General features: G+C 64.8%; 50 protein-coding genes (1 of these 50 only partly in view). 18 read left to right on the top strand and 32 right to left on the bottom strand.

The features are described from left to right. Window positions 1-36: 36 nt before the first annotated feature. Window positions 37-246, bottom strand: a complete 210-nt coding sequence (locus ACW5DN_RS03450) for a cold-shock protein (protein ID WP_036193815.1) — start codon at window positions 244-246, stop codon at window positions 37-39. Window positions 247-453: 207 nt separating this feature from the next. Here ACW5DN_RS03450 and ACW5DN_RS03445 point away from each other — a divergent pair, with 207 nt between their 5' ends. The 4 genes from ACW5DN_RS03445 (at window position 454) to ACW5DN_RS03430 (ending at window position 4,494) form a co-directional block, all read left to right on the top strand. Beyond that, a complete protein-coding gene (locus ACW5DN_RS03445) occupies window positions 454-939 on the top strand; it encodes a DUF456 domain-containing protein (protein WP_456961361.1) in 486 nt (161 codons plus the stop codon). Between the two features lie 110 nt (window positions 940-1,049). Beyond that, window positions 1,050-2,315, top strand: a complete 1,266-nt coding sequence (locus ACW5DN_RS03440) for a phospholipase D-like domain-containing protein (protein ID WP_456961360.1) — start codon at window positions 1,050-1,052, stop codon at window positions 2,313-2,315. A gap of 17 nt (window positions 2,316-2,332) precedes the next feature. Beyond that, on the top strand, window positions 2,333-3,538 hold the full coding sequence (locus tag ACW5DN_RS03435; protein ID WP_456961359.1) for a phospholipase A: 1,206 nt from the start codon (window positions 2,333-2,335) through the stop codon (window positions 3,536-3,538). Next, window positions 3,538-4,494, top strand: coding sequence for a patatin-like phospholipase family protein (locus tag ACW5DN_RS03430; RefSeq protein WP_456961358.1), 957 nt, complete (start codon window positions 3,538-3,540; stop codon window positions 4,492-4,494). The genes ACW5DN_RS03435 and ACW5DN_RS03430 overlap by 1 nt, the downstream gene beginning before the upstream one ends. 45 nt (window positions 4,495-4,539) lie before the next feature. Here the strand turns inward: ACW5DN_RS03430 and ACW5DN_RS03425 are convergent, their stop codons facing one another. The 3 genes from ACW5DN_RS03425 to ACW5DN_RS03415 all read right to left on the bottom strand — a co-directional run bounded on the left by ACW5DN_RS03425 (window position 4,540) and on the right by ACW5DN_RS03415 (window position 7,363). Further along, the gene (locus tag ACW5DN_RS03425; protein WP_456962943.1) at window positions 4,540-6,078 is read right to left on the bottom strand and encodes a fumarate hydratase; all 1,539 of its coding nucleotides are present in this window, start codon (window positions 6,076-6,078) and stop codon (window positions 4,540-4,542) included. Between the two features lie 152 nt (window positions 6,079-6,230). After that, a complete protein-coding gene (locus ACW5DN_RS03420) occupies window positions 6,231-6,470 on the bottom strand; it encodes a heavy-metal-associated domain-containing protein (protein WP_456961357.1) in 240 nt (79 codons plus the stop codon). A gap of 137 nt (window positions 6,471-6,607) precedes the next feature. Further along, window positions 6,608-7,363, bottom strand: a complete 756-nt coding sequence (locus tag ACW5DN_RS03415; RefSeq protein ID WP_456961356.1) for a DUF488 domain-containing protein — start codon at window positions 7,361-7,363, stop codon at window positions 6,608-6,610. Between ACW5DN_RS03415 and ACW5DN_RS03410 the strand changes: the two genes are divergently transcribed. After that, a complete protein-coding gene (locus ACW5DN_RS03410) occupies window positions 7,319-8,128 on the top strand; it encodes a ferredoxin--NADP reductase (protein ID WP_456961355.1) in 810 nt (269 codons plus the stop codon). The two genes, ACW5DN_RS03415 and ACW5DN_RS03410, sit on opposite strands and share 45 nt — an antisense overlap. A gap of 9 nt (window positions 8,129-8,137) precedes the next feature. On the opposite strand, the gene ACW5DN_RS03405 is transcribed toward ACW5DN_RS03410, so the two are convergent. Next, window positions 8,138-10,087, bottom strand: a complete 1,950-nt coding sequence (locus tag ACW5DN_RS03405; protein ID WP_456961354.1) for a tetratricopeptide repeat-containing diguanylate cyclase — start codon at window positions 10,085-10,087, stop codon at window positions 8,138-8,140. A gap of 399 nt (window positions 10,088-10,486) precedes the next feature. On the opposite strand from ACW5DN_RS03405, the gene ACW5DN_RS03400 reads away from it, so the two are divergent. Then, window positions 10,487-12,838: a Tex family protein gene (locus tag ACW5DN_RS03400; protein ID WP_456961353.1), complete on the top strand. Its 2,352-nt coding sequence runs from the start codon at window positions 10,487-10,489 to the stop codon at window positions 12,836-12,838. Between the two features lie 91 nt (window positions 12,839-12,929). Further along, complete coding sequence (locus ACW5DN_RS03395) at window positions 12,930-15,155, top strand: M3 family metallopeptidase (RefSeq protein WP_456961352.1); 2,226 nt, start codon at window positions 12,930-12,932, stop codon at window positions 15,153-15,155. A gap of 66 nt (window positions 15,156-15,221) precedes the next feature. Here the strand turns inward: ACW5DN_RS03395 and ACW5DN_RS03390 are convergent, their stop codons facing one another. From ACW5DN_RS03390 to ACW5DN_RS03375, 4 genes are all read right to left on the bottom strand, one after another. Then, entirely contained in the window at window positions 15,222-16,070 is an 849-nt protein-coding gene (locus tag ACW5DN_RS03390; RefSeq protein ID WP_456961351.1) for a DUF3298 domain-containing protein, read from the bottom strand. Between the two features lie 83 nt (window positions 16,071-16,153). Further along, a complete protein-coding gene (locus ACW5DN_RS03385) occupies window positions 16,154-16,867 on the bottom strand; it encodes a pseudouridine synthase (RefSeq protein ID WP_456961350.1) in 714 nt (237 codons plus the stop codon). 33 nt (window positions 16,868-16,900) lie between these two features. Further along, window positions 16,901-17,206, bottom strand: coding sequence for a GNAT family N-acetyltransferase (locus ACW5DN_RS03380; protein WP_456961349.1), 306 nt, complete (start codon window positions 17,204-17,206; stop codon window positions 16,901-16,903). 39 nt (window positions 17,207-17,245) lie between these two features. Beyond that, on the bottom strand, window positions 17,246-17,905 hold the full coding sequence (locus ACW5DN_RS03375; protein WP_456961348.1) for a histone H1-like repetitive region-containing protein: 660 nt from the start codon (window positions 17,903-17,905) through the stop codon (window positions 17,246-17,248). A 296-nt stretch (window positions 17,906-18,201) separates the two neighbouring features. On the opposite strand from ACW5DN_RS03375, the gene ACW5DN_RS03370 reads away from it, so the two are divergent. Next, complete coding sequence (locus tag ACW5DN_RS03370; RefSeq protein WP_456961347.1) at window positions 18,202-18,375, top strand: hypothetical protein; 174 nt, start codon at window positions 18,202-18,204, stop codon at window positions 18,373-18,375. A gap of 3 nt (window positions 18,376-18,378) precedes the next feature. On the opposite strand, the gene ACW5DN_RS03365 is transcribed toward ACW5DN_RS03370, so the two are convergent. Further along, window positions 18,379-18,984 carry a rhomboid family intramembrane serine protease gene (locus ACW5DN_RS03365; protein WP_456961346.1) on the bottom strand — a complete coding sequence of 202 codons (606 nt, stop codon included), beginning with the start codon at window positions 18,982-18,984 and terminating at the stop codon, window positions 18,379-18,381. Between the two features lie 104 nt (window positions 18,985-19,088). Between ACW5DN_RS03365 and ACW5DN_RS03360 the strand changes: the two genes are divergently transcribed. Continuing rightward, window positions 19,089-20,885 (top strand): M14 family metallopeptidase, encoded by a 1,797-nt coding sequence (locus ACW5DN_RS03360; protein ID WP_456961345.1) that lies wholly within the window; start codon window positions 19,089-19,091, stop codon window positions 20,883-20,885. A 25-nt stretch (window positions 20,886-20,910) separates the two neighbouring features. Here ACW5DN_RS03360 and ACW5DN_RS03355 read toward each other — a convergent pair whose 3' ends face one another. From ACW5DN_RS03355 to ACW5DN_RS03300, 12 genes are all read right to left on the bottom strand, one after another. Continuing rightward, entirely contained in the window at window positions 20,911-23,106 is a 2,196-nt protein-coding gene (locus ACW5DN_RS03355; RefSeq protein ID WP_456961344.1) for a TonB-dependent receptor family protein, read from the bottom strand. A 113-nt stretch (window positions 23,107-23,219) separates the two neighbouring features. Continuing rightward, a complete protein-coding gene (gene pcaD / locus ACW5DN_RS03350; protein ID WP_456961343.1) occupies window positions 23,220-24,011 on the bottom strand; it encodes a 3-oxoadipate enol-lactonase in 792 nt (263 codons plus the stop codon). 8 nt (window positions 24,012-24,019) lie between these two features. After that, window positions 24,020-25,228, bottom strand: a complete 1,209-nt coding sequence (gene pcaF, locus ACW5DN_RS03345) for a 3-oxoadipyl-CoA thiolase (RefSeq protein ID WP_456961342.1) — start codon at window positions 25,226-25,228, stop codon at window positions 24,020-24,022. Continuing rightward, a complete protein-coding gene (locus tag ACW5DN_RS03340) occupies window positions 25,228-26,010 on the bottom strand; it encodes a CoA-transferase subunit beta (protein WP_456961341.1) in 783 nt (260 codons plus the stop codon). Before ACW5DN_RS03340 ends, pcaF begins: the two co-directional genes overlap by 1 nt. Continuing rightward, window positions 26,007-26,870 (bottom strand): CoA transferase subunit A, encoded by an 864-nt coding sequence (locus tag ACW5DN_RS03335; RefSeq protein ID WP_456961340.1) that lies wholly within the window; start codon window positions 26,868-26,870, stop codon window positions 26,007-26,009. The genes ACW5DN_RS03340 and ACW5DN_RS03335 overlap by 4 nt, the downstream gene beginning before the upstream one ends. A 39-nt stretch (window positions 26,871-26,909) precedes the next feature. After that, window positions 26,910-27,695, bottom strand: coding sequence for a 1,6-dihydroxycyclohexa-2,4-diene-1-carboxylate dehydrogenase (locus tag ACW5DN_RS03330; protein ID WP_456961339.1), 786 nt, complete (start codon window positions 27,693-27,695; stop codon window positions 26,910-26,912). Further along, on the bottom strand, window positions 27,695-28,726 hold the full coding sequence (gene benC / locus ACW5DN_RS03325; protein WP_456961338.1) for a benzoate 1,2-dioxygenase electron transfer component BenC: 1,032 nt from the start codon (window positions 28,724-28,726) through the stop codon (window positions 27,695-27,697). The genes ACW5DN_RS03330 and benC overlap by 1 nt, the downstream gene beginning before the upstream one ends. Before the next feature lie 63 nt (window positions 28,727-28,789). After that, window positions 28,790-29,293 (bottom strand): benzoate 1,2-dioxygenase small subunit, encoded by a 504-nt coding sequence (benB, locus tag ACW5DN_RS03320; RefSeq protein ID WP_456961337.1) that lies wholly within the window; start codon window positions 29,291-29,293, stop codon window positions 28,790-28,792. Further along, complete coding sequence (locus tag ACW5DN_RS03315; RefSeq protein WP_456961336.1) at window positions 29,290-30,663, bottom strand: Rieske 2Fe-2S domain-containing protein; 1,374 nt, start codon at window positions 30,661-30,663, stop codon at window positions 29,290-29,292. Before ACW5DN_RS03315 ends, benB begins: the two co-directional genes overlap by 4 nt. A 124-nt stretch (window positions 30,664-30,787) precedes the next feature. Then, a complete protein-coding gene (catA, locus tag ACW5DN_RS03310) occupies window positions 30,788-31,732 on the bottom strand; it encodes a catechol 1,2-dioxygenase (protein ID WP_456961335.1) in 945 nt (314 codons plus the stop codon). A gap of 69 nt (window positions 31,733-31,801) precedes the next feature. Continuing rightward, the gene (gene catC / locus ACW5DN_RS03305) at window positions 31,802-32,092 is read right to left on the bottom strand and encodes a muconolactone Delta-isomerase (protein WP_456961334.1); all 291 of its coding nucleotides are present in this window, start codon (window positions 32,090-32,092) and stop codon (window positions 31,802-31,804) included. A 2-nt stretch (window positions 32,093-32,094) separates the two neighbouring features. Then, window positions 32,095-33,303 carry a muconate/chloromuconate family cycloisomerase gene (locus ACW5DN_RS03300; RefSeq protein ID WP_456961333.1) on the bottom strand — a complete coding sequence of 403 codons (1,209 nt, stop codon included), beginning with the start codon at window positions 33,301-33,303 and terminating at the stop codon, window positions 32,095-32,097. 152 nt (window positions 33,304-33,455) lie between these two features. On the opposite strand from ACW5DN_RS03300, the gene ACW5DN_RS03295 reads away from it, so the two are divergent. Then, window positions 33,456-34,382 (top strand): LysR family transcriptional regulator, encoded by a 927-nt coding sequence (locus ACW5DN_RS03295; RefSeq protein WP_456961332.1) that lies wholly within the window; start codon window positions 33,456-33,458, stop codon window positions 34,380-34,382. Between the two features lie 114 nt (window positions 34,383-34,496). Here the strand turns inward: ACW5DN_RS03295 and ACW5DN_RS03290 are convergent, their stop codons facing one another. Genes ACW5DN_RS03290 through ACW5DN_RS03270 form a run of 5 tightly spaced genes read right to left on the bottom strand, consistent with a single transcriptional unit; the run spans window position 34,497 to window position 37,866 of the window. Next, on the bottom strand, window positions 34,497-35,708 hold the full coding sequence (locus tag ACW5DN_RS03290) for a zinc-binding dehydrogenase (protein WP_456961331.1): 1,212 nt from the start codon (window positions 35,706-35,708) through the stop codon (window positions 34,497-34,499). Further along, on the bottom strand, window positions 35,635-36,102 hold the full coding sequence (locus ACW5DN_RS03285) for a PaaI family thioesterase (RefSeq protein WP_456961330.1): 468 nt from the start codon (window positions 36,100-36,102) through the stop codon (window positions 35,635-35,637). Before ACW5DN_RS03285 ends, ACW5DN_RS03290 begins: the two co-directional genes overlap by 74 nt. Then, window positions 36,099-36,800, bottom strand: a complete 702-nt coding sequence (locus ACW5DN_RS03280) for an SDR family NAD(P)-dependent oxidoreductase (protein WP_456961329.1) — start codon at window positions 36,798-36,800, stop codon at window positions 36,099-36,101. Before ACW5DN_RS03280 ends, ACW5DN_RS03285 begins: the two co-directional genes overlap by 4 nt. After that, window positions 36,797-37,390, bottom strand: coding sequence for a 2-hydroxychromene-2-carboxylate isomerase (locus ACW5DN_RS03275; protein WP_456961328.1), 594 nt, complete (start codon window positions 37,388-37,390; stop codon window positions 36,797-36,799). Before ACW5DN_RS03275 ends, ACW5DN_RS03280 begins: the two co-directional genes overlap by 4 nt. Beyond that, the gene (locus ACW5DN_RS03270) at window positions 37,387-37,866 is read right to left on the bottom strand and encodes a winged helix-turn-helix transcriptional regulator (RefSeq protein ID WP_456961327.1); all 480 of its coding nucleotides are present in this window, start codon (window positions 37,864-37,866) and stop codon (window positions 37,387-37,389) included. Before ACW5DN_RS03270 ends, ACW5DN_RS03275 begins: the two co-directional genes overlap by 4 nt. Window positions 37,867-38,277: 411 nt before the next feature. Between ACW5DN_RS03270 and ACW5DN_RS03265 the strand changes: the two genes are divergently transcribed. The 6 genes from ACW5DN_RS03265 to ACW5DN_RS03240 are packed head-to-tail and all read left to right on the top strand — an operon-like array spanning window position 38,278 to window position 46,838. After that, window positions 38,278-39,558: an efflux RND transporter periplasmic adaptor subunit gene (locus tag ACW5DN_RS03265; protein WP_456961326.1), complete on the top strand. Its 1,281-nt coding sequence runs from the start codon at window positions 38,278-38,280 to the stop codon at window positions 39,556-39,558. A gap of 12 nt (window positions 39,559-39,570) precedes the next feature. Beyond that, the gene (locus ACW5DN_RS03260; protein WP_456961325.1) at window positions 39,571-42,720 is read left to right on the top strand and encodes an efflux RND transporter permease subunit; all 3,150 of its coding nucleotides are present in this window, start codon (window positions 39,571-39,573) and stop codon (window positions 42,718-42,720) included. Further along, window positions 42,713-44,137 carry an efflux transporter outer membrane subunit gene (locus ACW5DN_RS03255; RefSeq protein ID WP_456961324.1) on the top strand — a complete coding sequence of 475 codons (1,425 nt, stop codon included), beginning with the start codon at window positions 42,713-42,715 and terminating at the stop codon, window positions 44,135-44,137. The genes ACW5DN_RS03260 and ACW5DN_RS03255 overlap by 8 nt, the downstream gene beginning before the upstream one ends. Then, entirely contained in the window at window positions 44,121-44,759 is a 639-nt protein-coding gene (locus tag ACW5DN_RS03250) for a TetR/AcrR family transcriptional regulator (protein WP_456961323.1), read from the top strand. The genes ACW5DN_RS03255 and ACW5DN_RS03250 overlap by 17 nt, the downstream gene beginning before the upstream one ends. 54 nt (window positions 44,760-44,813) lie before the next feature. Beyond that, window positions 44,814-45,764: an aldo/keto reductase gene (locus ACW5DN_RS03245; protein ID WP_456961322.1), complete on the top strand. Its 951-nt coding sequence runs from the start codon at window positions 44,814-44,816 to the stop codon at window positions 45,762-45,764. A gap of 9 nt (window positions 45,765-45,773) precedes the next feature. Continuing rightward, window positions 45,774-46,838, top strand: a complete 1,065-nt coding sequence (locus ACW5DN_RS03240; RefSeq protein WP_456961321.1) for a lipid A deacylase LpxR family protein — start codon at window positions 45,774-45,776, stop codon at window positions 46,836-46,838. Window positions 46,839-46,951: 113 nt separating this feature from the next. On the opposite strand, the gene uvrA is transcribed toward ACW5DN_RS03240, so the two are convergent. The 5 genes from uvrA to ACW5DN_RS03215 form a co-directional block, all read right to left on the bottom strand. Beyond that, window positions 46,952-49,504 carry an excinuclease ABC subunit UvrA gene (uvrA, locus tag ACW5DN_RS03235; protein WP_456962942.1) on the bottom strand — a complete coding sequence of 851 codons (2,553 nt, stop codon included), beginning with the start codon at window positions 49,502-49,504 and terminating at the stop codon, window positions 46,952-46,954. A 10-nt stretch (window positions 49,505-49,514) separates the two neighbouring features. Continuing rightward, the gene (locus tag ACW5DN_RS03230; protein WP_456961320.1) at window positions 49,515-51,017 is read right to left on the bottom strand and encodes a 2OG-Fe(II) oxygenase; all 1,503 of its coding nucleotides are present in this window, start codon (window positions 51,015-51,017) and stop codon (window positions 49,515-49,517) included. 84 nt (window positions 51,018-51,101) lie between these two features. Next, on the bottom strand, window positions 51,102-52,985 hold the full coding sequence (locus ACW5DN_RS03225) for an ATP-binding cassette domain-containing protein (RefSeq protein WP_456961319.1): 1,884 nt from the start codon (window positions 52,983-52,985) through the stop codon (window positions 51,102-51,104). A gap of 350 nt (window positions 52,986-53,335) precedes the next feature. Beyond that, the gene (locus ACW5DN_RS03220; RefSeq protein ID WP_456961318.1) at window positions 53,336-54,895 is read right to left on the bottom strand and encodes a protein adenylyltransferase SelO; all 1,560 of its coding nucleotides are present in this window, start codon (window positions 54,893-54,895) and stop codon (window positions 53,336-53,338) included. A 24-nt stretch (window positions 54,896-54,919) separates the two neighbouring features. Continuing rightward, window positions 54,920-55,600, bottom strand: a complete 681-nt coding sequence (locus ACW5DN_RS03215) for a glutathione S-transferase (RefSeq protein WP_456961317.1) — start codon at window positions 55,598-55,600, stop codon at window positions 54,920-54,922. Between the two features lie 127 nt (window positions 55,601-55,727). On the opposite strand from ACW5DN_RS03215, the gene ACW5DN_RS03210 reads away from it, so the two are divergent. Both ACW5DN_RS03210 and ACW5DN_RS03205 read left to right on the top strand, forming a co-directional pair. Further along, window positions 55,728-55,910 (top strand): hypothetical protein, encoded by a 183-nt coding sequence (locus ACW5DN_RS03210; protein WP_456961315.1) that lies wholly within the window; start codon window positions 55,728-55,730, stop codon window positions 55,908-55,910. A gap of 165 nt (window positions 55,911-56,075) precedes the next feature. After that, window positions 56,076-56,930 carry the 5' portion of a DEAD/DEAH box helicase gene (locus tag ACW5DN_RS03205; RefSeq protein ID WP_456961314.1) on the top strand. The gene runs 1,323 nt beyond the window's last position, so only the first 855 of its 2,178 coding nucleotides appear in the window; it begins with the start codon at window positions 56,076-56,078; its stop codon lies beyond the right edge, outside the window.

Below are 56,930 nucleotides of genomic sequence, written 5' to 3'. Positions count from 1 at the left end.
GACAGCCGAATCCCGGCGGGTGCCGGGGTTCGCGTCTTATACGGCCTGGACTTCGTCAGCCTGCAAACCCTTCTGACCCTGGGTCACGACGAACGAGACCTGCTGGCCTTCCTGCAGGCTCTTGAAGCCCTCGGACTGGATGGCACGGAAATGGACGAACACATCTTCGCCATTTTCACGGCTGATAAAGCCAAAACCCTTGGCATCGTTGAACCACTTGACGGTTCCGGTTTCACGGTTGGACATTAACTTGCTCCTTGGAACATTTGATTGACAACAGCGCGGTTGCACGGTGCTGGTTGCAAGGAGGAAGCGAGGTACAACGATGAAGCGATCATGGGATCAGCGCATCGAGCCAAGATTCACGGTGACCCTGACAAACAGCGGCCTGAAACTAACCCGTACAGTGTGAAAACGCAATAACGTATCCAGTAAAACTGGTGGGGACTTGGCATGGATCTGGTGAATATCTACTACCTCATCGCCGCGTTGCTGGTTCTGGTGGGCCTGGCCGGCACAGTACTGCCTGCCCTGCCAGGGGTGCCGTTGATGTTCGCTGGCATGCTGCTGGCGGCCTGGGCCGGCAATTTCGAACAGGTGGGATGGTGGGTGGTGGTCGTGCTGGGCGTGCTGACCGTGCTGTCGATCGCCGTCGACCTGCTTGCCACTGCGATGGGCGCCAAGCGAGTCGGCGCCAGCCGACTGGCCTTGGTGGGCGCGGTAGTTGGCACCCTTGTGGGCTTGTTCTTCGGCATCATCGGTGTACTGGCGGGTCCCTTTATTGGCGCCCTGGTCGGCGAGTTGATCCACGGCAGACAAGTCCGCCAGGCGGCCCGGGTCGGTTTCGGTACCTGGCTGGGCATCCTGGTCGGCACCGTGCTCAAGGTTGGGCTGGCGTTCGCGATGTTGGGAATTTTTGCCTTTGCGTGGTTTATTTGACCCTCTGGCACCCATGCCACGTTCACACCAACTTTGACCATGAACGGGCAAAGTAGGCACCTTCAGATGGGGTGTGGGGAGCATCAATGCCACGATGGAGTCGCCAACGCATGACCTGGATCATCCTAGCCACCGTGCTGATCACTGCCTTGGCTGTGATCATCGGGCTCAACTTCGCCACCCCGACCAAGCAGCTCGACCGCAAAATCGAGCATCGCTACGCAATCAGCGACCCGCAATTCCGTCGGGAAATGTCGGTGATGCTGGGTCCATCGGTGTTGTCTGGAAACCAGGTCACAGCCCTCAACAACGGTGACGAAATCTTTCCGTCGATGCTGGAGGCAATCCGCAGCGCGCAGGTTTCCATCACCTTTGAGACCTACATCTACTGGTCCGGAGCGATTGGCAAAGAGTTCACCGAAGCGCTGTCAGAGCGTGCGCGGGCAGGCATCCCGGTGCACGTCACCATTGACTGGGTCGGCAGCCTCAAGATGGATCAGCAGTTGCTGGATCGCATGCGCGACGCAGGCGTTCGGCTGGAGCGTTACCGGCCCTTACATTGGTACAACCTGAGCCGGATGAACAACCGCACCCACCGCAAGCTGTTGGTGGTCGATGGCAAGATCGGCTTCACTGGCGGCGTCGGTATTGCGGACCCGTGGCAGGGCCACGCGCAGGATCCCGATCACTGGCGCGACATGCACTTCCGGGTGGAAGGCCCGGTGGTGGGGCAAATACAGGCGGCGTTCAACGACAACTGGATCAAGAGCACCGGCGAGGTGTTGAACGGCCCGAAGTATTTCCCCGCACTGCCGCCTGCCGGAGATATCGACGCGCATATGCTCACCGCCTCTCCGTCCGGTGGCAGCGAAAGCATGCATCTGATGTACTTGATGGCGATCGCCGCGTCCGAGCAGTCGATCGACCTGACCGCGTCGTACTTCGTGCCAGACTCGTTGATCATCAGCGCGCTGGTGGCGGCTCGCGAACGCGGCGTGCGAATCCGGATCCTGGTGCCGGGCCCGCATATCGATGCGAACGCCGTACGACTGGCGTCCAAGTCCACCTGGGGGCCATTGCTGGACGCGGGCGTCGAAATCCACGAATACCAACCCACGATGATCCACACCAAGCTGCTGGTCATCGACCAGGAACTGGTCTCGGTCGGCTCCACCAACTTCGACATCCGCTCGTTCCAGCTCAACGACGAGGCGAGCCTGAACATCTATGACCATGAACTTGCGGAGCGGATGACCAGGGTGTTCGAGCGGGACCTGGAGTCGAGCAAGCGCTACACCTACCAAACCTGGCAGGAACGGCCGTGGACGGAAAAAATTGCCGAGCGGGTCTTGTTGCCAATCAAGTCACAATTGTGAAGCCGGGCGACCAGACGATGTTGGTTCCCGCGCCGACACGCCGCCGGGCGCTGCTGCCAGGCTGTTGGTCGATCGGATTGCTCATCGGCTTGACCTCCAGTCCGACGCTGGCGCAGGACTTTCTGTCACCAGACGCCCCGGCACACCCGGAGGCCTGCGCGGCGCTCAATATCGACGTGGAGCGCCTGGCTTGCTACGACGCCGCTGTTGGGCGTCACCCGGAGGGCCCTTCCGTCGCCGACGCACAGGCCCTCCAGGCGCGGCAGCTCAAGGACGCCAGCGCGGCACAGCAGCGCAGCCGACGCGCAGACCTGCCCCGGCGCGAACGCCTGCGGCAGGGGCTGAGTGACCTGTTCCGCGCCGAGAACGGCCCGCCCAACCCGCTGGATGCAAGCATCGCCAACGCCGGCAAAGGCGGCTTGCTGGACAGCCGCTGGGAACTGGCTCGCGATTCCAAGCTGGGCATTTTCAATCTGCGTGCCTACAAGCCCGTCTACCTGCTCCCAGCCGTGTGGAGTAGCCATCCAAACGAACTTCCCACCAGCTCCAACCCGGTCATGCCGGCACAGCCGCTATCACTGAAGGACGTGGAAACCAAGTTCCAGATCAGCTTCAAGACCAAGGCGGTCGAGAACCTGTTTGGCGATAACGGCGATATCTGGATGGGGTACACCCAAGTCTCGCACTGGCAGGTCTACGAAGGCGACAACTCGCGTCCCTTCCGCGAGTCCAATTACGAACCGGAAGTGATGCTGGTGTTCCGCAACAACTACGGCCTGGGCGAGCACTGGCGCGGCCGGATGCTCGGTATCGGCATCAACCACCAGTCCAACGGTCGCGCCGACCCCCTGTCGCGCAGTTGGAACCGGGTGGTAATGAATTTCGGCCTGGACCGGGAAAACTGGGCCCTGATGGTGCGCCCGTGGTGGCGGATATCCGACGGCAGCGAGGACGAAAACCCGAACATCGAGGACTACGTCGGGCGCGGCGACGTCACCTTGGTGCACACCCGCGGCGGCCATGAGTTCGCGCTGATGGCGCGACACTCGATGCGCAGCGGCGATCGATCCCACGGCGCGGTGCGGTTCGACTGGGGCTTTCCTTTGACTCGCACGCTGCGGGGCCATCTGCAGGTATTCGACGGCTATGGCGAAAGCCTGATTGACTATGACCATCGATCCACCCAGATCGGGTTGGGCATCTCGCTGCTGGAGTGGTTCTGATGCAGGCCAAACGAATCCTGTCCTTCGACGGCGGCGGCATCCGCGGCCTGGTCAGCTGCACCTGGCTTGGCGGCGTGGAGGACGCACTGGCACGGGCAGGAAAGCCCGGACTGCTTGACAGCTTCGACCTGGTCGCCGGCAGTTCCACCGGCGCTTTGGTGGCCTGCGGGCTCGGTATCGGCCTGGGCCCCGAGATGATGGCCGAGGTTTACCGCACCCAGCGCGACGAGATTTTCCCGGGGATGACCGACCGCCTGTGGTCACGCGCCGGACGATTTTTCAGCGCCGGGCCGTCCGCACCCAAGTACGACGGCAAGGGGCTGGAGAAGATACTGAAGAAGGTCTTTGGCAAGACCACGCTGGGCCAGCTCAAGCTGCCGACCGTGATCCCCAGCTACGACACCATCTCGCGCAAGCCGGTGATCTTCAAGAGTTTCAAGCCCAGCCACCGGGACTTGCTGGTCTGGGAAGTCTGCCGCGCAACCACCGCCGCCCCCACCTATTTCCCCGCACATCCGATGAAAATAGAAGGCAAGACCTGCTCGCTGATCGACGGCGGTGTCGTTGCCAACAACCCGACCATGTGCGCGATTGCCGAGGCCTTGCGCTATGACCGCGATGCCCACCAATGCGGCGACCTGGTGGTACTTTCGATCGGCACCGGGGAGCGCACCCGGCCCATCAGTCTGGAGTCCGCCCGGGAATGGGGCGCGCTGGAGTGGGCCGTGCCGATCATCGACGTGTTGTTCGACGGCAACGCCGAGTCGGTGGATTACATCACCCGACAGTTGGTTGGTGACAGTTACTTCAGGATGCAGGCGGAACTGTTGGCCGGCCTGGATGACCTGGATGACACCAGCGCGGTCAACATCGCCGCGTTGGAGAAGCTGGCAACGGCCTACTTGGCCCTGCCGGGCACACGCAAGAAACTGAAGGCGCTGGTGGAGCGGTTGTAGGCCGGCCATGGTGTATTACGGCTGGCGCCTAATGCACCCTACGGGTCAGGCGGGCTCGACCAGCAGGGGAATCTTGCCGATGCGCGCCTGCCACGTGCGCGGGCCGGTCTGGTGGACCGACTCGCCGCTGCTGTCGACCGCCACCGTCACTGGCATATCGCGCACGGTGAACTCGTAGATCGCCTCCATGCCCAGATCCTCGAAAGCCACCACGCGTGAGGCTTTGATCGCCTTGGACACCAGATACGCGGCGCCACCGACCGCCATCAGGTAAACCGACTTGTGCTTCTTGATCGCCTCGATCGCAACCGGACCGCGTTCGGCCTTGCCGACCATGCCCAGCAAGCCAGTCTGGCTCAGCACCTGCTCGGTGAACTTGTCCATCCGGGTGGCCGTGGTCGGGCCGGCGGGGCCGACGACTTCGTCTCGCACCGGGTCAACCGGGCCCACGTAATAAATGAACCGGCCCTTGAAATCGACCGGCAGCGGCTCGCCCTTGTCGAGCATGCCGACGATGCGCTTGTGCGCGGCATCGCGACCGGTAAGCAACTTGCCGTTGAGCAGGATCGTCTCGCCCGGCTGCCAGCTGGCGACGTCTGCCGGGGTCACGGTATCGAGGTCGACGCGCCGGCCATTGGAGGTGTCGTAGGTCAGCTCGGGCCAGTCTTCCAGCGATGGCGGATCCAGTTGTACCGGGCCGCTGCCATCAAGGGTGAAGTGCGCATGCCGCGTGGCCGCGCAGTTGGGAATCAACGCCACCGGCAGGTTGGCGGCGTGGGTCGGATAATCCTTGACCTTGACGTCGAGCACCGTGGTCAGCCCACCCAACCCCTGTGCGCCGATGCCCAGCGCATTGACCGCGTCGAACAGCTCGATGCGCAACTCTTCGGCGCGGTTGGACGGGCCGCGGGCCTTCAGCTCGGTGATGTCGATCGGCTCCATCAACGATTCCTTGGCCAGCAACATCGCCTTCTCGGCGGTGCCCCCGATGCCGATGCCGAGCATGCCCGGCGGGCACCAGCCGGCGCCCATGGTCGGTACGGTCTTGAGCACCCATTCGGCAACCGAATCGGACGGGTTGAGCATCGCGAACTTGGCTTTCGCCTCCGAACCGCCGCCCTTGGCCGCGACGATCACATCGACGGTGTTGCCGGGCACCACCTTGACGTTGACCACACCAGGCGTGTTGTCTTTCGTGTTGACGCGCTTGCCGGCCGGGTCGGCCAGCACCGACGCGCGCAGCTTGTTGTCGGGGTGCGCGTATGCGCGGCGCACGCCCTCGTGAACCATGTCTTCCACGCCCATCGTGGCGTCGTCCCAGCGCACGTCCATGCCGATTTCCAGGAACACGGTGACGATGCCGGTGTCCTGGCAGATCGGCCGGTGGCCTTCGGCGCACATGCGCGAGTTGATCAGGATCTGCGCGATCGCACCCTTCGCGGCGACGCTCTCTTCGCGCTCGTAGGCGGCGGCGAGGCTCTTGATGTAATCGACCGGGTGATAGTACGAGATGTACTGCAAGGCATCGGCGACTGACTGGATCAAGTCCTCCTGCCGGATCGAGACGGGTTGACGGGCGGAAATCGGACTTGCGACAGGGCTCACGGCAGGCTTCGGTGCTGGTTGCGGAAGCCATATTCTAGCGATCGGAGCCGGCCCGGTGGCGAATCAGGCCCCGAACACGGGAGCGACGCGCCGCCAAGCGACACGCCACTCCCCAATCCCGATGGTCCCGATCAGGAGCAACCGCCGCAGCAGTCGCTACCTTCACCGCTATGGGGCGCCGCATTGCTGGCCGGATACCCGGCGGTCGCGAGCGCGTCGATGGCCTGTTGCTGGGTCAGGAGCCCTTCCACGCGGACTTGCTTGTGGTCGACATTGACGGTGACCTGGGCGGTGGGATCCTGGGCCAGGATGGCGGTCGTTATGGCGTCACTGCACTTGTCGCAGGTAATTTCTTCTACATCGAGCAACATGGTTTCGGCACTCCTGATACTTGGTGGCATGCCCCGATGGTCTTCGGAGCGCTGGTCGCCAGAGTCGCGGAAATCGGGTCGCGTTGCCTTGACCAGGATCAGGCGTAGCGCAGATACCGTATCGGTTACCAGCCGCGTCAGAACAGCGTGGCCTGCGGCGGCTCGGGCGCGGAATAGTCCAGTTTTCCATCAACGATCCTGGCCGCCGAGGTGTACGGGTGTTCGTCACTGCGCCCAGGCGCCATCAGGTGAATGACGTCCCAGCCATGGGCCTTGAAATCATCTGAAATCAACCCCCGATGGCACTGCCACCAGACCGCTTCGGCGCACATGACGGCCACGCGCTGGTTTGCTGCCAGCTCGGCGAGATGGTCTCTCGCGCGTTGGTAGTCGGCGGTCTCCATGTAATCCGCATAGCCGCGAAAACTGGCGTTGCGCCAAGCGGTATTGCGGGTATGAGGATCGACCTTGCGACGGCCTCCGAGCCCGGTCATCGGCAGGTAGGCGATTCCGGTCGGCGGCAATTCGCGCGCCATGGTATCGGCAGAGAATTGCGGGTTTCGGCGCGAGCCGGGAAACCGGCGCACATCGCCCAGCACGCGGATATCGGCGTCACGCAACATGCCGACGAAGACGTCCCAGTCGCGGGTCGAGTGGCCGATCGTCCACAACGTGTGGTTCTGCCCATCCATGCGGACAGGATGCGCTGCCGCCCGTGAAGTGACATTGACGGGGGAATCATTCGGTCGCCGAGCGGCGATGGAACCAGCAACCATGGCCGCTTGGGGTTTCCGGAACGTTTTGCCGCAATCGGCTAAAATGCGCTGTCCCCACGCAGCAAATCCGCCATGTCCCCTGCCTTCGGCACCGAAACCGTGCTGGACGTCCGTCACTGGACGGACGATTACTTCAGCTTCACCACCACCCGCGACAACGGCTTCCGTTTCGACAACGGCCAGTTCGTCATGATCGGCCTGGATATCCCGCAAGCCGACGGCTCGACCAAGCCCCTGATGCGCGCGTATTCGATTGCCAGCGCGAACTGGGAGGAGCAACTGGAGTTCTTCTCGATCAAGGTCGCCTCCGGCCCGTTGACGTCCCGGTTGCGGCACATCAAGCCGGGCGACACGATCCGGATCGGCCGCAAGCCGACCGGGACACTGCTGATCCACGACCTGCACCCCGGTCGCAACCTGTACCTGCTCGGAACCGGCACCGGCTTCGCGCCATGGCTGTCGGTGATCAAGGACCCGGAAACCTACGAACGCTTCGACCGGGTGATCCTGACCCACGGTGTCCGGCGTGCCGACGATCTCGCCTATCGCGACTACATCCTCAACGAGTTGCCGCGGCATGATTTTCTCGGCGAGACGATCGCGCAGAAACTCCGCTACTACCCGGCGGTCACCCGCGAGAGCTTCCAGTTCGACGGGTGCGACCATCGCGGCCGGATGACCGACTTGATGGCCACGGGGCAAATGATGGAGCACCTCGGCGTGGAGCCGCTCGACCCGGAGCACGACCGGGCAATGATCTGCGGCAGCCCGCAGATGCTGGCCGACTTTCGCGCCCTGCTGGACGGCCGGGGTTTCGTCGCCGCACCCCGCATCGGCGTGCCGGGCCATTACGTGTTCGAGCGGGCCTTCGTGGAGAAGTAGCCGGGAGCCTCAGCGCAACTTGCCCGGAGCTGGCACCAGCAGAGGTGACGGCAGACCCGATGACGGACTTTGCCGATCTCCCAACAAGGTCACCAGTTTGACCTTCCCCGCCCGTTCCGCGGCGCCCAGGTCCTCGCAGATCTCATCGATATCGCACGACTCGATGTTGCCCTGGCTGACGTCCAGGCATATAGCGCAGTTGCGTCCGTGATGCTTGGCCAGGTACATCGCCGCATCGGTCAGCCGCAAGGCATCCTGCCATTGCCGTTCGCTGGCGCCGGAAAACACAACTCCGCCAAGCGACGCGGTGACACTGATCGCATCGCTGCCGACTTCGACCGGCTCACCTGCGATGGCCAGCAACATCCGCTGCGCCAGCACGACCATCCCGCCTGCCGGAACGCCCGACAAAACCAGCACGAACTCCTCCCCGCCCCAACGCACCAACGCATCCTGCTCGCGCAACCCTGACTGCAGACGCCGGGTCAGCTCGACCAATACCGCATCACCGGCGGCGTGGCCATGGGTATCGTTGATCGTCTTGAAATGGTCGACATCCAACAACATCAGGCCAATGCCGGAGCGCGCTCCTTGCTCCTGCAAGGCACCGTTGCGACTCGTTGCCACCCGCGCCATCAGCGCGTGGAAATGGCGCCGGTTGAATGCGCCGGTCAGCTCATCGCGCACCGATTTCTCGGTGAGGCTGGCATTGTCCACAGCGAGTCGTCGATTTGCATGCCGGGTACGCCGCAGCCGCTGCACCAGCAAGAGCGCAGCGAGAATCGACGCGATCGCCACCACGACCCACAGGCGCTGGCGCCAATTGCGCGCGGCGACGGCGGCCTTGCGCAGTTCGGCCTGCGCGGAGAGGCGCTGGATTTCATTGTTCTTGCGTTCCTGGTCGTACTTGACCTGCAATTCCAGAACCGCTTTTTCGCGCTCCTGGAGGGTCAGCCTGTCGTTGGCCGCCTGCGCTGCATGCACGGCCTGCAGGGCTTCCTGGTAGCGCCCTGCGTGCTCCAGGATCCGCACCAGTTCATTGGAGATCACGATCTCGTAGACGATATTGCCATGGTGCCTGGCCAATGCCACCGATTGCTCCAGCTTGCTGATCCCTCCTTCCACATCGCCCAGCCCGCTCATCGCGATGCCTTGGTTGGCCATCGCGACGGCAAGGCCGTTATCGTTGCCCGTCTTCATGGCGAGAGCGGCGGCGCGGCTCGCATACGCCAGCGCCTGTGCGTAGCCACCGGGTTTCAGGTAATGGTCGGCAAGGTTGGAAAGAATGGTGACTTCGGCGTCAATCAGCCCCTCGTGAGCCTGCGTGATCGCCAGGGCTTTCGTGAGCGCCTCGAGTTGCTTGTCGCCTTGCCCGGTCTTGGCGTGGGCATGGCTCCGGGTGATGTGCAACGCAGCAATGGCATGGACGAAACCGATCGACTCGGCGATGGCCAAGGCTTCTTCGGTAAACGCGAGCGCCTCGACCTCGTTACCCAGATTCGCGTTCATTCGCGCAAGCCGGTTCAACAACTCGACCCGGTCCGCGGTGTTTCCCAGCGATTGGGCCAAATGCAGCGCGTCGAACGAACCGGAGATCGAAGCGGTCAGGTTTCCGATCATCTCCTGGAACCTGACCTTTGCCCTGAGCATTTCCAGGCGCAATTGCGGGTTCGAGCCTACCAGCGGTTTCGCCTGGACGAGCAGGTCCCCGGCCAGCTCGTAGTCCAGGCGCTGCATCGCGTCACCGGCGCGCAGAACCAGCAACCGGGCGCGGCAACCGGCACAGTCGCCGCGCTTGCTGATTTCCTCGGCCGCCACCAATGCATCGCGCATCGACTCCGCGTCACGACCGGTCAGGGACAATCCGGCAATCGCCGCCCAATATCGGCTATCCACATCCGTTGACAGGCGGCCACCCTGTCGCGCGTGCGCTGCACGCAAACGCGCAATGGCGCGCATCGGAGACTCGTAGCCATGCAGGCGCTGATCTTCAAGGACAGTCTCGACCGACTCTCCGGTCGCCGTGGAGATAGGCGCGACGGGGCGATACGCTGGAGCCGCAAAGGCCGTCGCCGTTGCGAACAACATCGCTAGAGGCAGAACCCATTTACTCATGCCTGCAACAACGGCCGAGCGAGGTCGAACATGAGCGATGTGCTCGGCGCACTTTCGTTTTTGTGATCCATGTCTCTAAATCATCCTTGTTCCCATCGCGTCAAAACCTCAGACAGCGCCGACCAGGCGTTTATGTTGCTGCCTTCATCGCGGCTGTCAACGCCTTTCCCCGCAGCGCATCCGCCGCCACAATCGACCACCCCGCCCGGCATGGGCCCGTCTTTCCCCAAGGTCGTCTCCTCAATGTCAGAACTCAGCTCCCGGTTTCCGAACCAGATCGCCCACCTGATCGCCCGCGAAATTGACGCCCGGCCCAGCCAGGTCATCGCTGCGATCGGCTTGCTGGACGACGGTGCGACGGTGCCGTTCATCGCCCGCTACCGCAAAGAGGTGACCGAGGGCCTGGACGACACCCAACTGCGCAACCTGGAAACCCGGTTGATCTACCTGCGAGAGCTGGAGGATCGCCGTGCCAGCGTGTTGTCCAGCATTGATGAACAAGGCAAGTTGACCGATGAACTGCGCGCCGACATCGAGGCCGCCGACAGCAAGTCGCGCCTTGAGGACCTGTACCTGCCCTACAAGACCAAGCGCCGGACCCGTGCCCAGATTGCGCGTGAGGCCGGCCTGGAGCCGCTCGCCAACGGGCTGCTCGCCGACCCCAGCCAGGTGCCCGAGGGATTCGCGTCCGGCTTCGTCGATGGCGAAAAGGGCGTTGCCGACGCGAAGGCGGCGCTGGAAGGCGCACGCGCGATCCTGATGGAGCGCTGGGGGGAGGACGCCGCGCTGGTCGGGGAGCTGCGTAGCTGGCTCACCGAGGTTGGCGTCATCCGCGCCCGGGTGATCGAGGGCAAGGAAAACGACGGCGCTAAATACCGCGATTACTTTGATCACGCCGAATCATTGGCGAAAATCCCCTCGCACCGGCTACTGGCGCTGTTTCGCGCACGTCGCGAAGAGGTCATCCAGCTTGAGCTGGACCCGGGCACGAACGCCGAGACCGGCCACGCCCAGGCCATCGCCCGGGTGGCACACCATGCCGGTATCCGCGACCAGGGCCGGCCAGCGGATGCCTGGCTGCACAACGCCTGCCGCCTGGCTTGGAAGGCCAAACTCCACCTGCACCTGATGCTGGATCTGTTCGGCCAAGCCCGGGAGAAGGCCGAGGCCGAGGCGATCGCGGTGTTCGGCGACAATCTCAAGGATCTGCTGCTGGCGGCTCCTGCCGGGCCGAAGGCCGTGCTCGGGCTGGATCCTGGCCTGCGCACCGGGGTCAAGGTCGCGGTCGTGGATCCGACCGGCAAGCTGGTCGCGACCGACACGATATTCCCGCACCAGCCGCGCAACCAGTGGGACGGCTCGTTGCATGTGTTGCGGGCCCTGTGCGCCAAGCACGGCGTGCAGCTGATTGCGATCGGCAACGGCACCGCCTCGCGCGAGACCGACAAGCTGGCCGGCGATCTGATCAAGTTGGCACCCGAGTTGAAGATGCAGAAAATCGTCGTCAGCGAGGCAGGTGCGTCGGTGTATTCGGCGTCGGAATTCGCGGCCAAGGAGTTTCCCGGACTGGACGTGTCGCTGCGCGGCGCGGTGTCGATCGCCCGCCGGCTGCAGGATCCGCTGGCCGAACTGGTCAAGATCGAGCCCAAGGCCATTGGTGTCGGCCAGTACCAGCACGACGTGGACGGCTACCGGCTCGCACGCGCGCTGGATGCGCGGGTCGAGGATTGCGTGAACGCCGTGGGTGTCGACGTGAACACCGCCTCGGCCGCTTTGCTGGCCCGGGTGTCGGGACTTGGTGCGACCGTGGCTGAGAACATCGTGGTCTACCGCGACCAGAACGGCGCGTTTGACAGCCGCAAGCAGCTGATGAAGGTGCCGCGGCTGGGCGAGAAGACCTTCGAGCAGTGCGCCGGTTTCCTGCGCGTGGCCAACGACGACCAGCCACTGGATGGCTCATCGGTGCATCCAGAGGCGTATCCGGTGGTACAGCGGATCGTCAAGCAATGCGGGCGCGAGGTGAAGCAGCTGATCGGCGATGCGTCGTTCCTGCGCAGCTTGCACGCCGAGCAATACACCGACGACAAATTCGGCTTGCCGACCGTGCGCGACATCCTCAAAGAGCTGGAAAAGCCCGGTCGCGACCCACGGCCCGAGTTCAAGGCCGCGCGATTTGCCGACGGCATCGAGCAACTCAAGGACCTCAAGGTCGGGATGATCCTGGAAGGCGTGGTCAGCAACGTCGCCGCGTTTGGCGCGTTCGTCGATATCGGCGTCCACCAGGACGGGCTGGTGCACATTTCGGCGCTGGCCAACCGCTACGTCAAGGACCCGCGCGAGGTGGTCAAGGCCGGCGACGTGATCAAGGTGCGAGTGCTGGAAGTCGATATCCCACGCAAGCGGGTCGCGTTGACCTGCCGCCTGGAGGACGCTGCCCCACCGGCGCCGCAGCACCAAGACCGCCAACCTCGGGACCGCCAGCCTCGCAACGTTCCGGTCCAGCCACACCGGTCCAGCCCGGCCAAGCCGGCGTCTGCACCGCCGGCCAACAACGCACTGGCCGCCGCCTTCGCCCGCGCCAAGGACAGCCGCTGAGCACGACGGTGGTGCGCCCGTGGCTTTTGCCATGGGTGGCAGCCGGCGGCATGCGTTAGGCTTCGGGTTCCCACTGACGAGGTTATGTCCGATGAAGCATCCACTTGCGCTGGCGTTGGCCATAGCGCTGACCGCCAGCTTGTCCGCCTGCGCACAGTCTGACGCTGCCAAGGGCGACACCGCCCAGTCCGAATCCAAGGCCGATACCGCCGTGACCGACGCCAGCAACCCGTTCTTCACCGAAAGCGATTTGCCGCTGCACTACCCGCGCTTCGACAAGATCGATGACGCCGACTTCGGCCCCGGTTTCGATCGCGGCATGGCCGAGCACCTCAAGCAGATCGAGGCGATCGCCAGCAATGACGAAACGCCCACGTTCGACAACACCATCATCGCGCTGGAGAAATCCGGCGACATCCTGCAGCGCACCGCGACCGCATTCTTCAGCCTGGTCGGTGTCGACACCAACGATGCACGCAAGGCGATCCAGGCCGAGTACGCGCCCAAGCTGTCGGCGCATCGCGACGCCATTTCGCTGAACCCCGAGCTGTTTGCCCGTGTCCAGAAGCTGTACGAAACCCGCGACAGCTTGGGCCTGGAGCCCGAGGGTGTGCGCCTGATCGAGCGTTATCACACCGATTTCGTCCGCGCCGGCGCCGAGTTGTCCGATGCCGACAAGACCCGCCTGAAGGAGATCAACTCCGAATTGGCCGTGTTCGGCACCCAGTTCAACCAGAACGTGCTGGCCGAGGTGAATGACTCCGCCGTCGTTGTCGACAGCAAGGACAAACTCGCCGGGCTGACCGACGAGCAGATCGCCGCCGCCGCGGCTGCCGCCAAGGGTCGTGACCTGGAGGGCAAGTACCTCGTCGCCCTGCTCAACACCACGGGCCAGCCGCCGCTGGCACAGTTGGAAAACCGTGAGCTGCGCGAGCGCATTTTCAAGGCCTCGGTCGCACGTGGCAGCCGTGGCAACGAGTTCGACAACACCGGCATCGTCTCCAATGTCCTGAAGTTGCGCGCCGAGAAGGCGACGATGATGGGCTACCCCAATTACGCCGCTTACGTGCTGGCCGACGAGACCGCCAAGACCACCGAAGCGGTGAACGACATGCTTGGCAAGCTGGCACCAGCTGCGGTGGCCAACGCCAAGCGCGAAGGTGCTGCCATCCAGGCGATGATCGACAAGGAACAGACCGCCAAGGGCGAGCCGACCTTTGAGCTGCAGCCGTGGGATTGGGCGTACTACACCGAGAAGGTGCGCCAGGAGAAGTTCAACTTCGACGAGTCCCAGCTGAAGCCGTACTTCGAGATGAAGAACGTGCTCGAAAACGGCGTCTTCTATGCTGCCGGCGAGCTTTACGGACTGACCTTCAAGCAGCGCACCGACCTGCCGGTCTACAACCCGGATGTGCTCGTGTACGACGTGTTCGAAGCTGACGGAACCCAGTTGGCGATCTTCCTGGCGGACATGTATGCACGCGACACCAAGCGTGGTGGTGCGTGGATGAACTCCTATGTCGACCAGTCCGAGCTGACCGGCGACCTGCCGGTGGTCGCCAACCACCTCAACATCACCAAGCCGATCAACGGCCCCACCCTGTTGACGTGGGATGAAGTCACGACCACGTTCCACGAGTTCGGCCACGCCCTGCATGGCATGTTCTCCGACGTGAAGTACCCGTACTTCAGCGGCACCAGCGTGCCACGCGACTTCGTCGAGTTCCCGTCCCAGGTCAACGAGATGTGGTCCGACTGGCCGTCGGTGCTGGCCAACTACGCCAAGCACTACGAAACCGGTGAGGCGATGCCGCAGGAACTGCTGGACAAGGTGCTGGCGACCTCGAAGTTCAACCAGGGTTTCGCCACCACCGAGTATCTGGGTGCGGCAATGCTTGACCAGAGCTGGCATCAGATCGGTGCGGACAAGATCCCCGAGGCCGATGGCGTGATGGCGTTCGAAGCCGCTGCCCTGAAAGCCAACGGCACCGACTACGCGCCGGTTCCGCCGCGCTACAAGACCCCGTACTTCAGTCACATCATGGGGGGTTACGCCGCCGGCTATTACGCCTATATCTGGTCGGAAGTGCTGGACGCCAACACCGTGGAATACATCAAGAGCAACGGTGGCCTGACTCGCGAGAACGGCGACCATTTCCGCGAAACCCTGCTCTCGCAGGGTGGCAGCAAGGACGCGCTGCAGTTGTTCCGCGACTTCGTCGGCCATGAGCCGCAGATCCAGTCGCTGCTGGTACGTCGCGGCTTGGACACCCCGGTATCGGATGACGCCGTGGTGCCAGACACACCGAAGCAGTAACGATCCGCTTGCATGACCAAGGCCGCCCGGCGTAATCCGGGCGGCTTTTTTTGTGATCGCAAAGGCTTAACGCAGGGCGCCGTCCTGGAACAACCGGCGGTATTGCGGTGCGACATGGGGCAGCAATACAGTCGCCGGTATCTCCACCGTCTGCACGCCGTCGGAATACGGCCCCACCTGATAGGGCGGGAAGACAAAACGCAGCGCAACCAGCTTGCCATCGGCTCCGGCAACCGGTTCGAACTGCGCGAAGTTCTCCGGATCCGCGGTGGTGCCTTCATCGATCATCCCACCTGCACTGCGGGCCAGCTCGGCCCTTTGGCCAGACGGCAGCTCATCGGCATCGGCGCGTTGTGACAAAGCGGCATGCAGTTGTTCGCGCACTTGTCGGGAAACCGCCTGCCAACCTTCGGCGTCCGGAATCAACCGTGCCGCCGTCAGTCGCTCAGCCTGGTCGGGCAACCACACGAATCGCTCCAGCAACGGCACACCGTGGGCGCCACCGGTATAACTGCTGCCATCCGCGGCGTAGGCAACCAATCCGGGACTGTCCAGCACCTCGGTAAAACCGAGCGACAGATCGTAGATCGCACTGCTGTCCTGGGGACGCGACGCCACCGCCTGCAGCAATTGCGTGCGGGCCGCCTCCGCGTAAGCCTTGAGCAGTGCCGCCAGCTCGGGGTAATTACCGGCCGACGACGGATAGCTGATACCGATGATGTAGTCCCCGGTCGACTCCATCACGTCCTCAAGCGCCACGTCTGCCACCGGCGCATCAGCCGCGGGTGTCGATGGGGTGTCCGGCCCTGCCGTCGAACCCGCCGCCGGGGCTGGCGATTGCGGCGAACGGTCACAGGCAGCAAGCGAGGCCATCAACGCGACCGCGAAAACACCATTGATCCTGATTTGTCGCATGAAATTGGCCCCTCCTGATTGGACGGAACCTTAACGCCATTCATGTGACGCCCGGATGCAGACGGGATAAAGCGAACGTATCGTTACCAGTCAGTGCGTTGCGGCAGCAGTCCGTGCAGTTCGGCGTCGGTGAGGTTGCGCCATTGGCCGGTTTTCATCCGCCCCAACTTGACGTTGCCGATGCGCACGCGAATCAACTGTTTGACCCGGAACTTGAAGTACGTCGCCATCAGCCGGATTTGCCGGTTCAAGCCCTGCACCAGCACGATACGGAACCCGAACCGACCCAACTTGCTGGTCTTGCAGGGCAACGTCGTTTGACCGTGGATCGGGACGCCCTTGGCCATGGCGCGCAGGAACTCGGCGGTCACCTCATGGTTGACCGCGACCAGGTATTCCTTCTCAAGCTTGTTTTCGGCGCGCAGGATCTCGTTGACGATATCGCCATTGCTGGTCAACAGGATCAGACCCTCGGAATCCTTGTCGAGACGGCCAATCGGGAAAACCCGGCGTTCGTGGCCAACGAAGTCGACGATATTGCCGTCCACCGCGGATTCGGTCGTGCAGGTAATGCCAACGGGCTTGTTGAGCAGGATGTAAACGTGCTTCCGCTGCCCCTTGGGGACCGCGCGGACGCGCAATGCCTGGCCGTCGACCTTGACTTCGTCACCCTCGCCCACCTCGGAGCCGACCCTGCCGCGCAATCCGTTGACCGTGACCCGCCCTTCGGCGATCAGGCGATCAGCTTCGCGGCGCGAGCAGAAACCGCTCTCGCTGATGTGTTTGTTCAGACGCATGGTGGGTTGCACAGGGTTTGGCGGCCGGCCAGTCTACGCCAACAACTGCCTGTACTCGGGGTGGCGCTTGACCCACGCGGCGGCGTAGGCACAGTCTGGACGTACCTTCAGGCCCTCGCTGCGGGCGTGTTCGAACGCCTTCAAGGTCAGTTTCCCGGCGATGCCGCGCCCGCCTATCGCCTCGGGTACGCCGGTGTGGGTGAGCACCATCAAGTCGCCGCGGCGCTGATAGTCGAGCACCCCATCGACGCCATCAACGGTGGTGACAAAGCGTGAGCCGGCGACGTCATGGCGAACCACCACCGTCGGCATTTCGGGACTGGGACTGGAAATGGACATGTCTGTGCTACCCACTGGATGAAAATGCTCCGGCATGCGTCAACGGTTGTCGCGTTTGCCCTGATTGTGTCGATCATGCGTGCTGACGCTGCCCTGGATGGCGGACATCCGGCTCTCGCCCGCGTGCAACTCTTCGGCGCGATCCGCGGCGGCGGGTGACTGGAAACCCACGCCTGGCTGATGTTCGTGCTCCGGATCCAGCGCCTGCCACGGCTGTGGCTCGCGGTCGCGTGCCTGTTTGGCCTCAAGAAGCTCGCGGGTATTGGCAAGCGCCCGTTCGGGAGTGATCCGGCGTCGCTTGGCGCTTTTCTTTGCTGTCGCTGTTTTGGCTGGCGATTTCTTCGCCACGGCTTTCCCCACTGGCTTCTTCGCGGCCGTCTTTTTCGGGGCCGTCTTTTTCACGGCTGCTTTCTTCACCGCAGCCTTCTTCACCGCAGCCTTCTTCACAGCCGTTTTCTTCGCAGCCGGTTTCTTCACTGCTGCTTTCTTCACTGCCATTTTCTTCGCCGCCGGTTTCTTCACCGCAGCTTTCTTCGCAGCCGGCTTTTTCGCTGCCGTTTTCTTCACAGCCGGTTTCTTCGGAGCGGCTTTTTTCACGGCCGTTTTTTTCACGGCAGCCTTCTTTGCAGCCGTTTTCTTTACCGCGGTCTTCTTCGTTACCACCTTGCCGGTGGGCTTTCGCGCTGAGGTCGTGGCCATACAGTCCTCCATCGGGATAGTCGAGGGGCGCGCCAACGAAGGTCGGTGTGCGCCGTCACGTCACGCTGTGGTGTGACGGCTGATCGATAACACGGATTGTATTTGTACGGAGTGAGCATCGACCGCCGACGGCAACGCCGGCACCTTCACGGCCGAGTGTGACGCAGAAGGTCATTTCACCGTGTCACACATCACTGGATCCTCCTGACCGCGCTGATGGCATGGAACCTGCGTTTCTCTTGGGTACAAAGTTCCGATCACCGGAAACCTGATGCGGCCACTTCACGGAGATAGCCATGGATGCCCTGAGCCCCGCCACGAGTGATGCCTGCAGCGACGATGCACTGGTCGCCCGGCTCTACGAACTTGGCGACAACGACGACAGCGGTGAACTCACCCGCATCGATGCGCTGGTTTACGAGCGACTGTTGCAGACCTATGGCCACGACGACGAAGCCGTCACTGATTGAGCATCAACCGAACGACGGGCTCATCAGTCGCTCGAGAAAGTAAGGGCCGATTCGCGGCTCCATGAACAGCATGAACAACACGCCGTAGATCGCGCCGGACAAATGCGCGCTGTGGTTGGTGCGACCGCCACCCTGGCGATCCATCCAGTACGAATAGCCGACGAAGAACACGCCGTAGACAATGGCGGGCACCGGCAGGAAAAACACGAAGATCAGCGACCACGGCTGCACCAGGATGAAGGCGAACAACACCGCCGATACCGCGCCCGAGGCCCCCAGGCTGCGATAGTGCGCGTCGTTGCGGTGCTGCAGGTAGGTCGGCAGGATCGCAATCACGATCGCCGACAGATAAAACAGCAGGAAGCCCAGTGGGCCGATCATCTCGACGATCAAACGCTCGGTCGCCCGCCCAAAAAAGAACAGGGTGATCATGTTGAACAGCAGGTGCTGCCAGTCCGCGTGGATGAAGCCATGGGTCAGCAGCCGGTCGTACTGCTTCTGGCGATCAATCGCCGGCGGCCACAGGATCAGGCGATCAAGCAGGCGCGGACGGTCAAACGCCAGCCAGGAAACCAGCACGGTTACTGCGATCAGGATGAGGGTCAGCATGGGTCAGGAAATCCTGCTTGAGTCTTTTTGGCGAAGGGGCAAGGCTAACCGACTCGCCACGGTCGCGGGGTAACATTGACCGATCCAAGACACGAAGCCTGCCGATGACCCGCTCCCGCGAACTCCGTCCCGCCCTGTTTTGCCTGCTGTTGGCCGCCGCCCTTCCTGCCTTCGCCCAGCAAACATCTTTGACCACTGCGCAGTTGACCACGGTGTCCGAACGCAGCGGCTTCATCCAGACCGGACGCTATGCGGAGGTGCTGGAACTGTGCGATGCGTTCGTCGCGCGCTACCCGGACGCAGTGCGCTGCGAGACCTTCGGCACCACGCCGGAAGGTCGGCCGATGAAGCTGCTGGTGGTGTCGCAGAGCGGCGCGTTCTCCGCCGAGGCGGCGCGCGACCAGAGCCTGCCCGTGACCTTGATCCAGGGCGGCATCCACGCCGGCGAGATCGATGGCAAGGACGCCGGCTTCCTGGCCCTGCGCGAGATGCTCGACGGTGAAATTGCCCCCGATGTACTGAAGCAGCAGGTGTTCCTGTTCGTGCCGGTGTTCAACGTCGATGGTCATGAGCGATTCGGTGCATGGAACCGCCCCAACCAACGCGGGCCCGAGCAGATGGGCTGGCGCACCACCGCGCAGAACTACAACCTCAATCGTGGCTATGTGAAAGCCGACGCGCCGGAAATGCAGGCGATGCTGGCGTTGATCAACCAGTGGGATCCGCTGGTGTATGTCGACCTTCACGTCACAAACGGCGCGAAGTTCCAGCACGACGTGTCGATCCAGGTGGAGCCGGTCAACAGTGGCGACCAGGCACTGCGCAAGGCCGGCAGTGCGCTGCGCCAGGGCACCATCGATTATCTCGCCGACCATGGCGCAATGCCGCTGCCGTTCTATCCCTCGTTCGTGGAAGAAGACAACCCGGCCTCCGGCTTTGTCGACGGCGTTGCCACCCCGAGGTTCTCGCAGGGTTACATGCGCCTGCGCAACCGTCTCGGGATGCTGGTCGAGACCCACTCCTGGAAGGACTATTCGCACCGGGTAAAGACCACCCATGACGCGATCATCGCGGTGCTGCAGCAGGTCGCCCAACACGGTGGGCAGTGGCAACAGTTGGCCAGCGCCGCCGACACGCGCGCGCTTGCCCTGGCTGGTGATCCGGTACCGCTCACCTTCGATGCCAGCGCCAACTGCCACACCATCGATTTCGAGGGTTACGCCTATACCCGCACGCCATCGGAGATCTCCGGGGCGACCATGACCCGCTACGACGAGAACCAGCCGCAGACCTGGAAGGTGCCGTTATGCGACGAGCTCCGTCCCGCGCTGGTGGTCAACGCGCCCAAGGGGGGCTACCTGGTACCGGCCGCCCATGCCGGCTGGGTCGCCAAGCGGCTCGACCGGCACGACATCGACTACCGCCGGCTTGAACAAGGCTTGCCGAATGCGAAAGTCGAAACCTTCCGGGCGCAGGCCACCAAGTTCGGTGAGTCGTCCTATGAAGGCCACCAGCGTCTTGACCTCGAGGGGCAATGGCAGCCGGAGACGCGCGATGTCAACGCCGGTGCCTTGCTGGTGCCCATCGCCCAGCCCAAGGCGCGACTGGTGATGCACATCCTGGAGCCGCAGGCGCCGGACTCGCTGGCCGCATGGGGCGAGTTCAACAATGCCTTCGAGCGCAAGGAATACATGGAGCCCTATGTCGCCGAACAGGTCGCCCGCGAGATGCTCGCGGCGGACCCGGAATTGAAGGCCGTGTTTGACCAGCGCCTGCGCGAGGATGCCGAGTTCGCCGCCAGCCCGCGTGCCCGGCTGGACTTCTTCTACCGCCGCCACTCCTCGTGGGACCAGCGCTACAACCTCTATCCGGTGTTGCGTATCGACACCCTGCCCCGGTAACGCACGGGCCACCGGCGCGGCCTGGTCAGTCGAACGACCAGGTCACGTCCAGGCCAAGCATCCAGTTGCGTCCGGGTGATGGCTCGTAATAGCGCCCGCCACCGGCGTTGACGATCACCGAACCGATGATGTCCCGGTCGAACAGGTTGTTGACCCGGGCAAAGCCTCGCCAGTCGAAGCCACCCAGTTGGAATCGGCGCTCGGCGGCCAGGGCGAAACTGGCATAGGCCGGAGCAAATTCGCTGTTGTCGTCATTGACATAGACGCGATCCACGAACTGACCGTCCAGCATGACGTCGATGGCCTCCTGCGGACTCCAGCGCAACTCGGCCCAGGCGACATGCCGCGCCAGTCCCGGGATATGCCGTCCGTCCTGGATCAGCAGCTCATCGCGCGCATCACCGGGCGCGCAAGGCGGCGTGGCGCAAACAGCGAAATCACTCAGATAGCGTGCGTCGAGGAATGTGTAGGCCGAGGAAAAATGCCAGCGTGGGGAGAGTTCTCCCGACAACGCCAATTCCACCCCGCGACGGCGCGTAAGCCCGGCGTTGTCGTACACGCTGCGTCCGCCCAGGTTGGCCACCACGACCAGCTCGTCCCGGGTACGGCTGACGAACGCGGCAGCGGAATATTGCAGTCGATCCCGGCGCGCGCGCAGGCCGATCTCGTAGTTGTGGCTACGCGCCGGTGCCAGGGTATCGTTCAAGCCGCTCAACCCGTCACTGCGGTATGCCAACTCCGAATAGGTTGGCGTCTCGAAGCCGCCACCGGCATTGGCGTACAGGCTCATCCACGGGGTAGCGCGATAGAGCACACCGGCAACTGGTGAGGTTCGCGAGTAGGACAACGCGCCGCTGTCATCGGGGTTGATGTCGGTGATGAAGCGATCGCTTGATCGGAACCGTACCTGGCTGCGACGCGCGCCCACGTTGATCCGCCAGCGGTCCGCCGGCTCCCAGTTCGCTTGCAGGTAGACGTCACGCCCGGACACCTGGTTGATCTCGTCACGACGTAGCGCCCCGATCACACCGAGCTGGTCGCCGACGAAATTCTCGTAGCCTCGACGGCGTTCCTCGGAAACCTCGTACTCGACCCCCGAGGTCAACGAGAACGGCCGCTCCCATAACTCGGTCGTCCAACGCCAGCGCGCATCGATGCCGTGATAGTCCCGGTCCAGGTCGATCACGCCACCGTTGTGCAAGGGTGTATTGCGCTGGACCGCGGCAGGGACCGACAACATCTGCGCGGTCGCCCGATTGCCGCCATAAGCGGTCACCGCCAACTCATGGTCTGTTGAGATCGGCTGCACCACATGCGCGCCAAACTGGCTCTGGCGTACCGACTTGTCGATGTCGTAAGCCAGTGCGCCGTCGCTGGCGGCGCGCCGGTCTCCCTGCAGTTGCTGCGCGGTCAGACCCTGCGGGTCGTCCGCCTGCAGGTCCAGTCCGTTGAACAGCACCGTGTAGCGTCCCCCATCGCCATACGTCCCCTTCAGCAGCGCCTGGCCGGTGCGCCGGCGCGCGGCGCTGTGGTGGCGATAGCCTTGATCCTCGACGTCGACCAGGTCGACCAGGAAGCTGCCCTGCTCGTCTTGGCCCCAAGGCGTGTGGAACGACAGTGCCGAGCGCCGCAGTCCGTCTTCACCGGCAACCATGCCTGCGCGCAGCAGCGGGTCCGGCGGTGCGTCTGCGGTGAACAGCGAGATGACACCACCGGATGCGTTGCCATACAACGCCGAGAAAGGTCCGCGCAGCACCTCGATACGTTCGGCCGATTCCAGCGGGAAGTGCGACACCTGCCCCTGCCCATCGGGCATCGTGGCCGGAATGCCATCGGTGTACAGGCGTACACCGCGCACGCCGAAGGTGGCACGCGCGCCAAAGCCCCGGATCGATATCTGCAGATCCTGGGCGTAGTTCTGGCGGTCGCGGGCAACCACGCCGGGCACTCGCTGCAGGGTTTCCGACAGGTCGATTTTCGGTTGCGCACGCTGGATCTCATCGGCACTGATGACGTCGATCGCCGCGGGCACCACCAGTGCGTCCACCGGGATGCGGGTGGCGGTGACCACCACCGGGGCCAGCTGCGTATCAACCTTCGATGATGGCGGCGGCGGCGAGGATGATTGCGATTGCGCAATCCCCGGCACCAGCAGGAGTGCGAGCCAAGACAGCCGCAGGCGCCGCCTGCATCGTGCCGACGGACAGTACGTGTTGCTCATAAGCCGATTCTCAATGTCGTGGTGCTTTCCAGCAGGCATCCGCCAAGGGTATCTGATCCACCTGGCCGCCAGTACGCACAGCACAGCGCCGCGGCCGCCGCCGCGGTCAATAGCTATGGCAGCAGGAAGCCGATCAGCGCCTGGTTGAACGCATCGGGGGACTCCAGGCTGCAGATATGGCGCCCCTCGATTTCGGCGTAGCGTCCATCGGCAACCCGGTGCGCGATGGCCTGCAGGTCGGCCGGCGTGGTCACCGGATCCTGGCTGCCGGCCAGCGCCAGCACCGGCGTCGCGACGCCCGCCAGCGTGTCGCGGAAATCGGCACCGATCAGCGCATGGCAGCAACCGGCGTAGCCCTCTACCGGGATCTGCCGCAAGCGCTCCAGCGTCTGCTCGACCGCCTCCGGTTCGGCTGCGGCGAACGCCGGCGTGAACCAGCGGCTGACCGTGCCTTCGGCGATCGACTCCATGCCGTTCGCCCGAACCTGGTCGATGCGCGCCAGCCAGCCGTCTTCGGTGCCGATCTTGCCGGCGGTGCTGCACAGCACCAGCCGGTCGAGCCGTTCCGGGGCGTTGACCGCCAGCCATTGCCCGACCAGCCCGCCGATCGACAGGCCGCAGTAATGGGTGCTGGCAATGCCCATCGAATCCAGCAGCCCGAGCACGTCCTGGCCGAGGTCGTCGATCGAGTACGGCGCGGGTGGCGTGGCCGAACGACCATGGCCGCGCCGGTCATAACGCAGGATGCGGAAGTGCTCGCCGAGCGCTTCGATCTGACGATCCCACATGGTCAGGTCGGTGCCCAGCGAATTGCAGAACGCCAGCCACGGGCCGTCGGCGCGACCGTCGACGCGGTAGTGCAGGCGCACGCCGTTGACGGTGGCGAAGGTGGGGGTTGGTTCCATAGCTGTCCTCACACCCGCTCAATGGCCAAGGCGATGCCCTGCCCGACGCCGATGCACATCGTCGCCAGACCACGCTTGCCGCCGCTGGCTTCCAGCTGACGCAGCAGGGTCAGCGCCAGACGTGCGCCGCTCATGCCCAGCGGATGGCCGAGCGCGATCGCCCCGCCGTTGGCGTTGACGTGGGCGGCATCGTCGGCGAGCCCGAACTGACGCAGGCACGCCAGCCCTTGCGCGGCGAATGCCTCGTTGAGCTCGATCGCGTCGAAGTCGTGGATGGTCAGGCCAAGCCGGGCCAGCAGCTTCTGCGTGGCCGGAACCGGGCCGGTGCCCATCACGCCGGGCAGCACGCCTGCGGTGGCCATGCCCAGCACCCGGGCACGCGGGGTCAGGCCATGGCGCTGCGCCGCAGCGGCCGAGGCCAGCAGCAGCGCCGCGGCACCGTCATTGATGCCCGAGGCATTGCCGGCGGTGACGGTGCCGGGGGCGGCGAAGATCGCCTTCAGTTTGGCCAGTGCCTCGGCGCTGGTGTCGGCGCGCGGATGCTCGTCCTCGGCGACCTGCACCGTCTCGCCGCGCTTGCGACCGGGCGCCGTCACCGGCACCAGCTCGCCGTCGTAGAAACCGGCCGCCTTGGCTGCGGCGTAACGCTGCTGGCTGCGCAGCGCGAACGCGTCCTGATCCTCGCGCGAGATGCCGTACTGCGCGGCCACGTTCTCGGCGGTCTGGCCCATCGATTCGACGCCATACAGCGCTTCCAGCGCCGGATTGACGAAGCGCCAGCCCATCGTGGTGTCTTCGAGAACTTGATTGCGGGCGAACGGCGAGGCCGCCTTGCCCATCACGAACGGCGCGCGCGACATCGATTCGACGCCGCCGGCGATCGCCAGTTCCAGCTCACCGGCACGGATGCCGCGCGCGGCGCTGCCCACTGCGTCCATACCGGAGCCACACAGGCGGTTGAGGGTCACGCCCGGCACGTCGGCCGGCAGCCCGGCCAACAGCAGGCTCATGCGCGCGACGTTGCGGTTGTCCTCGCCGGCCTGGTTGGCGCAGCCGAGGAACACGTCGTCGATCAGTGTCGGATCCAGCGCCGGATTGCGCGCCAGCAATTCTCTCAGCGGCACCGCGCCGAGGTCGTCGGCGCGGATGCCGGCGAGCGCGCCACCGTAGCGGCCGATCGGCGTGCGGATGCCGTCGACGATGAATGCGTCAGTCATCACTCGTCTCCTTGCTGTTTGCCGTGGGCAGCATCGGTACGCGCCTGCAGCGCGCGCAGCGTCGCCAGCACCGAAGCTTCCGGCGGCACGGTTTCGCTCACGTTATCGGCGAACTTGATTGGCCAGCCGGTGGCGTCGACGATCTGCTCGCGGCTGACGCCAGGGTGGATCGAGACCACGGTCAGCTCGCGCGTCACCGAGTCCGGCTCCATCACGCACAGGTCGGTGACCACGACTTGCGGGCCCTTGCCCGGCAGGCCGGCCCTTTGGCGCGCATCACCGCCGTCCATGTGACCGACGCTGGTGACGAAGTCGAGCGTGTCAACGAAGGCGCGCTTCGACTGGCGGATGATGATGAACACTTCTTTGGCCGAGCCGGCGATTTCCGGCGCGCCGCCGGCGCCGGGCAGGCGCGTCTTCGGGGCGTCGTACGGGCCGATCACGGTGGTGTTGAGGTTGGCGAAACGGTCGATCTGCGCCGCGCCGAGAAAGCCGACGTCCACCCGGCCGCCCTGCAACCAGTAGCGGAATATTTCCGGGGTCGAGACCACGGTGTCGGCGGTCTCGGCCAGTTCGCCGTCGCCGATGGACAGCGGCAGCACGGTCGGCTTGGCGCCGATCGGGCCGGATTCGTAGATCAGGGTGGCATCCGGGGCATGCGTCAGCCGCGCCAGGTTGGCGGCGGTGGATGGCAGGCCGATGCCGACGAAGCAGACCGCACCATCGCTCAGGCGGCGGGCGGCAGCGACGGTCATCATTTCATTGGTGGTGTAGGTGCTCATGCGTTCGCCTCCTGCTGGCTTTCGGCATGGACGCGCAGGAAGCCCTCGAAGTCTTCGGTGTCCAGAATGTGGCGCTGGATCCAGGTCGTGAACGCCTCGCGGCTGCGGGCGATCGGATCCCACGCCAGGTAGAACCGGTTGTCGCGCTCGTAGTAGCCATGCGCATAGGACGGAGTGGCCCCGCGCGGCACGTGGCACACGGCGCTCACCACCCAGCTCGGCAGGATGCAGGCGTTGGCCGGGGCGTCGAGCGTGTCGACGATCTCCTCGACCGTGACGATCACCTTCTTCGCCGCCAGCGCGGCCTCCTTCTGAACGCCAAGGATGCCCCACAGCAGCACGTTGCCTTGGCGGTCGGCCTGCTGGGCGTGGATTACGGTGACATCGGGCCGCACGGCCGGCGTGGTGGCCAGCGTCTCGCCGGTGTACGGGCAATCGATGAACTTGATGCTGTCGTTGACCTTGGGCAGGTCAGAGCCGATGTAGCCGCGCAGCACCGCGAACGGCAGCCCGGACGCGCCGGCGACGTAGGCGTTGGCCATGTCGGCATGGCTGTGCTCGCGGATGGCGAGCTTGTGCGGCCAGCCCTTCTCCACCGCATCGCGCAGGCGGTGCAGCGAGCCGACGCCGGGATTTCCGCCCCAGGAAAAGCGCAGCGACGTCGCGCAGCCGGCGCCGATCAACTGGTCGTAGATCAGATCCGGAGTCATGCGCACCAGCGCCAAGTCGCGCTTGCCTTGGCGGATCACTTCATGACCGGCCGCGTGCGGAATCAGGTGGGTGAAGCCTTCCATCGCCACGGTGTCGCCATCGTGGATCAGCCCGGAAACGGCTTCTCGCAGTGAACAGATATCAGCCATGGATAACCTTCATATCGCTGTGTGGGGGCCGGCTTGCGCTCAACCCTGGTCGCCGCCGCCAACGGGCAGCACGGTTCCGGTGATGTAGGAGGCCTCGTCGGAGGCGAGGAACAGGATCGCCGCGGCCTGCTCGGCCAGTGTGCCGTAGCGCTTCATCAGCGTGCTGTCGGTGGTCTGTTCGACGATGGCCTGGTACCACCGTGCTTCCTGCGCGGTGGGCGATTCTGTGTTGCGCGGCACCTTGCGTAGCGGCGCTTCGGTGCCGCCGGGCGCGACTGCGTTGACGCGCACGCCGCGGCCGCCGCACTCGAACGCGAGCGAAGCGGTCAGCGCGTTCACGCCGCCCTTGGCCGCGGCGTATGGCACGCGGTGGATGCTGCGGGTGGCGATGGAGGACACGTTGACGATGGCGCCGGCGCCCTGCTCCAGCATCTGCGGCAACGCGGCACGGCAGCACCACAGGGTGGGGAACAGCGAACGGCGGATCTCGGCCTCGATCTGCGCCTCGCCGTAGTGCTCGAACGGGCGCGCCCAGATGGTGCCGCCGACGTTGTTGACCAGCACATCGATGCGGCCATAACGGGCGATCGCCAAATCCATCACCGCCTGCGCGCCGGCCCAGGTTTCCAGATCGACATTGAGGCCTTCGCAATCAGCGCCCAGCGCGCGCGCTTCGGCCACCACCTCGTCGAGGAAGGCGGCGCGGTCGGCCAGCACCAGGCGGCCGCCCTCACGGGCGATGTCGAGCGCCACTTCACGGCCGATGCCCTGGGCCGCGCCGGTGACCACCACCGACTTGCCGGTGAAACGGTCGGCGCGTGCCATCACGCGGCCTCCTTCAGGCCCGGCGTGCTGGGCGTGAACTTCTCGTAGTGGAAGCTCGCCGGAGTGACGCCCAGTTCGCCGAGGTGGCGGCGCACCGCATCGACCATCGGCGGTGGCCCGCACAGGTACACGTCGACCTCGCCGCCATGCAGCGCATCGGCCGGCAGGTGGTGGGTGACGAAGCCCTTGCGCGCATGCGTGGACGCCTCGTCCGCGACGATGGTGGCGAACGCGAAGCCGGGCAGGCGCTGCGCATAGGCTTGCAGTTGTTCCACCAGCACCAGATCTTCGTCGCGGGTGACCGCGTAGAGCAGCTGCACCGGCTGGGTGTTGTCCTGCACCGCCAATACTTCCAGCATCGACAGGAACGGCGCCAGCCCGGTGCCGCCAGCGAGCAGCAGCAACGGCCGCTTGACCTCGCGCAGGTAGAAGCTGCCCAGCGGGCCGGTCAACGACACGGTCTGGCCGATGGCCGCTTCAGTGAGGTAGCCGGTCATCAGGCCGCCCGGCACCTGCTTGACCAGGAACGACAGCCGGCGTGCGCCCGGGGCCGAACTGAAGGAATACGAACGGGTCTGTTCGCTTCCCGGCACGGCGATATTGACGTACTGGCCCGGCAGGAACACCGGCGCCTCGGCGCCTTCGGCGACCTCGAATGCCACTTCCAGCGCCGCGTCCTGATGCGGGGTGATCGCCACCAGCGTCGCCTCGAACGTCGCCGTGCCGGTCTTGCACGCGGTCGACGGCAGCGGCACCGATATCACGCAGTCCGACGACGGCACCATCTGGCAGGTCAGTACCAGGCCCTCGGCGGCCTCGTCCTCGGTCAGCGCGTCCTCGATGTAGTCGTTGCCGAGGTCGTAGCGACCCTGCTCGGCGCGGCACTTGCAGGTGCCGCAGACGCCATCGGAACAGTCCATCGGCAGGTTGATGCGCTGCCGGTAGGCGGCATCCAGCACGGTCTCATTGGCGCGGCAATCGATGAAACGGGTGACGCCGTCCTCGAAACTCAGAGCGATGCGGTGACTCATGGATTTACCTCGCAGATGCGGCAGGCGGCCAGCTCAAATTCGGCCGGCTTAAATTCAGCATGATCAGATGTGATAGATATCGATCAACTGGTGGATGTAGTCGTTCTTCAGCACCACTTTCTTGCGCACGATCAAGGGCTCGCCACCGCTGGTATCGAGGCTGCTCGTATCCAGGGTGTAGAACGAGGTGCCGAAATAGCTGTCGGTGGTCTTGTAACGGTGGCTGAGCGTGTGCCAGTTGAAGCGCAGGTCGATGCGGTCGCCTTCGCGCGACAGCACTTCGATATTGCTCAGGTTGTGGCCCGTACGCGTCTCCGGCAGGCTCGCGCTGGAACGCTCGGTCTTGATCCGGAACACGCGGTCTTCCAGCCCCTCGCGGTTGGGGTAGTAGATCAGCGAGATATCGGTCTGCGGGTTCTCGACCAGGGTGTCGTCGTCGTCCCAGGCCGGCATCCAGAACTCCACCTTGGGCGAATAGCACTGCAGCCAGGCGTCGAAGTCGCGGTCGTCCAGCAGGCGTGCCTCGCGATACAGGAATGCGGCGATCTGCTCATGCGTCAGGCTCATGCCGACACCTCCGCATCGGCCTGCTCCGCGGCGAGCGCGCGCGCCATCACCTCCGACCAGTAGCTGTGCTGCTTCAGGTACAACCCCTCGTCCTCGGGGTGGGTGCCGCTGATCAGCGGCTTCAGGCCCATCGCCGTGGCGTTGTCGTCCGCGCCGTCGATCCAGTGGCCGTCGGCGCCGCGGCTGAGGTCGTTCCATGGCGCGGCAATGCCCTGGTAGCCCTGCTGGCAGGCGCGGAACTCTTCCAGGTCGTCGGGCGTGCCCATACCACTGACGTTGAAGAAGTCCTCGTATTGGCGGATGCGCAGCGCGCGCATGTCCGCGCTCTCGCCCTTGGGCGCGAAGCAGTAAATGGTGACCTCGGTCTTGTCGACCGCGATCGGGCGCACCACCCGAATCTGGGTGGAGAACTGATCCATCAGGTAGACGTTCGGGTACACGCACAGGTTGCGGGTCTGGTTGACGATGAAGTCGGCCTTGTCCTGCCCCAGCTTCTCGGCCAGCGCCTCGCGATGCGCATACACCGGCCGGACTTCCGGATTCAGCAGTTGCGTCCACAGCAGCAGGTGGCCGTGCTCGAAGCCGTACACGCCGCCGACCGCCTTGGACCAGCTGTTGGCGTCCACGGCCTGGGTGCCGCCTTCCTCGTAATTGCGCCGGCCCATCGTGGCGGCGTAGTTCCAGTGCACCGAACTGACGTGGTAACCGTCGGCACCGTTCTCGACCTGCAGCTTCCAGTTGCCGTCGTAGGTGTAGCTGGAGCTGCCGCGAAGCACCTCGAGCCCGTCCGCCGCCTGGTCGACGATCTGGTCGATGATCACCCGGGTCTCGCCCAGGTGCTCCTCCAGCGGCAACACGTCGGCGTTGAGGCTGCCGAACAGGAAGCCGCGGTACGAGGCGAACTTCGCCACCTTTTTCAGGTCGTGCGAGCCGTCGGTGTTGAAGCCCGGCGGATAGGCGCCGGTCTTGGCGTCCTTGGCTTTGAGCAACTTGCCGCTGTTGCTGAAGGTCCAGCCGTGGAACGGACAGGTGAAGCTGCCCTTGTTGCCGCGGTTGCGGCGGCACAACATCGCGCCACGGTGCGCACAGGCGTTGATCAGCGCGTGCAACTCGCCTTGCTTGTCGCGGGTGATCATCACCGGCTGGCGACCGATGTTGGTGCTGAAGTAGTCGTTGTTCTCCGGGATCTGGCTTTCATGGGCCAGATACACCCAGTTGCCCTCGAAGATGTGGCGCATCTCCAGGTCGAACAGCGCTTCGTCGGTGAAGATGTCGCGGCGGGCGCGGTACACGCCACTGTCGGCGTCTTCGACCAGGGCGGCGTCGATCAACCGGGAAACGCGGGGGGAATTCTCGATGACGGCGGACATGGCGAGCTCCTGCACGTTAGCGACGTGCGTGGCGTGTGCGGCGCCACGCGAGACGACTCGCGGGTACCGGACTGGACAAGACCCCGGCAGCATCTGCCGGGGTTTCAAGGGCTGACTTGAAAGATCAGGCGGCGGCGCGTTTGCGCTCGACCACGCTGTCGGGCACGGACTCGGTCTTGGGCACGAGCACGAAGTCGAACTCGATCTCGGCAAACGGGCCTTCCAGGCCCCGCGCCTTGATCGCGTCGGCGTCGTCCACCTGCTTGATCGCCGGCACCAGGTCGTCGCGGGTGGCGAAGGCGAAATCGTCGTGCAGGTACTCATCACCGTCGATGTTGATCTGCGTGGTCAGGTGACGGCAGCCATCGGCATTGATGAAGAAGTGGATGTGCGCCGGGCGCTGGCCGTGGCGGCCGACTGCGTCGAGCAGGTTCTGGGTCGGGCCGCCGGGCGGGCAACCGTAACCAGCCGGAACGACGCTGCGGAACTCGTAGTTGCCGTCGGCGTCGGTGCGGATCGTGCGGCGCAGGTTGAACGCGCTCTGGGTCGAGTCGAAGAACGAGTACATGCCCTTGGTATTGCAATGCCAGATCTCGACGGTCGCGCCCGGCAGCGCCTTGCCGCCCGCGTCGCGCACCTGGCCGTGCATGACCAGCAGTTGGCCATCCGGATCCGGATCGATGTCCAGGCGGGCCTTGCCTTCGCTCACCGGCGCGCCGGCCACGTACAACGGACCCTCGATGGTGCGCGGGGTCACCCCGGCGATGCCGGCCGCGGCATCGGCCGCGTCCATGCGCATGTCGAGGTACTTCTCGAAGCCGAACCCGGCGGCGGCCAAACCGGCTTCACCGGCAGCACCGAGCTCGTTGATGTAGTTCACCGCGGTCCAGAACTCGTCCGGGGTGACGTCGAAATCTTCGATGGTGCGGAACAGGTCGCCCAGCACGCGGTGCAGGATCTGCTTGGTGCGCAGGTTGCCTTGGGGCGTTTTGCCTTCAGCCGATTTCAGACCGCTGCAGGTCTCGAGGAAATCCCGCAGCTCGGCGGTGTCGATGAGTTTGACCGTCATGGTGTTGCCCTCTTTCGGTTCGTCTTGCTGGGGTTGTGGCGAGTAGCTGGGGGTGATGCGATGACCGATTCAGCGGTCGTCGTCACGGATCGCGGACGGGTGACGGCACAACGGCATCACCTCGATCTGCATGTAGGGGTACAGCGGCAGCGCCATCAGCAGCTCGTGCAGCTCGGCGTTGCTTTCAACGTCGAAGATGCTGACGTTCGAGTACTGGCCGACGACGCGCCAGATGTGGCGCCACTTGCCGCTTTGCTGGAGTTGCTGCGACAGCGCCTTCTCGTCGGCCTTGAGCGTGGCGACGGTGTCGGCGGGAAGGTCGCGCGGGATGCGCACATCCATGCGGACATGAAAAAGCATGGTCAGGCTCCTTGGGATGAGGTGGTGGAAACAGGTGCGATCGCGGCGGGGACGCTGAGCGTGCGGCGTACCGCGTCGCGGCGGAAGAACTGCACCCGCTCCTCGTCTAGGTCGATGCCCAGGCCGGGGCCGGTCGGAACGGTCAGTTGGAAGTCGCTGTAATCCAGCGGCTGGACAAGGATCTCTTCGGTCAGCAGCAATGGCCCGAACAGCTCGGTGCCCCACTGCAGGTTCGGGAAGGTGCTGAAGACATGCGCCGCGGAAGCGGTGCCAACCGATCCCTCCAGCATCGTGCCGCCATACAGCTCGATGCCGGCAGCGTCGGCAATCGCGCCAATCTGCTGCGCGGCAAACAGGCCGCCGGCCTGCTCGGTCTTGATCGCAAATACATCGGCCGCGCCGGCACGCGCCAGCTCGTAGGCGCTGTGCGGGGTACCGACCGACTCGTCAGCCATCAGCGGAATCGCGAAGCGTCGCGCCAACCGCGCCAGCGAAGCGGCGGTCGCCGTCGGTTGCTCGACCAGATCGCAGCCGACATCGGCCAGCGCCGGCAATCCACGCGCGGCGGCTGTCTCGCTCCAGGCCATGTTGACGTCGACGCGGACGCTGGCGCGGTCGCCAACCGCACGCTTGATCGCGGCCACGTGGGCGACGTCGTCGGCCACCGCACGCATGCCGATCTTCAGCTTGAACACGTCATGGCGGCGAAGCGCCAACATCTGCTCGGCCTCGGCGATGTCGAGTGCGGTATCGCCCGAAGCGAGCGTCCACGCCACCGGCAGGCGATCGCGCACGCGGCCACCGAACAGTTCCGACAGCGGTATGCCCAGCCGGCGGGTGTGGGCATCCAGCAACGCGGTCTCGACGGCGCACTTGGCAAAGTGGTTGCCCTTCACGTGCTTGCCGATCTTCGCCATCAGCAGACGCACCTGCGACAGGTCGGCGTCCTTCAGCAGTGGCGCGATATAGGTATCGATGGCGAGCTTCATGCTTTCCGGGCTTTCCGGCCCGTACGACATGCCGCCGATGGTGGTGCCCTCGCCGATGCCGACGCTGCCGTCGGTGGCGTGGATCCGAACCAGCATCAGGGTCTGGGCATGCATGGTCGCGACCGACATCCGATGCGGCCGGATGGTCGGGATATCCAGCAGCAGGGTCTCGACGCGTTCGACGCGAACCTGGGTCTGGCGGAAGTGGGGAATATGTGGCATGCCCCGATTCTTCGGCCCTCCCGCGTGCCAAGTCCAAGACTATTACAGTCTTATTTCATACCCAAAAGGTATGATCTAACTGCATAACGCCCGAATGCAGTGTTTATTGCGCTGCAGCATCCACCCCATACCCCAGTCGAAGGTAAAGCTGAATGGAGCTCCGCCAGCTACGTTATTTTGTCGCGGTCGCCCAAACGCGCAACTTCACCCGGGCGGCCGAGCAGTTGCATATCGCCCAGCCACCACTCAGCCGCCAGATCCGGCAGCTGGAGGACGAACTGGGCGTGCAACTGCTGCTGCGCAACAGCCGGCCCTTGCGATTGACCGACGCGGGGCGGGTATTCCGCGAGCAGGCAATGCAAATCCTGGCCCGGGTGGAACAGATGAAAACCGCGACCCAGCGCACTGGCCGGAACGAGCGCAGCGTGCTCGCGATCGGCTTCGTCGCCTCCACGCTTTACAGCGGCATGCCGCTGCTGGTGCGCCGATTGCGCCAGCAGCGCCCGGAGCTGGACATCCAGTTGCTAGAAATGATGTCGATGGATCAGATCGAGGCCTTGAAGACCGGGCGCATCGACGTCGGGTTCGGCCGCGTCCGCGCGATCGACCCGGCGGTGGAGCGCATCGTGATGCGCGAAGAGCGGCTGGTGGTCGCCCTGCCCCCGACCAGTCCGCTGGCAGGCGGCACCGGCCCGCTATCGCTGAGTGCGGTCACCGGCGAAACCTTGATCGTCTACCCGAAGGAACCCCGCCCCAGCTTCGCCGACCAAGTGCTCTCGCTGTTCGCCGACCAGGGCCTGCGGCCAAAAGAAACCCAGGAAGTCCGCGAACTGCAGACCGCACTGGGCCTGGTGGCGGCGGACATGGGCGCCTGCATCATCCCCAGCTCGGTGCGGATCCTGCGCACCGACCTGTGTTATCGCGACCTGGCAGACGATCACGCCACCTCGCCGATCATCATCAGCTACCGCGCCAACGACCACTCGCGCGACATCGACCTGGTGAAACGCTTGATCGGCGAGATGTATGCCGAGGAGCCGGCCTGGCTCGACGGCGGCCCGCAGCGGACGGACACATGACGGAAACCGGCGTCAGAGTCAGAGGTTTCCCCCGCAGCCATCTTCAGACCTTGACCGCGTTCGCAGCTCCAGGCTGTCCGCTTTCGATCATGAAAGCGGACAGGACAACCCCGCCTACAAGGACGGGTTGATCAGATACTTCTCGCCGGTCGACTTGCGCTGGTACGCGGCCAGGATCTCTGGCTGGAGCGCATCGGTGAGGCTGATGGTCTTTGTGTAGTGACTGGCGAAAGTCGTTGTCAGCTCATCCACGACGCGTTGGCGCATCCGCGCCGCGACCTCCTGACCCGCCTTCTGCAGGAACGGGAAAAGCAGCCATCCGCCGACGTTCCATGAAAAACCGAAGGTCCGGTTGATCACGGTCGGGCCCGTGTCCAGGGCGCCGTAGATATAGACCTGCTTGAACGCGTCCGAGCCGTAGCGGCTGTAGGTGCTGACGCCGCGGATGGCGACCGTTTCCATCGCCTGCAGGATCTGGCCGGCCAGCGTGCCGCCACCAATGGCGTCGAAGCCGATCGTTGCGCCGGTTTCCTCGATCGCCTCGGTCAGTTCGGTCTGGAAGTCGGGCGAACTGCTGTCGACAATGTGAGGTGCGCCGATCTCGCGCAGAATCGCCGCCTGCGCCTTGCTGCGCACGATATTGACCAGCCCGATACCGTCCGTGAGGCAGATCCTGTTGAGCATCTGGCCCAGGTTCGAAGCGGCGGCGGTCTGCACGATGGCGCTGTGCCCCTCAGCTTTCATCGTCTCGGTGAAGCCAAGCGAGGTCAGCGGATTGACGAACATCGACGCGCCGTCCGCGACGTCCACGTCATCGGGCAGCAAGATGCAGTCCTGCGCCCGCAGCTTGCGCACTTGCGTGTACATCCCGCCGCCCAGCATCCCGACCTTTCTGCCAAGGAAATGCTGCACATCGCGGCCCGCCTTGACGACGGTGCCCGCGCCTTCGTTGCCAACCGGCAGCGATTGATCCAGCCGACTGCGAATGGCCGCCAGACGCTGCTGCGGAATGTCGGCGACCAGCACCGGCCGCTCCGGCGTGCCTTCGGCCCGGACGGTCGATACATCGGCAGGGCCGAGCAGGAGCCCAAGGTCGGATGGATTGATGGGGGTGGCCTCGACCCGCACCACCAGCTCATCCGGGCCGGGCTCATCCAGGGTGACCGTCTCCAGACTCAGGCGAAGCTGTCCCTCGGACGTCGCCAGCGATCGCAATTCCAATCCATTCATCGCCTTGTCCATCTCTGCCACCTCATTGGGGCTGCTTAATGTCGAATACCAGCAGCGTCGACGTGGCCGTCGCACACAGCCGGCCCTCGCCGTCATGCAGCGTCGCCTCGGCGAAAGCGACGCGTCGCCCCATCGAGATAACACGGCCGACCGCGCGCACCGTCCCGCTGTTGTCGGTCAGCGGACGCAGATACGACACCTTCAGTTCGAGCGTGGTGTGCCCGCGCCCGGCGTCGAGCTGGCTGTGGACGGCAATGCCGCAGGCACTGTCGAGCAGTGTCGCCGCATAGCCGCCGTGCACCGAGCCGAGCGGGTTGTAGACGGTCCGATCAGGCACGCCTTCAAACACGGCATGGCCGCGATCGACCTCGACCAGGGTGAAGCCGAGCGTTTCGCCCATCGGCGGCTGGTTGGCTCCGGCCACCATCAGGACGCGAAGCTGCTCGAGGCCGTTGAGCGCGCCGTCTCCCCACGTATCCACGGCGCTCACCACGGCTCGTGGAAGGGCCGGACTTCGGCGAGGAACGACCACGCGTCGCGCGGCTGATGTGCCAGGTGAAAGACCTCGCCCGCGATCGAGGCGGGGGAGATGAAGAAATCGTCCGCCGCATCGGGCAGCCGCTCGCGCTGCCACGGCACGTCGATCACCGCGTCGATGATGAGGTAGGCGACGTGCACACCCTTCGGCCCCAGGTCGCGGGCCAGCGATTCCGCCAGGATCCGTTGCGCCGCCTTGGTCGGCGCGAACCCGGCAAAGCCCGCCCTGCCACGCTGGGCGGAGGTATTGCCGGTCACGATCAGCGCACCCTCGCCAGCCGCCACCATCGCCGGTGCGGTCAGCCGGGCCAGGTTGAACAGCGCCATCGTGTTGATGTCGAAGTTCTTCTGCAGCGTCTCCGCCTCGATCTCCATGAACGTGCCGAACGCACCGCCCACGGCGTTGTGGACGACCACCTTCGGCATGCCGACGTCGGCGATCGCCTGCTCGAGCGCGGCCACGTCCGTCACGTCACACGGCACGGCGATGGTGTCGGGGATCTCCCTTTCCAGCGCCGCGAGGCGATCCGCATCGCGCGCCAGCATCGCCACGCGGTAGCCGCCCTCGGCGAAGCGCCGCACCAGGGCAGCGCCGGTGCCGGGGCCGACTCCGGTCACGAGGGCGAGTGGTTTGGTGGTCTTGTTGGTCATGCTGATTCCTCCAGGAGCGCGATGTGTTCGCGCACAAAGTCGAGACGGTCGTTGCCGAAGAACATCGCGTCGCCGACGAACATGGTCGGCGAACCGAATACGCCGCGTTCGGCGGCTTCGCCGGTGTTGGCGTCGAGTTGCGCAATCGTTTCGGGCACGTCGATCCGCTTGGCGATCGCGTCGGCGTCAATCCCGGCCGCGGCGATGACGGCGAGGATGTCGTCCTTCGTGGCGAGCGTCTTGCCCTCGCTCCAGCACGCGCGGTACAGCGCCAGCGTGATCGTCGCGGCATCCGCCGGCGACGCCGCCGCCAGCACCGCACGCGAACAGGCATTGCCATCGTTCGCGCGCATGTCGGATGGGTTCAGCGCGATACCGTAGCGCTGCGCCCAGCGCGCCAGGTCGTCGCGGGCGTAGCGCCCTTTGGCGGCGCAGGTGAGCGTGGTCGGCACGTTGCCGACCTCCTCCATCAGCTTCAGCACCATCATCGGCCTGAGTGCGATGTCGACGCCCATCTCGCGTAGCTGCGTGAAGGCAAGGTAGCTGTACGGGCTGCGGAAATCGTAGAAGAGTTCGATCGATCGGGTCATTGGGCTGCTCCTGTGGCGAGGTTGTCGAGAAGGTGGCGGGTGCGGTCGTCGGCCCCGGGGCCGGGGCGAAGCTGGGCGCGGTCCCGAGGAACCGCAGCGCCGGTCTCGGGATCGACCAGCGCCAGGACGACCGGTCGCCCGGTCTCGCCATCGACCATCTCCACGGTCGGCGCGCCAAAACCGCTCGCATCCCAGCGGTCGCCCCATTCGCGCAATGCAACGCTGACCTTCCACAGGTCGCGGCCCTTGGCTGTCAGCCGGTATTCGACGCGTGGCGGCCTTTCCTGATACCGCGACTGTTCGACGATGCCGTGCTGTGTCAGATGTTTGAGGCGCGCAGCCAGCGTAGCGGTGGGAATTCCAGTGCTGTCACGCAACTCGTCATGGCGACCGAGCCCGAACGACAGGTCGCGGATCAGCAGCAGTGTCCAGCGATCACCGATCAGCTCGAGTGCGCCCGCGATGGAGCACCTCATTCCCGCGAAAGACTTCACTTTCATATTGCCGACGCCTAGTTACTTCAATAATTGAAGTATAGGTGTTTCTGGACTTTTGTCGAGCACATCAAGTCATCGCGACAGTCCGCCAGACCGCCATTTCCAACGAAGCCCTGCGCTCACATGAGCTTCAACCGGCAGCTGCAATGCTTGCGCGCGCTATGCGCACAGAAACTCGTCAAACATGATCGCCAGATGGCTTCCGGGCGCCATTCAAAACGAACCCGCGCGAGACCGGCGATCGAAAGTGTGTGATGGCTCACGGAACGTCACGCGCGCATTCAGTTTCACGCGATCACTCCATTGACATAAAAAGAATGATCGTTCATTCTTCTCCGGTTCGGGCGGCTTGACCGCCCTCTTTCTATTCACTCCATTGAGCCTACTCCCATGTCCAGGTCCCCACGCCGCTTGGTTCTCCTGCCGTTGGCACTCACCGTCGCCCTTGCTGCCTGCGGCGGCGATGAGGCATCGCAACAGCCACCGCCCGCCGCGGTAACCGTGGTCACCATGAAGCCGGAAACGGCGACCCTGACGCGCGAGTTGCCGGGCAGGATCAACGCTTTCCAGATCGCCGAGGTTCGCCCCCAGGTGTCGGGCATCGTCGATAAGCGTCTGTTCACCGAGGGCGGTCTGGTAAAGGCGGGACAGGCGCTGTATCAGCTCGACAATGCCTCCTACGAAGCCAACGCCAACAGTGCCCGGGCGCAGCTCGCACGCGCGCAGGCAACCCTGGTGTCGGCCAAGCTGACCGCCGCCCGATCGGGCGAACTGGTCAAGATCGATGCCATCAGCAGGCAGGACAATGAAAACGCCACGGCGGCGCTGAGCCAGGCCAAGGCCGAGGTCGCCGCTGCCCAGGCCGCGGTGCAAAGTGCCGAGGTGACCTTGGGTTATGCCCGGATCAACTCGCCGATCAGCGGCCGCATTGGCAAGTCCTCGGTCACCAAGGGCGCCCTGGTGACGGCCAACCAGCCCGAAGCGCTGGCGACCGTCCAGCAACTCGATCCGATCTACGTCGACCTGACCCAATCGGCCAGCGAACTGCTGCAATTGCGCAAGGAGCTGGCGGCGGGCACGTTGGAAGGCGCGCGCGACCTGCCGGTGACGATCCTGCTGGAGGATGGCACGCCGTTCGACCAACAGGGCAAGCTGGCGTTTGCCGAGGTCAGCGTCGATCCCGGCACCGGCAGCTACTTATTGCGCGTGGTGGTAGACAACCCCGATCACCTGTTGCTTCCCGGCATGTATGTACGGGCGGTGATCGGAAAGGGAGTACGCCAGAACGCGATCCTGGTGCCGCAGCAGGGCATCACCCGCGACCCCAAGGGCCATGCCACCGCGATGGTGGTCAACGCCGAGAACAAGGTCGAGGTGCGCCCGGTCACGGTCAGCCAGACCGTCGGCAACAAATGGCTGGTCGAAAGCGGCCTGGCTGCCGGCGACAAGGTGATCATCACCGGGCTGCAGAAAGTGCAGCCCGATGCCGCGGTGAACGCTACCGAGGCCGGTGAGCAGGCCGAACAGGCCACCGGCGAAGCTGCGCCCGAGGATGCCGAGCCGGCGACTGCGAAACCAGAGCCCGGCACGCCCGAGGTCACCAACCCCGACGCCGCCAACCCCGCTGATGCGGCCACGCCGGCGGCCGATGCCCCGGCCTCGCAGCAGTAAGCGGAGAACTTCATGGCACATTTCTTTATCGATCGCCCCATCTTTGCATGGGTCATCGCGATCATCATCATGCTGGCCGGCGGACTGGCGATCTTCACCCTGCCGATCTCCCAGTACCCGACCATCGCGCCGCCCACGGTATCCATTGGCGCGACCTACCCCGGCGCCTCGGCGAAGGTGGTCGAGGACTCGGTGGTGCAGATCATCGAGCAAAACATGAAGGGCCTGGACGGTCTGTTGTATTTCTCATCCACCAGTGAAGCCAGCGGCCGCGCCTCGATCACCCTGACGTTCGAGAACGGCACCGACCCCGACACCGCCCAGGTGCAGGTGCAGAACAAGCTGCAGTCGGCCATGCCGTTGCTGCCGCAGGAAGTGCAACGCCAGGGCGTGAACGTCAGCAAGTCGTCCAGTGGTTTCCTGCAGGTGATCGGCTTCGTGTCCGAGGACGGCAGCATGTCCAAGGACGACATCTCCGATTACGTCGGCGCCACCATGGTCGATCCACTCAGCCGGGTACCCGGCGTGGGCGACATCCAGGTGTTCGGTTCCAAGTACGCGATGCGAATCTGGCTGGATCCCAACAAGCTCGACACCTACCACCTCACTCCCGCCGACATCACCGCCGCGGTGCAGGCGCAGAACGCGCAGGTCGCGGTCGGCTCGCTGGGTGGCGCTCCCGCGGTTGAAGGCCAGCAGATCAACGCCACCATCACCGCACAGGATCGGCTGCAGACGCCGGAGCAGTTCCGCGACATCGTAGTGCGCAGTAATGCCGACGGCTCGGTGCTCAAGCTGGGCGACGTCGCACGGGTGGAGATGGGCTCGGAGAACTACGAGTTCATCTCCCGCTACAACGGCCAGAACGCAACCGGCGTGGCCATTTCGCTGGCCACCGGCGCCAACGCCCTCGATGCAGCCGCAGGCGTCAAGGCGACACTGGATGAGTTGACGCCGTTCTTCCCGCCAGGCCTGAAGGCAGTCGTTCCGTTCGACACCACGCCGTTTGTGAAGGTGGCGATCAAGGGCGTCATCATCACCTTGCTGGAAGCGATCGTGTTGGTGTTCCTGGTGATGTATCTGTTCCTGCAGAATTTCCGCGCGACATTGATTCCCACCATCGCGGTGCCGGTAGTCCTGCTGGGCACCTTCGGCATCCTGGCGGCATTGGGCTTCTCGGTGAACATGCTGACCATGTTCGCGATGGTGCTGGCAATCGGATTACTGGTTGATGACGCCATCGTGGTGGTCGAGAACGTCGAGCGGCTGATGTCCGAGGAAGGCCTGTCGCCACTGGAGGCGACGCGCAAATCGATGACCCAGATTACCGGCGCGCTGGTCGGCATCGGCCTGGTGCTGTCTGCCGTATTCGTGCCGATGGCCTTCATGTCCGGGTCGACCGGCATCATCTACCGACAATTCTCCGCCACGATCGTGTCGGCGATCGGGTTGTCGGTGCTCATCGCCATCGTGCTGACCCCGGCGCTGTGCGCCACCATGCTCAAGCCCATCAAGAAGGGCGAGCACGGCAAGACCACCGGCTTCTTCGGCTGGTTCAACCGCCACTTCGACAACAGCAGCAAGAAGTACCGGCGCGGCGTATACGGCATCATGGGCCGCTCCAAGCGTTTCCTGGCGATCTTCCTGGCCCTGGTCGTGGTGATGGGCCTGCTGTTCGTGCGCCTGCCCAGCTCGTTCCTCCCGCAGGAGGATCAGGGCATCCTGTTCGCCCAGATCCTGGCCCCGGTGGGAGCGACCCAGGAGCGGACGATGGAGTCCATGGAGAAGCTGGAGAACTACTTCCTGGAGGACGAGAAGGACAACGTCGAATCGGTGTTCAGCGTGCAGGGCTTCAGCTTCGGCGGCACCGGCCAGAACAACGGCATGGCCTTCGTCAAGTTGAAGGACTGGGGCGAGCGCACCAGCGACGACGCCAGTGCCACCGCGATTGCCGGCCGCGCGATGGTCGGGCTTGCCGGCATCCAGGACGCATTCGCGTTCGCCTTCGCCCCGCCGGCCATCCCCGAGCTGGGCACGGCCGCCGGTTTCACCTTCTACCTCAAGGACAACGCCGCGCAAGGGCACGATGCACTGATCGCGGCGCGCAACCAGTTGCTGGGCGCGGCCGCCCAGAGTCCGGTGCTGGTCAACGTACGTCCGAACGGCCAGGAGGACTCGCCGCAGTTGCGACTGGATATCGACCAGGAAAAAGCCAGCGCGCTGGGCCTGTCGACCGCCAACATCAACTCCACCTTGTCGGCGGCCTGGGGCGGCCAGTACATCGATGACTTCATCGACCGTGGCCGCGTCAAGCGCGTGATGTTGCAGGCCGATGCGCCATTCCGCATGGTGCCCGAGGACTTCAACCAGTGGTCGGTGCGCAACAACGCCGGCGAGATGGTGCCGTTCTCCGCCTTCGGCACCTCGCGGTGGGCGTATGGTTCGCCGCGTCTGGAACGCTACAACGGCGTGTCCGCGGTCCAGATCCAGGGTGAGGCCGCGCCAGGGGAAAGCTCGGGCGAGGCCATGGACACCATCGAGACGCTCGCCGCGCAACTGCCGGAAGGGTTCGCCATCGAATGGACCGGCTTGTCCTATCAGGAACGCGAGGCCGGTGCGCAGACGCCATTGCTCTACACGCTGTCGCTGCTGATCGTATTCCTGTGCCTGGCTGCGTTGTATGAGAGCTGGACGATCCCGACCGCAGTGCTGATGGTGGCGCCACTGGGGATCCTGGGCACCGTGCTGGCGGCCTCGTTGAGTGGCATGGAACGCGACGTCTACTTCCAGGTGGCGATGTTGACCACGGTGGGACTGACCAGCAAAAACGCGATCATGATCATCACCTTCGCCAAGGACTACATGGCCGAAGGCATGGAACTGGTGCAAGCCACCATGCAGGCTGTGCGCGACCGTCTGCGGCCGATCCTGATGACCTCGCTGGCGTTCGGCATGGGCGTGCTGCCGCTGGCCCTCGCCAACGGTGCGGGCTCGGGCGCACAGAATGCGATCGGTACCGGTGTGCTCGGCGGCATGATCGTCGGCGTGATACTGGGCCTGTTCTTCGTTCCCCTGTTCTTCCTGGTGGTCGAACTGCTGTTCAACCGCGACCTGCGCAAACCCGCCGCTGCCGCTCTCGCCGGAGACGACAACCATGCATAAGCCACTGATCACCGCCTTGGCGCTGGCGACGAGCCTGTTCGTCTCCGGTTGCGCCATGCTCGAGCCCCGGGTACCTGAGGCGGCACCGGCGATTGCCGCCGACTGGCCGTTGCCGCCGACCACCTCGACAAGCTCACCAACGCCGGTGACCGGAGCCTCCACTACGCTCCCGGTTGCCGATATTGGCTGGCGCAACTTCTTCGTCGATCCCGCGCTGGAGCAGCTGATCGCTCTGTCGCTGGAGAACAACCGCGACCTGCGGGTGGCGATGCTCAACGTGGAGCGCGCCCGCTCCCAGTACCGGATCCAGCGGGCCGATCGGATGCCATCGCTCGGCGTGACCGGACAAATGGAGCGGATCGGCGGCGATGTAACGACCAGCGAGACCTACTCCGCCAACCTGGGAATCGCCGAGTTCGAACTCGATCTGTTCGGACGCGTGCGCAACCTCAGTCACGCCGCATTGCAGCAGTACTTCGCCACCGAGGAAGCCCGTCGCAGCGCCCAGCTGGCACTGATCGCGCAGGTCGCCAACACCTACCTCGCCCTCTCGGCCGACCGCGAACTGTTGCAAATCTCAGAAGCGACGCTGGCAAGCCACCAAGCTTCATACAAACTGACCCAACAGCGTCATGAGCTCGGCGCCTTGTCCGCACTGGAGGTCAACCAGGCCCGTACGGTGGTCGAAACCGCGCGCTCCGACGTGGCCCGGTTCGCCGGCCAAGTGGCGCAGGACACCAATGCGCTGACCTTGCTGGTGGGCAACCCCATCGGTACGGAATTTCTGCCCGACGCGTTCCAGCCGCAGGTGAGCGGGCTGGATGCCCTGCCCGCCGGCCTGCCCTCGGAAGTGTTGTTGCGCCGGCCCGACATCATGGCCGCCGAACACCAGTTACTTTCCGCGAATGCCAACATCGGCGCTGCCCGCGCGGCGTTCTTTCCGTCGATCAGCCTGACCGGCAGCATTGGCTCCACCAGCACCGAGTTGTCTGGCTTGTTCGATGGTGGCACCAGCATCTGGAGCTTCGTGCCGCGGATCAACCTGCCGATCTTCCAGGGTGGCCGCCTGCGCGCCAACCTGGGCATGGCCACCGCGGACCGTGATATCGCACTGGCCCAATATGAAAAATCGATCCAGGTCGGCTTCCGTGAAGTCGCCGATGCGCTGGCACTGAGCACGACTCTGGCGGACCAGCGGCTTGCACAGGAGGCCCTGCTGGAGGCGGCGACCCGTGCGCACGAACTCTCCCAGGCCCGTTATGACGCCGGACGGGACAGCTACCTGATCCTGCTCGATGCCCAGCGGACGTTGTATGCAGCCCGCCAATCCCTGGTGGCGACCCTGTTGTCCGAGCAGGCCAACCGGATCACGCTATACAAGGTGCTCGGCGGCGGGTGGTATGAGCAAAACCCCTGACCCCCTGGCCATGAGCGAGGAGGCACTGGTCACGGCGAAGGGCGAAGCCCGCGTCGAAGCCCAGCGCGAACGGATCCTGGCTGCGGCGCAGAAGTGCTTCATCGAGCACGGCTTCCACGGCGCCAGCATGGCCAACATCGCCGAGACCGCCGGCATGAGCGCCGGGCTGATCTACCGTTATTTCGCGAGCAAGAACGAAATCATCCTGGCGATCGTGCAGCACCAGCTCGAGCTGTTTTTGCACGACGTCCAGCTCAACCGCCAAGTCGACATGACTGCCGAGATGATCGGCAGTTTCGGCACCACCTGCCGCAGGGGTCCGCGCGGCATGAGCCCGGCGCTGCTGCTGGAGATGTCTGCCGAGGCCACCCGTGATCCCTCCATCGCCGCCGCGCTGGACGGTTTCGACACCGTATTGCGCAAGGTAATGACGGAGTGGCTGAGCGACAGCCCCGAAAACGGCGGGCTCGGGTTGTCAGCCGATCTGGCCCCGTCCCGCGCCCTGATGCTGCAGTTGCTGTTTGAAGGGCTGAAAGTGCGCGAGACCCGCGAGCCCAAACTGGACCGGGCACTGTTGGCTAAGGCCTTGCAGGATTTCGTGCCGCTGCTGCTCAGCCCCTAACCGGGATCGATCCGCGGGCCTGGCCATCCGCAGAAACACGCAAAAGGAATCTCCATGAACAAGCGTCCCCTTGGCCGTAGCGGCCTGCAGATCGCACCGCTGGTATTCGGCGGCAACGTATTCGGCTGGACGGTGGATCAGCCGACCGCCTTCACCCTGCTCGACCGCTTCATCGATGCCGGCCTGAACGCCATAGACACCGCCGACGTGTACTCCACCTGGGTGCCCGGCAATCAGGGCGGCGAGTCAGAGACCATCATCGGCAACTGGCTCAAGGCAGCCCCCGCCCGGCGCGAGAAGACCGTCATCATCACCAAGGTCGGCTCGCAGATGGCCCCCGACCGCAAGGGCCTGTCGGCGAAATGGATCATTACGGCTGCCGAAGACTCGCTGCGCCGGCTGCAGACCGACCGCATCGACCTCTACCTGAGCCATCAACCGGATCCGGATACGGCGGTGGAGGAAACCCTGCGCGCCTACGAGCAGCTCATCGCCCAGGGCAAGGTGCGGGCCATCGGCGCCTCCAACCTCGATGCGGCACAGCTTCGCGAGGCTCTCGCGGTGGCATCGGAAAAGAACCTGCCACGCTACGAGGTTCAGCAGCCCGAGTACAACCTCTACGACCGCGCCGGCTACGAGGCCGGACTGCGCGATCTTTGCATCGCCGAAGGCCAGGGCGTGATCACGTACTACAGCCTCGCCTCGGGCTTCTTGTCGGGCAAGTACCGCTCCAGCGACGATCTGGGCAAAAGCGTGCGTGGCCAGGGCATTGCCCGGTATCTCGACGCGCGTGGCCTGAAGATCCTGCAGGCACTGGACACGGTGGCGGCAAACCACGACGCGACGCCGGCCGAAGTCGCTTTGGCTTGGCTGATCGCGCGTGAAGGCGTCACCGCACCGATCGCCAGCGCTACCACAATCGAGCAGCTCGACAGTCTGGTTCGCGCAACCCAACTGGCGCTCCCGGCGACCGACACCGCCCTGCTCGATAGCGCCAGCGCGTAAAGTCGCCCCGTGGCGGCCAAGCGATGCCTCCTGCGCCACTGGTGCGTGCTGGCGCTCGGCGCGGTGTTGCCTGGCCTTGCCGCCGCGCAGGCCGTCTGCCCCGAGGACTCCACCCTGGCCGCCTACCCGCCGGTCGTCAGCTTGCGGGTGGACAACGATCTGTTCGCGAACCGGGACGAGGGTTACACCAGTGGCGTACTGCTGACCATGGTCTCGCCCAATCTCAAGGATTATGTCGACGACCCGTGCCTGCCGGCGCCGGCGCGCTGGTTGAACGGATACCTGCAGCGCATCCAGCCCGAGGGCTTCGACCAGCAGAATATGGTTGTCACTGTCGCCCAAGGGATATTCACCCCCGGGGACCACACACGGACGGATCTGATCGAGGACGACCGGCCATACGCGGGCGCGCTGCTGGTGGGCTTCGGCTACAACGCCCGCAAGGAACACGAACTACGCACCACGCAGCTGCTGGTGGGCATGGTCGGTCCCGCTTCGCTGGCCGAGCGCACCCAGGACCTGATCCACGACATCGTCAGCGGGGACAAGTTCCACGGTTGGGAACACCAACTGCACAACGAGCCGGTGCTGAACCTTGTCCACGAACGGTCACGCCGACAGCCGGCGGTTACGATCGGCGATGGCTACCTGGAATGGGATGCAATTTCGCACTGGGGCGGAGCGATCGGCAATCTACACACCCATGCGAACGCCGGGGTCGAGTTGCGGCTCGGCCACAGGCTGCCGGACGATTTCGGCTCCAGCCCGGTGCGGCCGGCAGGCAACAACACCTCGCCGACCATTGATCAAAGGATGGTACGGGGCTGGTCCTGGCATGCGTTCCTTGCCACCGATGCGCGGTGGGTGCTGCGCGACCTGACCCTTGATGGCAACACGTTCCGCAGCAGCCACAGCGTCGACAAGGAGCCACTGGTCGCCGAAGCCGCGATCGGCGTCGCCATGACGTATGGCCGCACCAAGTTCGCTTTCGCCCGCTACTTCCGTACCCGGGAGTTCGAGGGTCAGCGCAACCGTCCTGCGTATGGGAGCTTCACCATCAGTCGGGCGTTTTGAGCACCGGAAGCCGGCGCGCTCAAGCCTGCCGCAGCGGCCACTGCCCCAGCAGCGTGTAGGCGCTATACGCGCGCTTCTGGCAACGGCGTTGCGGGAGATCGTACCGCTGCTGCTCAAGCCGTAACCCGGCTCAAACCGCAACACGCGGCCAGGAAGGGCGCAGTCCGGCCCTGTCGCGATTGGCAGACCTCCTGCGGCGTGCCTTGCACCACCACCTTGCCGCCCTCGTCACCGCCGCCAGGACCGATGTCGATGATCCAGTCGCTGGCCGCAGCCACGCGCATGTCGTGCTCGACCACGATGACGGTATTGCCCGCCTCGACCAGCCCGTCCAATTGCCGCATCAGCACGTCCACGTCGGCCGGATGCAGGCCCGTGGTCGGCTCGTCCAGCAGGTAGAGCGTGCCTCGCCGGTGCGCACGTTGCAGTTCACTGGCCAGCTTGATCCGCTGCGCTTCGCCGCCCGACAGCTCCGTGGCCGGCTGGCCCAGACGCAGATAGCCCAGACCGACCTCGCGCAGCACCTTCAGCGGCCGCACTACCGGCGGGTCGCCGGCAAAGAAGTCGGCGGCGGCATCCACGGTCAACGCCAGCACCTCGGCGATGTTGCGGCCGCGGTAGCTGACCTCCAGCGTCTGGGCGTTGTAACGGGCACCATGGCAACTGGGGCAAGGCGCGTAGACGCTTGGCATGAACAGCAATTCGACGCTGACGAAGCCCTCGCCCTCGCAGGTGTCGCAGCGGCCCTTGGCAACATTGAACGAAAAGCGGCCAGCATCGTAGCCGCGCTCGCGCGCCTGGGGTGTCGCCGCAAACAGCTTGCGCACATGGTCGAACAGGCCGGTGTACGTGGCCAGGTTCGAGCGCGGGGTACGACCGATCGGTTTCTGGTCAACGGTGACCAGACGCTTGATCTGGTCGAGGCCTTCGGTGATGCGACCGCCACTGGTGACGGGCGCCGGCTCGAGCTGCTCGGCATCGTCCGCGTCGGCGCGCACCGACTGGCCAAGGTGCCCGGACAGCAGTTCGACCAGTGCCTGGCTGACCAAGCTGGATTTCCCCGAGCCGGACACGCCGGTGACGGTCGTGAACACGCCCAGAGGGAATCCGACGCCGACCCCGTCCAGGTTGTTGCGGCTGACGCCCTCCAGCCGCAACCAGCCCGTCGGCGTACGCGGTACCCGCACAGGCACAGCCGCACGGTCGAACAGGTAGCGCGCGGTCTGCGAGTCGGCGACGCCCGACAGCCCATCCGGCAGCCCGCTGTACAGCACGCGGCCGCCGTGCTCGCCCGCCGCCGGGCCGATATCGACCAGCCAGTCCGCACGGCGGATGACATCGGTCTCGTGCTCGACTACGAACAGCGAGTTGCCCGCGTTCTTCAGCTGCTCCAGCGCCGCCAGCAGCGCCTGGGTATCGGCCGGATGCAGGCCGGCGGACGGCTCATCGAGGACGTAGACCACGCCGAACAGGTTGGAACGGATCTGGGTCGCCAGCCGCAGCCGCTGCAACTCGCCCGGCGACAGGGTCGGCGTGGTGCGCTCGAGCGTCAGGTAGCCCAGTCCGAGCTCGACGATGATCCCGATCCGCGCCAGCAGGTCGTGCGCGATGCGCTGGGCCACCACCGCCTGCTCGGGGTGCGCCTTGGCCTGCTGCACATCGACCGGGGTACCCTCCGCGACCGGCTGCAGCAATCGGGCCAGTTGTTTCAATGGCAGCCGTGACAACTCGCCGATATCCAGCCCGCCGAAGGTCACCGACAGCGCCTCGCGCCGCAACCGCTTGCCTTCGCACAGCGGGCAGGTGGTGCTGACCATGTATTGCGCGACGCGCTTCTTGATCATCGCGCTCTGGGTGTGCGCGAAGGTGTGCAGTACATAGCGCTGCGCGCTGGAGAACGTGCCCTTGTAGCTGGGGTTGTCGCCGCGATCGAGCGCCGCGCGCGTCTGCGCCGGCGTCAGGTCGCGGTAGACCGGCACCACCGGCTGCTCGTCGGTGAACAGGATCCAGTCGCGTTGCGCCTGCGGCAGCTCGCGCCAGGGAACTTCGATGTCGTAGCCCAACGTGACCAGGATGTCGCGCTGGTTCTGCCCGTGCCAGGCCGGCGGCCAGGCGGCCACCGCACGTTCGCGGATGCTCAGCGAGTCATCGGGCACCATCGACCGCTCGGTGACCTCGTGCACGCTGCCCAGGCCGTGGCATTGCGGGCAGGCGCCCTGCGGCGTGTTGGGCGAGAAGCCGTCGGCGTAGATGATCGGCTGCCCCGGCGGATAGCGGCCGGCGCGTGAATACAACATGCGCAACGCGTTCGACAACGTGGTGACGCTGCCAACCGATGAACGCGTGCTGGGCGAGCCACGCTGCTGTTGCAGCGCGACCGCCGGCGGCAACCCTTCGATCGAATCGACCTCGGGTATTCCGGCCTGGTCGATCAACCGGCGCGCATACGGCGCCACCGAGTCCAGGTAACGACGTTGCGCCTCCGCATACAGTGTGCCGAACGCCAGCGATGACTTGCCCGAACCGGACACCCCGGTGAAGACCACCAGCGCATCCCGCGGGATGTCGACGTCGACATCCTGCAGGTTGTGCTCACGCGCGCCACGCACCTGGACGAAGCCGCTGCGGTCACGGACGCAATGGCTGGGGGGCGCAGGGATACTCAGCTCGTCCAACTCAACGCTGCGGCGCCCGGTACAGGCAGCGCTCGCGCAGGGTCGAACGCCACAGCCATTTCTCACCCTGTCGCACCGGCTTGCCGGTGTGCAGCGACTGTTCGTCGGCGCTGCCATCGGGGGTCACGTTGTAGTGCAGCACGCCCATGCCCGGCGCGCCCTTCACCGTGATCCCCGCATGCTCGTAAAACGTTTCGCCGCCTTGTTCGGGCACTCGCAGGTACAACAGGAACGTGGCGATGCGCTGGCCACCGAAGTCCCTGCCCTCGGCACGGTTGATTTCGATTTGCCCGGGCGAGAAGTAATCGACATGCGGGCGGTACTCCTCGCCCGGCTGGTAGCGGATCACCGAGCAGGGTTCCAGCGCGTCGAGCTGCCAGTCAGTCATCGTCGCGATGCGGTGTTCGAGCCAGCGCACCACCGAGTCGGCCTGCATCGCTCCGACCGACTGGCCGCGCCCGCTGAAGTACAGCACCTCGGCATCGTCGTTGGCGCTGCTGCTGCGGCGGTACTCGCTGGCCTGCTTCAATGATTGGGCCATCTTGTGAATCAGATGCGCACATTCCTCGCGGGACGCGAAAGCGCGACTGATGCCGACCTTCGGGCGCTCGGCCAGCCATTCCCATCGGGGCAACTGCGTCTGCAAAGCGGTCTCTCCGCCAGCCACGCAGTCGAGACGGCCGTGGTCGTCGATGCGAAGTGCCGGATGACCAACCCCGGCGAAATGCGCCTCCAGCACCTGAACTACCGGGTTCGAATCCTGCCCCACCGGTGACCGGCCCGGCACCAACCGCTCCAGCGGCGCACTGTCGAGGTTGGCCTTCAGGCGAGCCTGCCATTGCGATGCTTCGGCACCGAATTCAGCCGCGGGGGCGAGTTCGTCCGCAGCTTCACGTGCATCAGGAAAACCGCCATCGGCGGCGCGGTGCAGCAGCGCCCGGCCAAACGCGCCATCGCGCGCCACTCCGACGCCGAGCACGAAACGCAGGCCCAACGAGTAATACGCGGGCGGGTAGCCGAGGGCGCAAGCCCGGGCGAACGCAACCGTCGCAGTCGTCTCGGTGGCATCGCCAACACCCTGCGACATCAGGTAGCCGGCTTCCCATGCCGCCCGCTGGAAACCGTGATCGGCCAAGCGGCGTTGCAGTTCCAGCGCGCGCCGGGGCGATCGCTCGACGCCCGCACCCTGCAGATGGAGGTCGGCAAGGCGGTCGATCGCCGGCGCGAAACCGGCGCTCGCGGCCTGCCCAAGCCAGTGCGCCGCGTGCACCTGCGCGTCCGGCCGCACCGGCACCTGGGTGAAATAGGCACCGAGGAACCACTGCGCCTGCTGGCCCCGCGGGCCTTGCGCCGCTTGCTTGAGCAGGCCCAGGCCGCGCTCGTGTTCGGCGGCGCCATACGGGTGTTCGCTCAACAGGCGATTGCCCAACTCGATCCGCGCGCCGTCGTCGCCATCGCGCGCGGCCTGTTCCATAGTTTCGCGGTCGGGAGTCTGCATCTTCATGGGTCTCGTGGATGGTGACAGCCCAGCATCGCACGTGGAAAAAACCTTGTCAGCGCGAGCGCTGGGGCGCCTGCGTCAACCGGCCTACTCCAGCTCGCCCCAGCGCGCGTACGCAGTTTCCAGTTCGACCTGGGTACTGGCGATGGTCGCGTTGTGGGCGTTGATCGCGGTGCTGTCGCGCTGGTAGAACGCGGGCTCGTTCATCTGCGCGGTAAGTTCGGCCAGCCGGGCCTCGAGGCTTTCGATCAGCGCCGGCAACTGTTCCAGTTCGCGCGCATCCTTGTAACTGAGCTTGCGTTTGGGCGCCGATGGCGTAGTGACTGCGGCAGCGACCGGCGACACCGGCATCGAGGCCGAGCGGGCCGACGCCGGCGCGGTGAACTCGACCCGCCGCTGGCGCAACCAGTCACTGTAGCCGCCGATGTATTCACCCACGCGTCCGTCGCCTTCCATGACCAGGGTGGAGGTCACCACGTTGTCGAGGAAGTCCCGGTCATGGCTGACCAGCAGCAAGGTGCCCGGGTAGTCACCCAACAGTTCTTCCAGCAACTCCAGGGTCTCCACATCGAGGTCGTTGGTCGGCTCATCCATCACCAGCAGGTTGGACGGCTGGGCGAACAACTTGGCCAGCAGCAGCCGGTTGCGCTCGCCTCCCGACAGCCGGGTGATCGGCGCGCGGGCCCGCTCGGGGGTGAACAGGAAATCCTGCAGGTAACCGATGACGTGCTTCTGCTTGCCGCCGACCTCAACGAACTCACGCCCCTCCGACACGTTCTCCAGCGCGCTCCAATCCTCGCGCAAGGTCGCGCGGTATTGGTCGAAATAGGCGATTTGCAGGTTGCTTCCGGTCCGCACCTCGCCTTCGCGAGGCGGCAACTCACCCAGCAACACCTTGAGCAAGGTGGTCTTGCCGCTGCCGTTGGGACCGATCAGGCCGATCCGGTCGCCACGGAAAATCGTGGTGGACACATCGCGCATCAGCGGCTTGCCGCCAAAGTCGAACGAGACGTGCTTGGCCTCCACGACCTTCTTGCCGGAGGACTCGGCCTGGGCCAGGTCCATGCGAACGTTACCGACGTGGTTGCGGCGCTCCATGCGTTCGTTGCGCATCGCCTTGAGGCGGCGAACGCGGCCTTCATCACGTACGCGCCGGGCCTTGATGCCCTGGCGGATCCAGATCTCCTCCTGCGCCAGCATCTTGTCGAAGCGCGCGTTCTCCTGCGCTTCCGCATTCAATCGCTCCTCGCGGCGGCGCTCGTAGTTGGCCCAGTCGCCTGGCCAACTGGTGACCTGGCCGCGGTCGATTTCCACGATCCGGGTCGCCAATGCCCGCAGGAACCGCCGGTCATGGGTCACGAATACCAACGCACCCTTCCACGACGACTTGAGGAATTCCTCCAACCAGTCGATCGCCTCGATGTCCAGGTGGTTGGTGGGCTCGTCCAGCAACAGCAGGTCGGGTGCGGAGACCAGCGCGCGCGCCAGCAGGACCCGACGCTTCATGCCACCTGACAGGCCGGTAAAGGCCGCATCGCCATCCAGGCCGAGACGGTTCAGCGTCTCCACTACCCGTTGGTCGGCGCCCCAGCCGTTGGCGGTCTCGATCTTGGTCTGCACGTCAGCCAGGGCGTCACCGTCGAACACGTCGGCATGGCTGATGCGGTGGTATTCGGCCAACCAGGTGCCCAACTCGCCCATCCCTTCTGCGACCACGTCGAACACGCTGCCGGTCGCGTCCTTGGGAACCTCCTGCTCGAGCCGGGCAATCCGGCGGCCGCTCTCACGGCGAATCTCGCCGTCGTCGGGATGGATCGTGCCCGACAGCAGGCGCAGCAAGGTCGACTTGCCGGCGCCGTTGCGACCGATCAGGGCGATGCGCTCGCCGGATTCAATGGACAACTCGACGTTCTCGAGCAGGAGCGGGCCGCCGACGCTGTAGTCGACGCTATTCAGGGTGATCAATGACATCCGCCCATTCTACTTGGCTGGCGCTGCCGGGAGGACGTTTCCGGCCGGGCAAAGTGCATACTGCAGTGTGCGGCGTCCAACGTCCGCGTCGACCCAACTGCAGCACCCAGGAGAACGGCATGAGCAAGGGCATGGACCAGAAAAAAAGCGAGAAAAAGAAACCGGCCAAGACCATGAAGGAAAAGAAGGCTGAAAAACGCGACAAGAAGGCTGGCAAGGCGTTCGCGCCGACTTGAGCGGCAATGTTGATCCCGGCATTCGCGGGCGCTTCGATGAACCGAGCCTGACAGGGCCCTCCGACTGGAGGGAGCCTGCCTCGCTCCACGCCTGTGAACCTGCGGTCCGCGCGCTCACGAGCTACATGACAGCATCGAGCACCCGGCCTTGTCGCGGGCCCAGTCAGGTCGCTTGGCCGCAAATGCCTCGCGGCCGGGCTGGTCGTCATACGGGCGACGCATGACCTCCAGCAATTCCTCCACTGCGCCCATGTCGCCGCCCGTCGCGCGGTCAATCGCCTGCTGGGCCAGATAGTTGCGCAACACGTAACGCGGGTTGGCAGCACGCATCCGGGCCTGTCGTTGCAGTGGCTCCAGCGCATCTTCGCCAAGGCGTCGTGCGTAGCGCACCAGCCAGTCCTCGAGCGCCGGCATCGCGGCTGCACGCTTGGCGGGGTCGTAGAAAGACTCCGCAAACCGCTCCGGTGAAGGCGCGTCCGGTTTGAAGTCGATCAACTCCCGGAAGAACATCGTCATGTCGACTTCGGCCTCATGCAGGAGCTCCTGCAACGCTTCCATCAGCGCCACATCCTGATCGCGACACTCTTCCAGGCCCAGTTTGCGTGCGGTGTTGTCGCGGCTCGTGGCGTTCCAGGTATCTGCATAGGCCTGCAAACCCTCCTGCAACGCCTCCACCCCGTCGAACAATGGCGCCAGCGCGCTGGCAAACCGGCCCAGGTTCCAGTACGCCACGGCCGGTTGCTGGCCAAATCGGTAGCGTTTGCGTTGGGCATCGGTGGTGTTGGGGGTCCAATCCGGATCGAAATTGTCGATCCAGCCATACGGGCCGTAGTCGATGGTCAGCCCCAGGACCGACATGTTGTCGGTGTTCATCACGCCATGCACGAAGCCGACCCGCATCCAGTGGCCGATCATCACTGCGGTACGTTCACAGATTTCCCTGAACCAGGCGCCGTACAGCGCTTCGCCCTCGCCCTCCAGATGCGGGAAGTCGCGGCGGATGCAGAAGTCGACCAGTTGCCGCAACAAATCGATGTCCCCCCGCGAGGCAGGCAACTCGAAGTTCCCGAAGCGCAGCAATGATGGCGCTGCCCGGCACACGATCGCGCCGGGCTCCGGCGCGGGGTGGCCGTCGTAGAACATGTCGCGGACAACGGCCTCGCCGGTGGCGACCAGGCTCAACGCCCGCGTGGTCGGCACTCCCAGGTGGTGCATCGCTTCGCTGCACAGGAACTCCCGCACCGATGAGCGCAACACCGCGCGACCATCGGCGTTGCGCGAGTATGGGGTCGGGCCGGCGCCCTTGAGTTGCAGCTCCCAGCGCTCGCCAGTCGCGGTGACCACCTCGCCCAGGCTGATCGCCCGACCATCGCCCAACTGCCCGGCCCAATGGCCGAATTGATGACCACCGTAGTTGGACGCGAAAGGCTGCATGCCTGGCAACAGCTCGTTGCCGGCAAAGATCCGCGCAAACTGCGGCGACGCGACGTCTTGTCCGGTGAAGCCAAGAGTTGCGGCCATTTCAGCCGAGTGGGCGAGCAGCCGCGGCGCGACCACCGGGGTCGGCTCGACCGACGACCACAACGCGTTCTCGACCGACCGTACCCGCGAGCCGGACTCGGGGTCACCGGGCATCTCGCGCAGGAATACGTTGTCAAATTCAAGCTTCAGCATGGCAGGGCGCTCACCGCATCGCGCTCATCGGACCGGCTCGAGTCCACCACTACGCTCCAATGCCTGCTGGTAGGCGGGTCGTGCGTGGATCTGGTCCAGGAAACGCTGCAGGTTGGGCCACACGGTTCCACCGGAACGCGCCGTGGCCAGTTCGATCGGGATGCTCATCTGGATGTCGGCGGCGGTAAAGCGCTCCCCGGCAAACCACGGTTGTTTGGCCAGCTCGGCATCGATGTAGTCCATGTGCAGCTTGATCTGCGGGCGTACGAACGCCTTCAGGGTCGTTTCGGCAATGGCGCGCGCGACCGGTTTGGCGAAGAACGGCATCGGTGCCTGCTTCAGCCGCGAGAACACCAGACTGAGCAGCAACGGCGGCATCGCCGATCCTTCTGCGTAATGCAGCCAATAGCGGTACCGAAGCTGCTCCGGATCATCCGCCGGCCCCGGCGCGGGCGATAGCCGATGGGCCTGGTCGTGTTGTTCTATCAGGTAGTCAATGATCGCGCCGGACTCGGCCACCACCAGACCGTCTTCTTCCAGCACCGGTGACTTGCCCAGTGGGTGGATCTGGCGCAGTTCCGGCGGCGCAAGCAGTGTCTTCGGGTCGCGCTGGTAGCGCACCAGCTCGTAGCGCAGGCCCAGTTCCTCCAGCAGCCATGGCACGCGTTGTGAACGCGAATTGTCGAGATGATGAACGGTAATCATGGATGTCACTCGGAAAGCCAGGAAACACCCCATCGTAAACACACTGGCCGCGACTGGCGGTGACCGCCGCCGCCACGAAAAAGCTGCATGCCCTAGACTGGTCGCATTCACCCGCAAGGAGATGCCCATGGCAAAGCCGAATTATTCGTTTGAGAAGCGGCAGCGCGAGATCGCGAAAAAGAAGAAGAAAGAAGAAAAGCTGGCCCGCAAGCAACCCGCAAAAACCGATACGACCGATACCGGCGGCGACGCAGCCGTCACCCCGACCAGCACCCCGACCGGCACCAGCCACACCCCTGCTCAGGGCTGAACCAGCGGGCTGACCGCGTTGCCGCGGGTCGAATATGCGGAAACCGGGTGACCGCCTCATAACCGGGCGGGAGCAGCTGATCGCGAAAGTCACACGCACACTGCCGGTGAGCGCTAAACTAGGCGGTCTACCCGACCGGCCTTGCCGGCGCTGCCGAGAATTGCGATGAGCGCCGAAACGCCCGCTTCCCCCGACACTCCAACCTCAACTTCACCGAACTTCACCGATCTGGGCCTGTCGGACGCGCTGTTGCGCGGGATCGCGGACCTGGGCTACGAGTCACCTTCCCCCATCCAGGCCGCGACCATTCCGCCCCTGATGGCCGGCCGGGACGTGATTGGTCAGGCCCAGACCGGTACCGGCAAGACCGCGGCGTTTGCGCTGCCGATCCTGGCCCGTATCGATCCAAACCAGTTCAAGCCCCAGGCGCTGGTGCTGACACCCACGCGCGAGCTGGCCATCCAGGTCGCCGAGGCGTTCCAGACCTATTCCGTCCACCTGCGCAAATTCAACGTGCTGCCTATTTACGGTGGCCAGAGTTATTACCCGCAGTTGCAGGCGCTCAAGCGCGGCGTGCAGGTGATCGTGGGCACGCCAGGGCGGGTGATTGACCACCTGGAGCGTGGGTCGCTGGACTTGTCCGAACTGCGTTGCCTGGTCCTGGACGAAGCCGACGAGATGCTGCGCATGGGCTTCATCGACGACGTCGAGACGGTCCTGAAGAAGACCCCGGAAACGCGCCAGGTCGCGCTGTTCTCGGCCACGATGCCATCGCAGATCAAGCGCATCGCCCAGACCTACCTGAAAGACCCGGTCGAGATCGCGATCAAGAACAAGACCAGCACCGCCGCCAACATCCGGCAGCGGTACTGGGCTGTCAGCGGTGTCCAGAAGCTCGACGCACTGACCCGGATACTGGAAGCCGAGCCGTTCGACGCCATGATCGTGTTTGCCCGCACCAAGCTGGGTACCGATGAGCTGGCTTCCAAACTTGCCGCACGCGGGATTTCCGCCGCGGCC

The organism is Lysobacter sp. A289 (assembly GCF_054072675.1).
The sequence above is the reverse complement of the archived record's forward strand: the minus strand, read 5'-3'. Positions and strand labels throughout refer to the sequence as shown.

Bases quoted from the DNA above. Each gene is read 5' to 3' on its own strand.
- ACW5DN_RS03450 (WP_036193815.1), bottom strand. From the start codon at position 246: ATGTCCAACCGTGAAACCGGAACCGTCAAGTGGTTCAACGATGCCAAG.
- ACW5DN_RS03445 (WP_456961361.1), top strand. From the start codon at position 454: ATGGATCTGGTGAATATCTACTACCTCATCGCCGCGTTGCTGGTTCTG.
- ACW5DN_RS03440 (WP_456961360.1), top strand. From the start codon at position 1,050: ATGACCTGGATCATCCTAGCCACCGTGCTGATCACTGCCTTGGCTGTG.
- ACW5DN_RS03435 (WP_456961359.1), top strand. From the start codon at position 2,333: ATGTTGGTTCCCGCGCCGACACGCCGCCGGGCGCTGCTGCCAGGCTGT.
- ACW5DN_RS03430 (WP_456961358.1), top strand. From the start codon at position 3,538: ATGCAGGCCAAACGAATCCTGTCCTTCGACGGCGGCGGCATCCGCGGC.
- ACW5DN_RS03420 (WP_456961357.1), bottom strand. From the start codon at position 6,470: ATGTTGCTCGATGTAGAAGAAATTACCTGCGACAAGTGCAGTGACGCC.
- ACW5DN_RS03410 (WP_456961355.1), top strand. From the start codon at position 7,319: ATGTCCCCTGCCTTCGGCACCGAAACCGTGCTGGACGTCCGTCACTGG.
- ACW5DN_RS03405 (WP_456961354.1), bottom strand. From the start codon at position 10,087: ATGCGCGCCATTGCGCGTTTGCGTGCAGCGCACGCGCGACAGGGTGGC.
- ACW5DN_RS03400 (WP_456961353.1), top strand. From the start codon at position 10,487: ATGTCAGAACTCAGCTCCCGGTTTCCGAACCAGATCGCCCACCTGATC.
- ACW5DN_RS03395 (WP_456961352.1), top strand. From the start codon at position 12,930: ATGAAGCATCCACTTGCGCTGGCGTTGGCCATAGCGCTGACCGCCAGC.
- ACW5DN_RS03390 (WP_456961351.1), bottom strand. From the start codon at position 16,070: ATGCGACAAATCAGGATCAATGGTGTTTTCGCGGTCGCGTTGATGGCC.
- ACW5DN_RS03385 (WP_456961350.1), bottom strand. From the start codon at position 16,867: ATGCGTCTGAACAAACACATCAGCGAGAGCGGTTTCTGCTCGCGCCGC.
- ACW5DN_RS03380 (WP_456961349.1), bottom strand. From the start codon at position 17,206: ATGTCCATTTCCAGTCCCAGTCCCGAAATGCCGACGGTGGTGGTTCGC.
- ACW5DN_RS03375 (WP_456961348.1), bottom strand. From the start codon at position 17,905: ATGGCCACGACCTCAGCGCGAAAGCCCACCGGCAAGGTGGTAACGAAG.
- ACW5DN_RS03370 (WP_456961347.1), top strand. From the start codon at position 18,202: ATGGATGCCCTGAGCCCCGCCACGAGTGATGCCTGCAGCGACGATGCA.
- ACW5DN_RS03365 (WP_456961346.1), bottom strand. From the start codon at position 18,984: ATGCTGACCCTCATCCTGATCGCAGTAACCGTGCTGGTTTCCTGGCTG.
- ACW5DN_RS03360 (WP_456961345.1), top strand. From the start codon at position 19,089: ATGACCCGCTCCCGCGAACTCCGTCCCGCCCTGTTTTGCCTGCTGTTG.
- ACW5DN_RS03355 (WP_456961344.1), bottom strand. From the start codon at position 23,106: ATGAGCAACACGTACTGTCCGTCGGCACGATGCAGGCGGCGCCTGCGG.
- pcaD (WP_456961343.1), bottom strand. From the start codon at position 24,011: ATGGAACCAACCCCCACCTTCGCCACCGTCAACGGCGTGCGCCTGCAC.
- pcaF (WP_456961342.1), bottom strand. From the start codon at position 25,228: ATGACTGACGCATTCATCGTCGACGGCATCCGCACGCCGATCGGCCGC.
- ACW5DN_RS03340 (WP_456961341.1), bottom strand. From the start codon at position 26,010: ATGAGCACCTACACCACCAATGAAATGATGACCGTCGCTGCCGCCCGC.
- ACW5DN_RS03335 (WP_456961340.1), bottom strand. From the start codon at position 26,870: ATGGCTGATATCTGTTCACTGCGAGAAGCCGTTTCCGGGCTGATCCAC.
- ACW5DN_RS03330 (WP_456961339.1), bottom strand. From the start codon at position 27,695: ATGGCACGCGCCGACCGTTTCACCGGCAAGTCGGTGGTGGTCACCGGC.
- benC (WP_456961338.1), bottom strand. From the start codon at position 28,726: ATGAGTCACCGCATCGCTCTGAGTTTCGAGGACGGCGTCACCCGTTTC.
- benB (WP_456961337.1), bottom strand. From the start codon at position 29,293: ATGAGCCTGACGCATGAGCAGATCGCCGCATTCCTGTATCGCGAGGCA.
- ACW5DN_RS03315 (WP_456961336.1), bottom strand. From the start codon at position 30,663: ATGTCCGCCGTCATCGAGAATTCCCCCCGCGTTTCCCGGTTGATCGAC.
- catA (WP_456961335.1), bottom strand. From the start codon at position 31,732: ATGACGGTCAAACTCATCGACACCGCCGAGCTGCGGGATTTCCTCGAG.
- catC (WP_456961334.1), bottom strand. From the start codon at position 32,092: ATGCTTTTTCATGTCCGCATGGATGTGCGCATCCCGCGCGACCTTCCC.
- ACW5DN_RS03300 (WP_456961333.1), bottom strand. From the start codon at position 33,303: ATGCCACATATTCCCCACTTCCGCCAGACCCAGGTTCGCGTCGAACGC.
- ACW5DN_RS03295 (WP_456961332.1), top strand. From the start codon at position 33,456: ATGGAGCTCCGCCAGCTACGTTATTTTGTCGCGGTCGCCCAAACGCGC.
- ACW5DN_RS03290 (WP_456961331.1), bottom strand. From the start codon at position 35,708: ATGACGGCGAGGGCCGGCTGTGTGCGACGGCCACGTCGACGCTGCTGG.
- ACW5DN_RS03280 (WP_456961329.1), bottom strand. From the start codon at position 36,800: ATGACCAACAAGACCACCAAACCACTCGCCCTCGTGACCGGAGTCGGC.
- ACW5DN_RS03275 (WP_456961328.1), bottom strand. From the start codon at position 37,390: ATGACCCGATCGATCGAACTCTTCTACGATTTCCGCAGCCCGTACAGC.
- ACW5DN_RS03270 (WP_456961327.1), bottom strand. From the start codon at position 37,866: ATGAGGTGCTCCATCGCGGGCGCACTCGAGCTGATCGGTGATCGCTGG.
- ACW5DN_RS03265 (WP_456961326.1), top strand. From the start codon at position 38,278: ATGTCCAGGTCCCCACGCCGCTTGGTTCTCCTGCCGTTGGCACTCACC.
- ACW5DN_RS03260 (WP_456961325.1), top strand. From the start codon at position 39,571: ATGGCACATTTCTTTATCGATCGCCCCATCTTTGCATGGGTCATCGCG.
- ACW5DN_RS03255 (WP_456961324.1), top strand. From the start codon at position 42,713: ATGCATAAGCCACTGATCACCGCCTTGGCGCTGGCGACGAGCCTGTTC.
- ACW5DN_RS03250 (WP_456961323.1), top strand. From the start codon at position 44,121: ATGAGCAAAACCCCTGACCCCCTGGCCATGAGCGAGGAGGCACTGGTC.
- ACW5DN_RS03245 (WP_456961322.1), top strand. From the start codon at position 44,814: ATGAACAAGCGTCCCCTTGGCCGTAGCGGCCTGCAGATCGCACCGCTG.
- ACW5DN_RS03230 (WP_456961320.1), bottom strand. From the start codon at position 51,017: ATGAAGATGCAGACTCCCGACCGCGAAACTATGGAACAGGCCGCGCGC.
- ACW5DN_RS03225 (WP_456961319.1), bottom strand. From the start codon at position 52,985: ATGTCATTGATCACCCTGAATAGCGTCGACTACAGCGTCGGCGGCCCG.
- ACW5DN_RS03220 (WP_456961318.1), bottom strand. From the start codon at position 54,895: ATGCTGAAGCTTGAATTTGACAACGTATTCCTGCGCGAGATGCCCGGT.
- ACW5DN_RS03215 (WP_456961317.1), bottom strand. From the start codon at position 55,600: ATGATTACCGTTCATCATCTCGACAATTCGCGTTCACAACGCGTGCCA.
- ACW5DN_RS03210 (WP_456961315.1), top strand. From the start codon at position 55,728: ATGGCAAAGCCGAATTATTCGTTTGAGAAGCGGCAGCGCGAGATCGCG.